Consider the following 55,853-nt stretch of genomic DNA (forward strand, 5'->3'; position numbering starts at 1 on the left):
AAGCTGTACCTGAGCCGTGGCAACGTAGCTGCCGCCCGCCGCAAGGCCGTTCAGTTGTTGAAAGCGCTGCAACTGTTGGAGGTGACCGTATGACCGCCGTCAGCCCATGCACCAAGTGCCGCGACAACTTCCCGATGCCCGAAGCTGTGGACTACTTCGACCAGCGTGTCATAGCGGATTACACCCAGCGCCGCGCCGCTTGCACTGCCGTGCCTGACGCTGAAAAGCCATGCCTCAAACCAGCGCCAGCCGCACCCACCAGTACACAGACAGAAAGCAACAACATGGCCGCCGAACAGACCTTCGCCACCTTCCCCTTTGCTGACTCCTTCGCCGTGCTGGCCGACGATACCGCTGTCTATCTGTGCCCGCAAAGCGTGGCCCGCCTGAGCAGCGCCGTGCAAGGCATTCACACCTTGACCGCCATGTTGGGACAGCGCGAACTTGATTCTGAAGTTGGCCTGGAGGCGCCCTGCACATTCGGGCCGAGCGTGGCTATGGGCATCTTGGCCGCCCTGAGCTGCTGCGCTGAGGTGGTGGATGCCGCTGCCAGCGGCCGCATCTTCCCGATGGCGCAGCGCGTGCAAGCTGGAAGCGCCGCCCACCGTCACATGGAGCAAGCCGCTATGCAGGCCGGGCGCATGGAAAAGGGCCGGTAATGAGCGCCGCCATTGAATCTGCTTTCAGCACGGCCATGGCTGGCGCTGGATTGCAGCCGCCCGACGACGTGCACGCCGATGGCGTAATCCACCGCTACAGCGCCACCGGCAAGCGCGGCGACCAAAGCGCTTGGTACGTGCTGCACCTCGACGGTGTGCCCGCTGGCTCGTTCGGCTGCTGGAAAGCTGGCCTGACTTCGACCTGGTGCAGCCGAGCTGACAGCGACCTGACCGAAGCCGAGCGCAGCGCCCACCGTGAGCGCATCAAGGCCATGCAGCGCCAGCGTGATGCCGATGAAAAGCAGCGCCACCAGTGCGAAGCCGACAAGGCCCGCGCTCGTTGGCTGGCTGCTGCTATTCGCTGCCAGCATCCCTACCTGACCCGTAAGGGGGTGCAGGCGTATGGCATCCGCCAAGACGGTGACACGCTGCTGGTGCCCTTGCGCGATACATCGGGCCTGCTGCACAGCCTGCAAACAATCGACACCGACGGCAACAAGCGATTCAAGGGCCGCATGAAGGGCTGCTATCACCCCATAGGCCGCCCCCAAGGCGTTCTCGTTGTGGGTGAGGGTTACGCCACCTGCGCAAGCATTCACGCGGCTACTGGCCACGCTGTGGCTTGTGCCTTCAACGCTGGAAACCTGCTGCCCGTGGCTGCTGCACTGCGCCGCAAGTACCCCGATTTGGTGTTGCTGCTGGCTGCCGATGACGACCACCGCACCGAAGGCAATCCGGGCCTGACGGCTGCCACCGCCGCCGCGCTGGCTGTGGGCGGCTACCTGGTCAAACCGCAGTTTTCTGCCGAGCGCCCGCCCAAGGCCACCGACTTCAACGACTTGCACCACCTCGACGGGCTGGCTGCCGTGCGCGCCTGCTTTGCCGAGGTGCTGGAGAACATTCCATGCTGACCACCGACACCACCGACACCGACACCACCGACACCAGTGTCGCCGCTGTCATCCAAGCTGCTGCTGCCGCGCCCACCAGCGCCAGCCGCATACCTGGAGAAAAAGACAGGCCCAAGTTTGTCGTCTTTGATGACTGGCACGAAGAAGGCGCGGCCAAACTGCGCCCCGGTGTCTGGCATTTTGGCGTTAAGCCGAGCAAGGGTGACGCACCGCCCACGCTGAGCCAAAAATGGGTGTGCAGTCCGCTGCATATCGACGCCCTGACCACCGACAGCGGACACGGCAACTATGGCCGTCTGCTGCGCATCAAGACCACGCTGGGCCATTGGAAAACATGGGCCATGCCGATGGCCACATTGCGCGGCGACTGCACCGACTTGCGCGGCGAGCTGCTGGGTATGGGTGTGGAGATTGACCCGTATAACCGCAGCCTGCTGCCCGCCTATTTGCAAGAGCAAGCGCCCAAACGCCGCGTACAGTGCGCCCTGCAAACGGGATGGGCCAGCGCCGATTACAAAGCCTTTGTGCTGCCCGATAGCGTTATCGGCCCCCAAGCCAACAGCGTGGTTTACCAGACCGAAGGCCGCACCGCCGATGAATACACCACAGCAGGCACGCTAGCCGGATGGCAGGCAGGCACCGCCGCCATGGCAGTGGACAACCCGCTGTTGGTGTTGTCCCTGTGCGCTGCCTTTGCCGGGCCGGTGCTGGCGCGCTGTGGTGCAGAGTCCGGCGGTATCCACCTGATAGGCGACAGCAGCACCGGCAAGACCACCGCCATCGAATCCGCCTGTTCCGTATGGGGCGGGCCGGGTTTCAAGCGCAGTTGGCGCACCACCTCGAACGGCTTAGAAGGCGCTGCCGCCATGTTCAATGACAGCCTGCTGGCGCTGGACGAAATCAGTGAATGCGACCCGCGCGCTGTGGGTGAAACGATTTATATGTTGGGCAATGGGCGCGGCAAACAACGCGCCGGGCGCAGTGGTGCAGCCCGTGCTGTGGCGCGCTGGCGCAGTAGCGTGCTGAGCACTGGCGAGCGCAGCATCACCACCACGATGGCGGAGGGTGGCCACCGCATCAAGGCGGGCCAGACCGTGCGCTTACTCGACGTGCCAGCGCAACGCCAGTACGGCGCATGGGACTGCCTGCACCAGTTCGCCAGCGGTACAGAGTTCTCGGATGCACTGAAACGCGAAGCTGCAACGCACTACGGCCATGCGGGACGGGCTTTCCTCGAAAAACTGAGCCGTGACCACGACACCAGCTTTAGTGCTGCCCTCGACGCCATCAAGGCGCTGCCCGGCCTACAGGGTGAAGGCAGTCAGGCCGCGCGCGCTGCCGCTCGTTTTGCAGTGCTGGCGCTGGCTGGTGAGCTGGCCACCACCTATGGCGTGACCGGCTGGCCCAAGGGTGCAGCTATCGAAGCCGCCGCCGTGGGCTTTGCTGCCTGGCAGTCCTTGCGCGGCCCGGACAAAGGCAACAGCGAGCGCGGCCAAATTGCTGACCGCATCAATGGCTTTTTGGAGCGCCACGGGGACAGCCGATTTACCGATGCCGACCACGAAGACGAACAGCGCGCGCTGCTGGTGCGTGACCGGGCCGGATGGTGGCGCGACACCAGCAACGGGGGCCGCGTGTACCTGTTCACATCCGAAGGTATGCGCGAAGCTTTGAAAGGCTTTGACTTCGCCCGCGCGCTCGATACCTTGCAAGAGCTGGGATTGATTGACAGGCCGGGCGCCGATGGCAAGCGCGCCAAGTCAACCCGCATCCATGGGCGCGTCCTGAAGCTGTACGCCGTCACGCCAGACCAAGAGGGGGCCGTATGAGCTTGCGTGACGTGATGGCGTTTGTCCAAAAGCAGCAACGCACGGGCGTTTGTGTAACCCCTGTAACCCCTGGAATTTTGAGCGGGGTTACGCTGAAACCCGCATGGATAGGGCGTGTGCCCCCTGTAACCCCTGTAACCCCGCATTTGTACGAAGTCCAAGCTGTTGCACCAATTGCGCTACCTGCTGCACCACCAGCGCCAGCACCCGAGCCGACCGACTGGCGCGAGTTGGACATGGCTTATCAGGTGCACCACGTCAAATGCCCGACCTGCATAGCTGCCGGGCGTGGTGTGCGCTATGGCTTGCGCTGTGGTGTGGGTGCCGCGCTGTGGGTGGCCTATGAAACCGCAGCGCGCAATACGCCACCGCCGTGGCGCCAGCCCAAGAAAGGCCGCAATGATTGACAACATGAAACCCCCGGTTGCAAAGCCCCGGCTATCACCTGAGCTACGGGCGCAAGTGTTGGAGCTGCGCCGCTCGAACAGCATCACCGAAGTGGCGCGCATCACTGGCGTGGCTGTTGGTGCTGCGGTGGTGCTGAGGCGACAAAGGTACTCCTGAGCGGTTTCGAACTGTCGGGGGGCGCAGACGCAAGCGCTGGCAGTTTTTCACCACCCTTATGGCTATTGTTTCGATAGCAAAATATCATCCGCCGCACCATCGGCCTGCACTGCGCTGCTGGTGCGCCGTGGCCAGCAGCGCGCCAGTCAGTTATCGAATACAGAAATGTCCCGCGTTTGAACACCAAGCGGCTTGTTGGATGCGTGACCGTGGGCGAACTGGCCAGCACCCAGCGCGCTAAATTTCTTCACCCGTTTTGCTAGGAGTAAGCGCGCTGAAAAATTGGAGCTGTTTTGCTGGCGCTGGTGGCCAGATTCGGAAAATGCGCTTACATCCGTAGTTACATCGTAGAAAAAAGAAAAAGCGCGCTACCTTTTCGATAGCGCGCTTTCCTTGTGGGCTGTGGTGGGTCCTGACAGATTCGAACTGTCGACCTACGGATTAAGAGTCCGCTGCTCTACCAACTGAGCTAAGAACCCCACTCTTGAAATGTTTCTGCGTTTTGCAGAGTCACGAATTATGCACCAGCTTTTTTGCCCGCAGCCCCAGAAATTGAAAAAAGAACCGGAAAAATCACTGCATGGCGTTGCGACTGGCCAGCTCGACAAACAGGCCGCTCTGGTCCAGAGCGCCCAGTCCGTGCTCGACGCTTTGGGCGTACAGGCTTTCGAGCAGGGTGCTGACTGGAGCATCAAAACCGATGTCCTGTGCCGTAGCCAGGGCGTTGCGCAGGTCTTTCAGCTGCACCGCCATGCGCCCGCGCGCAATAAAATCGCGCTCCACCATGCGCTTGCCGTGGACTTGCAGAATGCGGCTGTCGGCAAAGCCGCCGCTGATGGCGTCGCGCACCTTGGCCATGTCGGCACCGCCTTTGGCGGCAAACAGCAGTGCTTCGGCGACGGCACCAATGGTGATGCCGACAATCATTTGGTTGGCCAGCTTGGCCAGTTGGCCAGCGCCATGCGGACCGACATGCGTGGCGCGGCCCAGTGCCGCGAACACCACCAGCGCGCGCTGGAAGTCAGCCGGTTTACCGCCCACCATGATGGCCAGCGTGCCAGCTTCGGCGCCCACCGTGCCGCCCGAAACCGGCGCATCCAAATGTGCCACATGCCGCTCGCTCAGACGCGCGGCATGGTCGCGCGCCTCACTGGGCTGGATGGAGGCCATCTCGATATACAAACTGCCGGGGCGCAGCGCTTCTACGCAGCCTTGTTCAAACAATACTTGGGCGACGACCAAGCCGTTTTCCAGCAGACTGATGGTGATGTCGGCTTGGCGTACAGCATCTGCTGCGTATTTATGCACCGTAGCGCCGGCAGCGGCCAGCGGCTCTGCCTTGGCGCGGGTGCGGTTCCAGACATGGACACGGTGGCCGGCGTCGCACAGGCACCGGGCCATGGGCAGGCCCATCATGCCGGTGCCGAGCACGGCGACGGAAACAGGGGTGGCAGTAGTGGCGACGACAGAAGAAGCGGTCATGGGCGGTGATCTGGAGTAGATGACACCACCATCATGGGCTTTTTCTGTACGCCTGCCTGTCAGGCAGCTTGCAACTGTATGTCTGCCCGCATGGGGCGTTACATCAGGTTTTCGCTGGCGTTCTCGCCGCCCAGAATGACGTAATTGACCTTGCGCACGTCCATGAGCTTTTTGCCGCCAGCGTAGCTGATGGAGCTTTGCACATCCTGCTCCATTTCCACCAGCGTGTCGGCCAAGTGGCCCTTGACGGGTTCGAGGATGCGCTTGCCTTCGACGTGGCGGTACTCGCCCTTGTTGAAGTCTGAGGCCGAGCCGTAGTACTCCTTGTACAGCTTGCCGTCGACTTCGACGGTCTGGCCCGGCGACTCTTCGTGGCCGGCCAGCAGCGAGCCGATCATCACCATGGTGGCACCAAAGCGGATGCTCTTGGCAATGTCGCCGTGGTGGCGAATGCCGCCGTCGGCAATGATCGGCTTGGTGGCCACGCGGGCGCACCATTTCAAAGCCGACAGCTGCCAGCCGCCGGTGCCAAAGCCGGTCTTGAGCTTGGTGATGCAGACTTTGCCCGGGCCGATGCCGACCTTGGTGGCGTCGGCGCCCCAGTTTTCCAGGTCAATGACGGCCTCGGGCGTGGCTACGTTGCCGGCGATGATGAAGGTCTGGGGCAGTTTCTCCTTGAGGTAGCCGATCATGTTCTTCACGCTGTCGGCGTGGCCGTGCGCGATGTCGATGGTCACGTACTCGGGTGCCAGTCCGGCGCTGAGCAGCTGGTCCACCGTGTCGTAGTCGGGCTGCTTGACGCCCAGTGAGATCGAGGCAAACAGGCCCTGGGCCTGCATGTGCTTGACGAACTGCACATTGTCAAAGTCAAAGCGGTGCATGACATAGAAGTAGCCGTGCTGGGCCAGCCAGACGCACAGCGGCTCGTTGATCACGGTCTTCATGTTGGCGGGCACCACCGGCAGGCGAAACGACCGATCACCCAGCATCACGCTGGTGTCGCATTCCGAGCGGCTGTCCACTTGGCACTTGCGGGGCAGCAAAAGAATGTTGTCGTAGTCAAAAATTTCCATTGGCTTCCAAGCTCCATCGGGGGAGGCAGCAAAACGATTTCTGCTGCGCTGGGCGCTTGGCTTGCCGACCGGTCTTGTGGGTGGAAACCGCTAGGATTTCCCCCAGCCCTGCGCTGCGCAGGCACAAAAAACCGGGCTGCAAGAAACTTGGGCCCGGTGCGCGATTGTACCCATGCCCTTACCGGCTGCGGCCTGGTGGCACAGCGCCTGCATTGCCAGCAGGGAGAAACCAGGGTGCGCAGCGCGTAGCCAGAAAGACAGTGCCTGGTCCGGCGCCTTTCGCCGGCTGTGCACGCGCGCCAGGGCGGCTTTCTACAATGGCGCCATGCCTGCACAAGACCTGTTTTCTGGCGCACCAGCGCCTTTTGGCGCTGCCCCCAGCGCTGCCGCCCCGCCGTTGCTGGCGCATCTCAACCCCGAGCAGCTGGCTGCCGTCACGCTGCCGACCGGCCACGCGCTCATCCTGGCCGGCGCCGGCTCGGGTAAAACGCGGGTGTTGACCACGCGCATTGCCTGGCTGTTGCAAAACGGTCTGGCCACGCCGGGCAGCATCTTGGCGGTGACGTTTACCAACAAGGCGGCTAAAGAGATGGTGGCGCGCTTGTCGGCCATGTTGCCCGTGAGCGTGCGCGGCATGTGGATTGGCACCTTCCACGGCCTGTGCAACCGCTTGCTGCGCGCGCACCACCAAGCCGCCGGTCTGCCGCAGTCGTTTCAGATTTTGGACACGCAAGACCAACTCTCGGCCGTCAAGCGCCTGTGCAAGCAATACAACGTGGATATCGAACGCTTTGTGCCCAAGCAGCTGCAATACTTTATTGCGGGCTGCAAGGAAGAGGGCCAGCGCCCGCGCGACGTGCCGGTGGCCGAGCACGACACCGACGGGCGCAAGAAGGTCGAGCTGTACCAGCTGTACGAAGAGCAATGCCAGCGCGAAGGCGTGGTTGATTTTGGCGAGCTGATGCTGCGCAGTTACGAGCTGCTGCGCGACCACGACGCTATCCGCGTGCACTACCAGCGGCGTTTTGCGCACATCCTGGTGGACGAGTTTCAGGACACCAACAAGCTGCAATATGCGTGGCTGAAGCAACTGGCCGGCGATGAGGTCGATGGCCATTTTGAAGCGCGTGGCAGTGTGATGGCCGTCGGTGACGATGACCAGAGCATCTACGCCTTTCGCGGCGCACGCGTCGGCAATATGGCCGATTTTGTGCGCGAATTTGACGTGCAGCGGCAGATCAAGCTGGAGCAAAACTACCGCAGCTACAGCCACATCTTGGACGCCGCCAACCAGCTCATCGAGCACAACACCGGGCGCCTGGGCAAGAACCTGCGCACCGAACAAGGCCCAGGCGAGCCGGTGCGCGTGTATGAGGCGCCGAGCGATTTGATGGAAGCGCGCTGGATGGTGGAGGAGATTCGCCAGCTGGTCAAAAGTGACGGTTTTAAGCGCCAGGAAATCGCCGTGCTGTACCGCAGCAACGCGCAAAGCCGCATCATCGAATCGACCCTGTTCAACGCCGCCGTGCCCTACCGCGTCTATGGCGGCCTGCGCTTTTTTGAGCGCGCTGAAGTCAAAAGCGCGCTGGCCTATCTGCGTCTGCTGGAGAACCCGCAGGACGACACCAGCTTTATGCGGGTGGTCAACTTTCCGCCGCGCGGGATTGGGGCGCGCAGCGTTGAGGTGCTGCAGGACGCGGCGCGCAGCATCGGCTGCTCGCTGCACGATGCGGTCAGCACGGTGCCAGGCAAAGCAGGGGCCAATTTGGGTGCCTTTGTCGCCATGGTGGATGTGTTGCGCGAGCGAACGCAAGGGCTGACGCTGCGCGCCATCATCGAGCAGATGCTGCAATCGACCGGCCTGCTGGAGCACTACCGCGCTGAAAGAGAAGGCGCCGACCGGGTGGAAAACTTGGAAGAACTGGTCAACGCCGCCGAGAGCTTTGTCACGCAAGAAGGCTTTGGTCGCGACGCCGTAGCGCTGCCGCTGGACGAGCACGGCGCGCCACTGACGCAGAGCCCGGTCAGCCAAGGCTTGGACATGAACGCGCCTTTGTCTGCCTCTGCTGTTCCTGGCATCGTGGACATCGACACCGGCGAAACCTTGTCGCCGCTGGGCGCCTTCCTGACGCACGCGGCACTGGAAGCGGGCGACAACCAGGCCCAAACCGGCCAAGACGCCGTGCAACTGATGACGGTACATGCCAGCAAGGGGCTGGAATTTGACGCCGTATTCATCGGTGGCATGGAAGACGGCCTGTTTCCGCACGAAAACGCCCTGAGCGATCGCAACGGCATCGAAGAAGAGCGCCGCCTGATGTATGTCGCCATCACCCGCGCGCGCAAACGCCTGTACTTGAGCCATTCGCAAACACGCCTGCTGCACGGCCAGACGCGCTACAACGCCAAGAGCCGTTTCTTTGACGAACTGCCGGAGAGCGCGCTGAAGTGGATCACGCCCAAGCAATCGGGCTTTGGTACCTTTACTCCTGATTCGATAGCTGGTAGCGCTTATCCACAAAGCGCTGCAGGCCGATATGGCTATAAATCAGACACTTTTGCCAGTCCCCCCGTACCACCGCAAAAGGCTGCGCCAGCGCACGGCCTGCGTGCCGGGCTGGCGGTGTTCCATGCCAAATTTGGGGAAGGCCAAGTGCTGGCGCTGGAAGGCACCGGCGACGATGCCCGCGCCCAGGTGAATTTTCCGCGCCACGGTACCAAGTGGCTGGCCCTGTCGGTGGCCAAGCTAACGGTGGTGGAGTAGGGTAGGGCGCTGCAGCCGCTGTCACGCCGCTGTCATGTCTGCGTCATGGCGGTGTCGCAATGGCTTTGTACGCTCCTTGGGATTGCCATCCCCACATCCAAGGAGCCCCGATGACCCACCGCCAGACTGCGCCCGAGACGCCTGTCGATTTCAACAACGACAACGCCAACACGTCCACCAACACCAGCTTCGAGTCGGTGCTGCGCGCACGCCTGTCGCGCCGGCGCCTGCTGCGCGGCAGCGTCGGCGGTGTGGGTACGGCCCTGCTCGGGGGCCTGGGCCTGAGCGCCTGTGGCGGCAGCGGTGGCGAGAGCGATCCGGTGACACCACCGGCCGCACAGGTGCTGGGTTTTGCCGCTGTGGGCAAGAGCTTGGCCGACAGCGTCAGCGTGCCGGCGGGTTACACCGCCAGCGTGCTGTATGCGCTGGGCGACCCGGTGCTGCCGGGCACCAGCGCCTACAAAAACGACGGCAGCGACAGCGACTTTGAGCAGCGCGGCGGCGACCACCACGACGGTATGGAGTGGTTTGGTCTGGGTGCCGAGGGCCAGCGCAGCGACAGCGCCACCGAGCACGGCCTGCTGGCCATCAACCACGAGGCCACCACCGATGAGAAGCTCTCGTCCTTCTTCATCCACGCCAACGGCGGCACGGCCACGTTGCCACGCCCGGCAGTAGAGGTGGACAAGGAGGTGGCATTGCACGGCATTGCCGTGATCGAAGTCACCCGCCGCAAAGACGGCTGGGGCTATCAGACCGATTCCAAGCGCAACTTTCGCCTCACGCCGCTCTCGCCGATGGAGCTGTCGGGCCCAGCGCGCGGCAGCGCCCAGCTAGTGACGAAATACGCCCCCGCTGGCACCACCACGCGCGGCACACTGAACAACTGCGGCACCGGCAAAACGCCTTGGGGCACCTTTCTGAGTGGCGAAGAAAACTGGTTCGGCTATTTCACCCGCGCTGCCACCGACGATGCCGTACGCGCCGACCAGAGCGTGGTGGCCCTCAAGCGCTATGGCCGCAACCAGGGCGCGGCCTCGCGCCACGGCTGGGAAACCGGCGGTAGCGAAGACAAATACCAACGCTGGGACATCAGCCAGCGCGGCAGCTCGGCCAACGGCAGCGACGACTACCGCCACGAGATGAATGGCATGGGCTACATCGTCGAAATCGACGCCTATGACAAAACCCGCCTGCCGAAAAAGCGTACCGGCCTGGGCCGCTTTGCTCACGAAAGCGCCGCCTTTGGCTCGGTGGTGGTGGGCCAGCCGCTCACGGTGTATATGGGTGATGATTCGCGCGGCGAATACATCTACAAATTTGTCTCTCGTACCGCGTGGAGTGCGCAGGATGCCAACGCCGCCGACCGCTTGGCGGTGGGCGACAAGTACCTCGATGCCGGCACGCTGTACGTGGCGCGCTTCCATGCCGACGGCACCGGCCAGTGGATGGAACTGTCGCTGGCCAACCCAGCCGTGGCGGGTTACGCCGGCTATCGGTTTGCCGACGCCGCTGATGTCGCCATCCACACCCGCCTGGCGGCCGACGCCGCCGGCGCCACCAAAATGGACCGGCCCGAGTGGAATGCCGTCAACCCGGCCAATGGTGAGGTCTATTTCACGTTGACCAACAACAGCAACCGCAGCCTGGATCCGAGCAGCAGCCAGTATTTGCCCGATGCTGCCAATCCGCGTGCTTATACCGACATGAAGGGGGAAGCCAAGCAAAACGGCAACCCCAATGGTCATCTGGTGCGCCTGAAGGAACACGACAGTGGTTTCCAGTGGGATGTGTACCTGTTCGGCGCCGAGGCCGGGGCCGATCAAGGCTTGGTGAATATTTCCGCGCTGACCCAGGACCAGGATTTTTCCAGCCCCGACGGTTTGGTATTCAGTAAAGCTACCGGCATTTGCTGGATTCAGACCGACGACGGCGCTTACACCGATGTCAGCAACTGCATGATGCTGGCCGCCGTGCCAGGGCGCGTCGGCGATGGTGGCGCTCGGACGCTGTCGTACACCCGGGCCGATGGCAGCCAGCTGGACGTACTGACGCAGGTCGGCAAACCCGCCACGCCGGACACGCTGAAGCGCTTTCTGGTCGGCCCCAAGGGTTGCGAAATCACCGGTCTGACCGAAACGCCGGATGGCAAGACGATTTTTGTCAACATCCAGCACCCGGGTGAATCGACCAAGATGGCTGACGTGGCGGACCCCGCCAAATACCAGAGCCAGTGGCCGGCCAACGCCGGCTATGGCGCGGGGAAACGCCCCCGTTCAGCCACGATCGTCATTACCAAGAACGACGGCGGCAAGGTCGGCACCTGAGGACCGTAGGTCTGCCGCTTCAAGCCGTCTCGGGCCAAGACGGATAAGAAGGGTAAGGCGCCAGTCCGTGGCGTATGCGCGCCCGGTCGCAGGCTGCGCTACCGGCGGCGAATTCGCGGCACGGCGAAGGTCGCCATTCGTAGATGCCGCAGGCCACCTTTTCGCCTAACTTGCCGGTGAGTGCGGCGCAGCGTGGGGAGCGGTAGTCGGTACCACGCATTCGGCACAGGTGTTCGGTGAGCTGCTCGGCCAAGCCGGAAGGCACCCGACCGCCGCAGCCCTCCAGTTCCTGCACGGCAAAGTCCACGCGGAAACTGGCACAGCAGACGCCGCAGGTGAGGCAAAGGTCGTGCATAAAGCGGTAATAAAGAGTAAAAAAGCGGCCGCAGCCGCTGTGTTTTTGGTTTGAAGGGATGTGGCGGGTTACGCCTGCCGACCCAGCAGCAGGTATTCCATCAGCGCCTTTTGGGCGTGCATCCGGTTCTCGGCCTCGTCCCAAACCACCGATTGCGGGCCGTCGATGACGTCGGCTTCCACCTCTTCGCCGCGGTGCGCTGGCAGGCAGTGCATGAACAGGGCGCCGGGTTGGGCCACCGACATCATCTCGGCATCGACGCACCAGTCGGCAAAGGCCTTCTTGCGCTCTTCGTTTTCGGCTTCGTAGCCCATGCTGGTCCAGACGTCGGTGGTGACCAGGTCAGCGCCGCGGCAGGCGTCCAGCGGGTTCTTGAAAAATTGATAGCTGCCAGCGCTGGTGCCGCCTGCGCCCATGGCCAGTTTCTCGTCCACTTCGTAGCCGCTGGGGGTACTCACATGCACCTTGAAGCCGAGCAGCTGCGCCGCCTGCAGCCAGGTGTTGGCCATGTTGTTGCCATCACCGACCCAAGCCACGGTCTTGCCCTGGATGGAGCCACGGTGCTCGATGAAGGTGAAGATGTCGGCCAGGATTTGGCACGGGTGGAACTCGTTGGTCAGGCCGTTGATGACCGGCACGCGCGAGTCAGCGGCAAAGTCCTCGATCTTGGTCTGCTCAAAGGTGCGGATCATCACCAAATCGACCATGCGGCTGATGACCTTGGCGCTGTCGTTGATCGGCTCGGCGCGGCCCAGTTGGCTGTCGCCGGTGGTGAGGTGGACCACGCTGCCGCCCAGCTGGTACATGCCGGCCTCAAAGCTGACGCGGGTGCGCGTGCTGGCTTTTTCAAAAATCATCGCCAGCGTGCGGTCGGCCAGCGTGTGGTGCTTTTCGTAGGCCTTGAACTTCTTTTTGATGAGGGCGGCGCGCTCGAACAGGTAGGCGTATTCGTCGGCATTGAGGTCGTTGAATTGCAGATAGTGTTTCATGGCATCCAGGTCGGTCGCGGGGCGGGTGGCCCCGGTTATTCGGCCAGCAGGTCTTTGACCAGCGGAGTGAGCAGGGCGACGATTTCATCGGCCTCAGTGGTGGTCAAGATCAGCGACGGCACCATGCGAATCACGCTGTCGGCGGTCACGCTGATCAGGAGTCCGGCCTGGGCGGCGCGGGCCACCAGCACGCCGCAGGACTTGGTCAGCTCGATGCCAATCATCAGGCCCTGCCCGCGAATGTCTTTTACCCCCGGCAAGCTGCCCAGTTCGCGCTGCAGGGTGGCCCTCAGGTGGGCGCCCACCGTAGCAGCGTTTTCCAGCAGGCCGTCGGCTTCCATGATGCGGATGGTTTCAACGCCAGCACGCATCGCCAGCGGGTTGCCGCCAAAGGTCGAGCCGTGGTTGCCTGGCTGCAGCACGTTGGCAGCTTTGGGGCCGGCGACAACGGCGCCAATCGGCACGCCTGAGGCCAGCCCCTTGGCCAGCGGCATCACGTCGGGCACGATGCCGGCCCACTGGTGGGCAAACCATTTGCCGGTGCGGCCCATGCCGCATTGCACTTCGTCAATCATCATCAGCCAGCCGCGCTCGTTGCACAGTTGGCGCAACTGTTGCAGGTAGTCGATGCGCATCGGGTGGACGCCGCCTTCGCCCTGGATGGTCTCAAAGAACACCGCCACCACATTGGGGTTGCCTTCGGTGGCGGCCTGGATGGCGGCAATGTCGTTGACCGGCACGCGGATAAAGCCTTCGACCAGCGGACCAAAGCCGGTGTGGATTTTGGGGTTGCCGGTGGCCGACATGGTGGCAATCGAGCGGCCGTGGAAGGCTTTTTCGTAGACCACGATTTCGGGTTGGGCGATGCCTTTATCGACGCCGTATTTGCGCGCGATTTTCAGCGCCGCCTCATTGGCTTCCAGGCCCGAATTGCAGAAGAACACATTGCTCATGCCCGACAGCTCGACCAGTTTGGCGGCGAGTTGCTCCTGCAGCGGGATGTGGTAATAGTTCGAGGTATGGATCAGTTGGGTCAGCTGCTCTTGCAACGCAGGCACCAGTTGGGCATGGTTGTGGCCCAGGGTGTTGACCGCAATGCCACCCAGCGCATCCAGGTACTGCTTGCCGTTGACGTCCCACACACGGCAGCCCTGACCGCGCGCCAGCGCAATCGGCACGCGGCCATAGGTGTTCATCACGTGGGGTGAGGCGGCCTCAATGAAAGCGGTCATGCAGGGAATCTCCAGTCAGTGCGGGGACGGGCCAACCCCAACGGGCGGGCCAGAAAAAAGAACACTGATTCTAGAACGGCCCCATGCCTCTGGCAGACGGGAAAAATAGGGGTAACTCTTATATAAGAGTTACAATGCCCGGTTACCGCGCAACAAGCAGCGATCCTGCGCAGGCTGCTGAATTATTTTTCATAACCCGATGGTCTCTCCTTCATCTCAAGAAGTTTTCATCCAGGGCATCACACTGGCCGGAAAAACCTTCCGCCCCAGTGACTGGGCCGAGCGACTGGCCGGTGTGATGAGCAGCTTTCGCCCCGGCGGCAGCCAGCCGGGCAGCCATCTGTCCTATTCGCCCTGGTGCGTGCCTACGGTCATCAACGGCACCAAGTGCGTCATCGTCAATTACGCGCTGCGCGACTACGAACCGATGGCCTGGGATTTCGTCATGAACTTTGCGCGCGACAACTCGTTGCAAGTGGCCGAGGCGTGCCTGCTGCCCGATCCGCCCGCAGTTGCCAAGCCCTGATTCCGCGTAATCACTACAAAATTAATAGCTTAAAGCGCAAGCCAGCCAATGGTTTGCGGCTGATTTGACCTGATTTTCAGTCTGCACCAGACACAAAAAAGCCGTCTTGCGACGGCTTTTTTGCTTTTGCTGACAGCGCACCCGTTACAAACGGCGAGCGATCTAGACTTCAGGTCCTAGGCCGCTCGGGCTGTTTGCCTGAAGTGGGTCAGGCGGCCAGTGCCAAGGCTTTCACCTTGGACGACAGGCGACTCTTATCGCGAGCGGCCTTGTTCTTGTGGAAGATGCCCTTGTCAGCAATGGTATCGACCACAGCTTGCATCTTGGCGAACAGTTCGGTCGCCTTGGTCTTATCGCCCGTCAGAACGGCTTTTTCGACGTTCTTGACTGCGGTACGGTATTTGGAACGCAGCGAAGTGTTCGCGGCGTTGATTTTCGTGTTCTGGCGGACGCGCTTGCGGCCTGACGCCAGACGGGGGTTCTTTTTCTTGGGTTTAGCAGATGCCATGGTATGTGTTCCTAATGTCTGAGGATGATGTCAGCAAAACCGGCGATTATAAGGCATACACTCTGCGCCGTGTCCTTGCTCAAAGCCGCTTCCACCGTCTCCCTGCTGACCCTGGCGTCCCGCGTCACGGGGCTGGCACGCGATCTCATCATGGCGTCGATGTTTGGCGCCAACGCGCTGACCGACGCTTTCAACGTCGCCTTTCGCATCCCCAACCTGTTTCGCCGCCTGTTTGCCGAGGGCGCCTTTAGCCAAGCCTTTGTGCCGGTGCTGGCCGCCGCCAAAGCGCAGCACGGCGAAGACGCGACGCGCGAACTGATCCACCACGTCGCCACCGTGCTGGCCTGGGCGCTGCTGGTGACCTGTGTGTTGGGCGTGCTCGGCGCGCCGCTGCTGGTGTGGCTGCTGGCCAGCGGTCTGCGCCAAAGCCCCGAGAGTTTTGACGCCGCCGTGGTGATGACGCGCTGGATGTTTCCCTACATCGGCTTCATGTCGATGGTGGCGCTGTCGGCCGGGGTGCTCAATACCTGGAAGCGCTTTGCCGTGCCCGCCGCCACGCCGGTGCTGCTGAACTTTTGCATGATTGGCGCGGCCTGGTGGGGCGCGCCGCTGCTGGCCGCACGCGGCATTGAGCCAATCTACGCCATGGCCGGCGGTGTGATCCTGGGCGGCGTGCTGCAACTGGCGGTGCAGGGGCCGGCGCTGTGGCGCATGGGGCTGCTGCCGCGCATCGGCTTCAGTGTTGCGGCGCTGCGCGCGGGCTGGGCTGACGCCGATGTGCGCCGCATTTTGCGGCTGATGGCGCCGGCCTTGCTAGGGGTCGGCGTGGCACAAATCTCGCTGATGATCAACACGCAGATTGCCTCGTACCTGGCGCCGGGCAGTGTCACCTGGCTGTTTTATGCCGACCGGCTGATGGAATTTCCGACCGCGCTGCTGGGCGTGGCCTTGGGCGTGGTGCTGACACCGGCGCTGTCGAGTGCCCGTGCGGCGGGCGACGCACAAAAATATTCCGCCATGCTGGACTGGGGCCTGCGCATCGTGGTGCTGCTAGCCGTGCCCTGCGCCGTCGGTTTGCTCACCTTTGCCGAGCCGCTGGTGGCCACGCTATTCCACTACGGCGCGCTGAAAGATAGCGACGTTGGCCAGATCGCCGTGGCGCTGGCCGGTTATGGTGCCGGCCTGCTGGGGTTGGTGGCGATCAAGGTGCTGGCGCCAGGCTATTACGCCAGCCAGGACATCCGCACGCCGGTGAAGATCGCTGTGGTGGTGCTGGTGATCACCCAGTTGTTCAACCTGGTGCTGGTGCCGCGCATGGCACACGCCGGGCTGGCGCTGTCGATTGGCTTGGGCGCGCTGGTGAATGCGGCGTGGCTGCTGGGGGGCTTGCTGCGGCGCGGCAGTTACCAGCCCCAGCCCGGCTGGCTGTTGTATGGCCTGCAGGTGCTGGCGGCCAGCGCGCTGCTGGCGGTATTTTTGTTGTGGGGCGCGCAGCATGTCGCGTGGATCGGGTTGCGAGCGCACAGTCTGGAGCGCGTCGGCTGGCTGGCCTTGCTGCTGTGCAGTGCGGCCGGGGTGTACTTTGCCGTGTTGCGCCTGACCGGTCTGAAGTTGCGCAGCATCCTCAAGCCCTGAGCCAGAGGCCGGGCTCTATACCCCCTGACTTGACGCCGGACGGTACGCCCCGTAAAACCCCCAGTATGTTGCCAAGTTACGCCGTCCCCACTCCGTTGGAATATTTTGCCGCCCTGGTGCAAAGCGATGATGAGTTTGCGCTGTTTGAAGCGGCGGCCAGCATTGCCCAGGACGAATATCCGGCCCTGGATGTACAGCAACTGCTCAGCGATATGGATCAACTGCAGGCGCGTCTGCAGCGGCGTCTGGGCCCGGATATGGCAGGGTTGCAGCGTTTGCATACCCTCAACCAGTTTTTCTTTACCGATCTGGGCTTTGGCGGCAACGTCAACCACTATTACGACGCGGAAAACAGCTACCTCAATGCCGTGCTGCGCACGCGCCGCGGCATTCCCATTACCCTGGGGCTGCTGTGGATGGAACTGGCCCAAAGCGCCGGTCTGCAGGTGCGTGGGGTCGCCTTTCCAGGGCACTTCATGGTCAAGGCGCTGCTGCCGCCCGGGCAGGTGCTGATGGATCCGTTCACCGGCCAATCGCTGTCGCGTGAAGAGTTGTCCGAGCGGCTGGAGCCGTACCAGCGCAGCCTTGGCTTGACCGAGAACGATGTGCCGTTGGCGTTCCACCTACAAGCGGCCACGCCGCGCGAAATCATCGCCCGCCTGCTGCGCAATCTCAAAGAAGTACACCAGGCGCAGCAAGACTGGCAGCGCCTGATTGCTGTGCAAGACCGCTTGGTGGTGCTGCTGCCCCAGGTGTGGAGCGAATGGCGCGACCGCGGTCTGGCCCATGCCGAATGCGGCCATGCTGCGCAGGCGCTGGCCGACTTGGAGATGTATCTGGCGCACACCGACGGACTAGACGCCGCGGCCGTCCATGCACGCATCCATACGTTGCGTCGCACCCCCAGTTGATTGCCCATCAATGACCCGTCGCCTGCGCCTGCCATCCCTCTCTTCCCTCACACGCGCTTACCAGCGCAACCTCAAAACACTCACGCGGGCCCTGAAGCCGGTACGGGCCAAGGCGGTCAAAGTAACGAAAAAAAGCGCCAAAAAAACCACAGCGGTCGTCAAGAGTGCCTCCGGTGTAAAACCTGTAAAGACTGCAAAACCTGCCACCAAGGCCGCGCGCAGCAAAGTTGCGCCGGTTGAGGGTGACTGGATTGCCGGCGTGGCCCTCGGCCTGGGGGGTGCGCGGCGCTTTCATTTGCATGTGCCGCCGGGCTTGGCCTTGCAGCCTGGAGAAAAGCTGCCGCTGATGGTCATGCTGCACGGCTGCGGCCAGACGGGCCTGGACTTTGCCAAGAGCACGCGCATGGGTCGGCTGGCGGCGCGCAAGCGTTTTCTGGTGCTCTATCCTGAACAGGAACGCATGGCCAACGCCCAGGGCTGCTGGAACTGGTTCCACCAGCGCAACGGCCAGGCCGATGCCGAGGCCACCATCTTGTGGGCCGCGGTGAATCAGGTGGCGCAGCGCTATCCGGTGGACTTGGCACGGGTGGCGGTGGCGGGGCTGTCGGCCGGCGCTTCCATGGCCGCGCTGATGGCTTTGCGCTTTCCGGAGCGCTTTCGTGCTGTGATCATGCATTCTGGGGTAGTGCCCGGTGCGGCAGAGTCCACGGCAACGGTGCTAGGGGCCATGATGGGGCAGCGCACCGGGCATTTGCCGTCGCCATATGCCGGTATCGCAGACCCCGCTGCGCTGATCACGCCCCTGCCGCCTTTGCTGGTGTTGCATGGCAATGTCGATGGTGTGGTGTCGGTGCGCAATGGCATCGCCACGGCGCAGTTGTGGGCGCAGTCACAGGGCGCCAAGGCGGGCGTCCCCACCACGCAGCAGCGCGGCAAACGCTATTCCATGCGGGTGACGGAATTCAAGGCGAACGGCCGGCCGGTGGCGGTGCTGCGCGAAATTTCTGGACTCGGTCATGCCTGGAGTGGCGGCGCCGCCAAGCTTCCCTACAGCGACTCTGCCGGGCCGGATGCCTCGGCATTGGCCTGGGCGTTTGCAGAGCGGGAATTCAAGAGAGTTGTAGGCAAATAGGCCTCTAGCCCTTAGATTCGTGCGGTTATAGCTATTTATTTAATAGCGATGTGCGGGTCACACCAGCCGCACCGCAAACAGTTCTTTTTTCAGATAGGCATAAAACAGCGGCGCAGCGACCAGCCCGGCAGCGCCAAAAATCGCCTCGGCGACAAACATCACCGACAGTAACTCCCACACGCCCATGTGCGTGCGCTGGCCCACCACCTTGGCGTTGATGACGTATTCGGCCTTGTGGATCAGCACCAGAAAACCCAGACAGGCGGCGGCAGCGGTGGGTGAGACCGACAGTCCGACGATGGTGATGACCGCGTTGCATACCAGATTGCCGACGATGGGGATCAGGCCGGCAACAAAGGTGAGCGTGATCAGCGCCGGCGTGTACGGCAGGGGCAGACTGGTCAGCGGCAGCACGCCCAGCAGAAAAATCGCTGTGAGGAAGGTGTTGAAGGTGGCAATCCAGAACTGTGCTGCGACGATCTGGCTGAAGGCCTCGCCAAAGCGCGTGATGCGCAAATGCAACTGCTGCGCCAGTGGACGTTGCGTACCTACCGTGGGGCGCACGGCAGCCAGCGTGCCAATCAGCAGGCCGACATAGGCGTGCAGCACACCGCCCAGCCAGGCGCGACCGGCCAGTGCTAGGGTCCCGGCTTTGGCCCCCAAGTAATTGGCGATGGTGCGTTGGATTTCGACCGTGCCTTCGGGCAGCAGGATGGCCATGTCGGGCGGCAGCTTCAGGCGAAACTCCAGCACGGTGCGCGCTAGGTAGTTGAGCAATTCACGGTATTGCTGCGGTGCTTCGCTTAGGTAGCCGCGCGAATGCGACAGGCCCAGCAGCAGCAAGCCCAGCGGCGCCACCACCACCAGGGTGGCGGCCAGCACCTGCGTCCAGCGCGGCAGCGGCGCGCCAGCGCGGCGATCGCGCGGAATGCGCGCCAACTGGTGCGCCAGCCAGCGCGTCAGTGCAAAACCCAGACAGGCAAACAGCAGCCCCGGCAGCAGGCCTTGCCACAGCAGCAGCAGCAAGCCACCGGCCATCAGCACATAGCTGCTGATGCGCACCCCGTGTGAGGGCAGTGGGGCTGAGGGTGCGCCCCCGGCCTGCGCCACGGCGTGGTACATGGCGACGGGGGCTGGCAAATGGGAGGGGGGCGCGGGGTGTCCGGAGGGGGTGGGGGCTGACATTGCGCGCGGCGCTGTGCTCTCAGTTGACGGTGACGGCGGCGCCGGTGCCGCGTGCGGCCACGGCACCGATGGTGAACACCTGCTCACCGGCAGCGCGCAGTGTGGCGGCGGTGGCCTCGGCGTGCGCTGCTTCCACGATCACCACCATGCCGATGCCGTTGTTGAAGGTGCGGTTCATCTCGGTGTCGTCGATCGCCGCCGTGCGCTGCAGCCAGGCAAACAGCTCGGTCTGCGGCCAGCTGCCTTTGACCAAATGTGCCGCTGTGCCTTCGGGCAGCACGCGCGGAATGTTCTCCAGCAAACCACCGCCGGTGATGTGCGCCAGCGCCTTGATCGGGTGCGCCGCCAGCGCGGTCAGCACGGTTTTCACGTACAGGCGGGTCGGCTGCATCACCGCTTGCTTGAACGGTTGACCGTCCAGCGTTTCTGGCAGGTTGCCGGCGGCCTCAGCGCGCTCGATGCACTTGCGCACCAAGCTGAAACCGTTCGAATGCACGCCGCTGCTGGCCAGGCCCAGCACCACATCGCCGACGGTAACGTTCTGTGGATTGAGGATTTTGGATTTTTCAACCGCGCCGACGGCAAAGCCGGCCAAGTCGTATTCGCCAGCCGGGTACATGCCCGGCATCTCAGCGGTTTCGCCGCCAATCAGCGCACAGCCCGACAGCTCGCAGCCTTTGGCAATGCCGCCGACCACCGCCGCAGCGGTGTCGATGTCCAGCTTGCCGCAGGCAAAGTAGTCCAAAAAGAACAACGGCTCGGCGCCTTGCACCAGCACGTCATTGACGCTCATGGCGACCAGATCGATGCCGACGGTGTCGTGCATGTTCCATTCAAACGCCAGTTTCAGCTTGGTGCCGACGCCGTCGGTGCCGGAGACCAGCACCGGTTCCTGGTAGCGCTTGGGCACTTCAAACAGCGCGCCAAAGCCGCCAATGCCGGCCAGCACACCCTCGCGCATGGTCTTTTTGGCCAGCGGCTTGATGCGCTCGATCAGGGCGTCGCCAGCGTCAATATCAACGCCAGCGTCTTTGTACGACAGAGGGGTGGTGGAGGGGGTAGAAGAGGATGCAGAAGAGCTCATGGCATGTGCAGCGCGGACCAGCGCGCCGGCAGACTAAAATTTGCGCAGATTCTACGGGTTGCGCGCACTGCGCTGTCCGGCGCCGACCTTATCCACCCACTGCCCCGCTGCCTTGCCCACCACCCCCATGCCACGTTTTGCTCCCCCACCTTGCACTTGCGTGCAGCGCACACGGGGCTTGCCGCTATGAAGCAGCTCGCGCTGGACATCGGCCTGGCGCCTGCGCCGACGCTGGAAGGGTTTTTCCCCGGCCCGAACACCGCCGCCTTGCAGCACTTGGCACAGGCCCTGGGCCACAGCCACGCCAGCGCACCGGTGCCCACCTATTTGTGGGGCGAATCGGGCAGCGGCAAAACCCATTTGCTGCAAGCCGTGCGCGAGGCACTGCGCGAGCAGGGTGCCAGCGTTGGCTGGCGCGATGCCAAAAGCCGCTACGCCCCGGCGTTTGACGAAAAGTGGTCTGCCGTCATCTTGGACGATGTCCACCTTTACAGCACCTCGCAGCAAAACGTCGCCTTCAACTGGTTCATCAACGCCATGAGTCCGGCCAACGGCGTGCAGCGCTGGGTGATTTCTGCCGGCAGTGTGCCGCCAGCCGACTTGCCGCTGCGCGAAGACCTGCGCAGCCGCCTGGGCTGGGGCCATGTGTTTCATCTGCAAATGCCCGGTGAGGCCGAACTGCGTGCCGTGCTGCGCCGCCAAGCCGGCGCGCGCGGCTTGACGCTGGGTGACGATGTGGTGGACTACATGCTCAAGCGCTTCTCACGCGACCTGGGTAGCCTGATGGCGCTGTTGGAGCGCCTGGACCGCCACGCGCTGCGTACCCAGCGCGCGCTGACTATTCCGCTGCTGAAAGACATGCTCGATTCCGAGTGATGCACTGCCGCGATTCTTTTACCGCTCTCTTTTTTACGACAGCTTCTCTCGCATGACCCCAGACACTTCGGCATCGCGCCCCCGGTTGACCCTGTTTGACCTGGACCACACCTTGCTGCCCATCGATTCAGACTATGAGTGGGGTGAATTCACCACCCGCATCGGCTGGAACGACCCCACTGAATTCAGCCGCCGCAACGCCGAATTTTTTGCCCACTACCAAGCCGGCACGCTGGACGTGCACGATTACGTGCGCTTTGCCATCGACGCCGTGCGCCAACGTGGCCCGCAAGCCGCCGCCGAGGCACACGCGCAGTTCATGCGCGAAGTGGTGCAGCCGGCCATCCGCCCCGAGGCACTGGCCCTGTTGCGCCAGCACCAACAGGCCGGCGATTGGGTGCTCATCATCACTGCCACCAACGAATTTGTGACCACTCCCATCGCCCACGCCCTGGGCGTGCCCGAGCTGCTGGCGATGCAGCTGGAGCGCGACGCTGACGGTTGGTTTACCGGCGCCATCGCTGGCGTACCGTCGATGCGCGCTGGCAAAGTCACGCGCATGGAAGCCTGGCTGGCCGCGCGCCGGCTGGACTGGAGCCGCGTCGAGAGCACCTTCTACAGCGACTCGATGAACGACCTGCCGCTGCTGGAAAAAGTCAACCAGCCCGTAGCCACCAACCCCGACGACCGCCTGCGCGCCTTGGCCGAGCAACGCGGCTGGCGCATCCTGGACTTGTTCACCACCCAACCATGATCAAAAAATTCATCGACAAACTGCTGGCCAAAGCCACCTCGGGCGGACGCAAGTCAGCCGCCTCGCCATTTGGCAAACGCGAAGAAGTGCCGGCCTCCGTGCACGGCATCGACCCCAATCGCGTCGATCCGCGCGCAACGGACGTGGTGCGTACCCTGAAAAATGCCGGTTTTGAGGCCTACATCGTCGGCGGCGCGGTGCGCGACCTGCTGCTGGGCCTGCGGCCCAAAGACTTTGACGTCGCCACCAACGCCACGCCCGAGCAGGTCAAAGGACTGTTTCGCCGCGCCTTCATCATTGGCAAGCGCTTTCGCATCGTCCACGTGGTGCACGGGCGCGGGCGTGAAAACGAGGTGATTGAAGTCTCCACCTTCCGCGCCCAGGTCGATAACGTCGCCGCTGAGCAAGTCGCCGGCAACGAAAAGACCAGCCGCAACGCCTTGGCTGGCATGACGCACGCCGTCGGGTCGAGTGGCCGGGTGCTGCGCGACAACGTCTGGGGACCGCAGGACGAAGACGCGACCCGGCGCGACTTCACCCTGAACGCCATGTACTACGACCCCGAGACGCAAATCGTCGTCGATTACCACAAGGGCATTCAGGACGCGAAGAAGAAAACGCTGCGCATGATTGGCGACCCGGTGCAGCGCTACCGCGAAGACCCGGTGCGCATCATCCGTGCCGTGCGCTTTGCCGCCAAACTCAGCGGCTTGGGCTTCTCGCTCGAGGCCAAAACCGCCGCACCGCTGATTGAGTCGCAGCGCCTGCTGGCCGACGTGCCGCAAAGCCGTATGTTTGACGAAATGCTCAAACTACTGCAAACCGGCCACGCCATCGCCACCATCGAGCAGCTGAAAAAACTCGGTTTGGCGCGCGGCATTTACCCGCTGCTGGACGTGGTGGTCGAGCGCGCCGACAGCGACTTTGTCCGCGCCGCGCTGACCGACACCGACCGGCGCGTCGGCGAAGGCAAGCCGGTGGCACCGAGCTTTTTGCTGGCCTGTGTGCTGTGGCACGATGTGAAGACCGGCTGGGACAAGCGCATGGGCGCTGGCGAGCATTCCCTGCCCGCCCTGCAAGAAGCCATTGACGAAGTGTTTGAACGGCGCATTGGCGATGTCTCCGGGCGCGGCAAGCTGGCCGCTGACATGCGCGAAATCTGGGTGATGCAGCCACGCTTTGAAAAACGCGCTGGCCGCGTGCCCGAGAGCATGGTGGCGCAACTGCGCTTTCGTGCCGGTTTTGACTTTATGCGCCTGCGCGCCGATGTCGGTGAAGTGGATGAAAGCCTGGCCAGCTGGTGGCAGGAATACAGCAATGCCGACGAAAGCCGGCGCTATGACCTGATGGACCAGGCGCGCGAAGAACAAAAAGCCCTGACCCGTGCCCAGCAACCGGTGGCGCGCCGTGTGCCGCGCGCCGCAGCGCCGGTGGCTGCATCTGCCAACGCGCAGCACCCCGAGCATGAACCAGAGGTTTCGGCCGACGACAGCGCGCCGAAAAAACGCCGTCGCCGCCGCCGTAAACCCGGTGCGGGTGAAGGCGGCAGCGGCGCTGCTGGTGAGTGATCAACCGGGGTTTGCGCCTGCCACCAGCACCGTCTGGATTGGCCTGGGTGCCAACTTGGGCGAGCGCGCCGCCACCCTGCGCGCCGCCCTGACCGCCATCAACGCGCTGAACGGCACGCAAGTGCAGCGCGCCTCGTCGCTCTACCGCAGCGCCCCGGTCGATGCCGGTGGCCCGGACTACCTCAACGCCGTGGCTGAACTGAGCACCACCTTGGCACCACAGGTTTTGCTGGAAGCGCTGCAAGCCATCGAGCAAGCCGCCGGGCGCGAGCGCCCGTACTGCAACGCGCCGCGCACGCTGGACTTGGACATCGTTGATTGGGCAGATGCCACGATAGTTACCGCCACATTGAGCGTGCCGCACCCGCGTATGTTTGAGCGCGCCTTCGTGCTGCTCCCACTGGCCGAACTGTCCCCCGAGCGCGTACCAGCCAGCGCCTTGCACGCCGTGCAACACCAAGCCATTGAACGCACCGAAGGGCCGCAATGGGCCAGCGTGGGCCGCGCAGCTGGGTGATTTGTAATTTGGTAGGTCGGGTTAGCGCAGCGTAACCCGACATTTGCGGCCATGGGGCGGCGATGAGTGCTACTGAAAAAATAGCTGCTAGCGCTTATATATAAATCGATTCAGATACAAAACACTCTGAAACCTTTTATTGACGTGCGCTAGCAGCTATTATTTTTGCTAGGGCTAGAGCGCGTGCTTGTCCGCTTCTGACGTAAATGCATCGGCAAAAAACTCTTCTGCCGGTAAGCCGCGCTGGGCGATATAGCTGTCGCGTGCGGCATCCACCACCACCGGCGCGCCACAGGCATACACCTGGTGGCCCGACAGATCGGCAAAATCGTCCAGCACCGCCTGGTGGACAAAGCCGGTGCGCCCGCTCCAGCCGTCCTCGGGCAGGGCGTTGGAGACGACCGGTACATACGTCAGCTGCGGCATTTCCGCCAAACGCGCCCGCACCCAAGCATCAAAGTACACATCCTGCGGACGTCGTCCACCCCAATACAGCGTGACCGGGCGGGTGATTTGCTTGAACTGCATATGCTCGATCAGCGCCTTGACCGGCGCAAACCCGGTGCCCGAGGCCAGCAGAATGATCGGTTTGTCCGAGTCCTCGCGCAGAAAGAAGCTGCCGTAAGGGCCTTCAATGCGCAGAATTTCTTTTTCTTTTAGAGCGCCAAACACATGGTCGGTGAACTTGCCGCCCGGCATGTGGCGAATGTGCAGTTCGATACCGGGGTGTTCGGCCTGGGTGTGTGGCGCGTTGGCCATGGAGTAGGCGCGGCGCTCGCCCCCCGCCAGCAAGAATTCCACGTACTGGCCAGCGTGGTAGCGGAAGGTGTCAGTCGCCGGTAGTTGTAGGCGCAGCTGCATCACATCGGGCGATTTTTTCTCGAACCCAGCCACACGCACCGGCATTTTGCGCACCGGATAGCCACGCTCGTCGGTCACTTGGCGCGACTCCAGCAGCACGTTGCTGTGCGCCACGCCGCAGCAGGTCAGCACCAAACCATCGGCTTCTTCCTGCGCGCTGAGCGCCTTTTCCTGGTGCTCGCCATGCACCACGGTGCCCTCGATTTTTTTGCATTTGCACGAGCCGCATGCGCCATCCTTGCAGCCATACGGCAGCCCCACGCCGGCGCGGATGGCCGCGCCCAGCAAGGTCTCACCCGGCGCGGCGACAAAACTGCGGCCACTGGGTTGGACGGTGACTTGAAAGGAAGACGAGGGTGACACGGGACGGGGCATGTTCTGGGTATCCTTGGGCGATCAATCACTGTAAACGGGCCAATTTTGCCTTCACCACCTGTACGTTCCTTTTCTCCCGCAAAAAACCTTGCCAGAAGGCTGTTGGATCGGGGCTCGTCCGCAGGAGCCCGCCGATGAGCACGCTGGGCGCCCTGCCAGCACGTTTTCGCCGCCAGCGCCTGCTCATCGTTGGCTGCGGTGACGTCGGCACGCGGGTCGTGCGCCGCCTGATGGGTGGGCCCGGCGCGCAGCGCGTGCGCGTGCTGGTGCTGACGACCGAGCCGGCGCGCGTGCCCGCATTGCGCGCGCTGGGCGTGACGCCGCTGCTGGGCAACCTGGACGCACCGGCCACGCTGCGCCGCCTGGCCGGCCTGGCCACGCGCGTGCTGCACTTGGCGCCACCGCCGACGAGTACGACGGGCAGCGATAACTGGTGGCGTGACCCGCGCACGCTGTCCCTGGTGCGCGCCCTGCGCCGGCGCACCTTGCCGCACGCGCTGGTGTATGGCTCGACCAGCGGCGTGTATGGCGACTGCGCCGGTGCCTGGGTCAGCGAAACCCGCCCCGTGGCGCCCGGCACGCCGCGCGCCCAGCGCCGTGTCGATGCCGAGCGTGTCGTGCGCCACTTTGGGCGTGCTGGCGTGCGCACCAGCATCCTGCGCATCCCCGGCATCTACGCCCCCGACCGCGAGAACGGTACGCCCGAGGCGCGGCTGCGCCGGGGTACGCCGGTACTGCAGGCGCAAGACGATGTGTATACCAACCACATCCACGCCGACGACCTGGCGCGTGCCTGCACCGCGGCCCTGTGGCGCGGCGCAGCGCAGCGTATCTACCACGCCAGCGACGATTCACAGCTGAAGATGGGTGACTACTTTGATTGGGCGGCCGATCTGTACGGCCTGCCCCGCCCGCCGCGCGTGCCACGCAGCAGCGCAAAAGAGTATCTGCCGCTGGCGTTGCTGAGTTTCATGGGCGAGTCGCGCCGGCTGGACAACACCCGCCTGCACCGCGAGTTGCGTCTGCAGTTGCGCTATCCGACGGTGTGGGAAGGGTTGCGCGCCTGAAAAATATTCGCCGCGCTTCAATCCCGATGGTTTCTTTTTAACGTGCTGGCCCGCGCTCAGCGTTCTCACCGCAGTCAGGCCGATGGCAGCGACTTCTGACCGGTGGGCTTTGCAGGGCGGGCCATGGCGCGAACGAGGGCAGGGGCGTAAAAGACGGTCGGGGCTGGAAACGCGGCGGTCGCGGTGGCGGGGTGGTGGGATACGGTGGCCGGGGGTCGGGCGGCTGCGGGCGCCAGCGCGCGGGTGGATAGACCACGATGGGCGCCGGCAAGGGGGCGGGGCGGTTTTTCTCCACTTCGGCGTAGCCCTCGGGGCCGAGGCAGTCGAGCTCCATTTGTCGCTGTGCCGCTGGCAGGTGCGCATCTTGGTCATAGCGGTTGTTGGTGGCGCTGCTGGCGGCCAGATCGAAATTGCGCCGCGAGCGTGCGCATTCGAGTGAGCGTGCGTAGGCTTGTGCCGGGGTCTGTGCGGCGGCGGCACGCTCGGCTTGTTGGCGCTGGCGCAAGGCCAGGCGCTCAGCTTCCAGTTGCTGGGCCGTGGCCTCGATGTGCAGGCGCTGCTGCTTCTGTTCCAGTGCCTGGGCCGCCTGGGCGCGCTCCTGGGCAATTTCTTCCGGTGTCTGGCGTGCCTGCACTTCGCGCGCGCGAGTGCCTGGGGCGCAATGGCCATCGGTGTACGTGACGGCGCCGGTGCGTGCATCGTTGCAGCGCACGATCTGCGCCGGCGCACCCAGGCTCAGCAGCGCTGCCGCGCCCAGGGTGAACAGACGTAAAGAGCGGTACATGGGCCGGACTGTTTTGCCGCTGTTGCCGGCAGGCTTTATCGTCCCTGGTTTTGATCCGCTTCGTCCCGGGGACGCCAGCGTATCGGGCCTTTGTTTTCACGCTCTTGCTCTGGACGACTCTGCTGCTGTTCGCGCTCGCGCTGCCCGCGTTGCTGCTGCTGTTGCTGCTTGCGGCGGGCGTCTTCGCGTTCATGCTGTTGGCGCTCTTGCTGTTGGCGTTCTTGTTGCTCGCGGCGTTGCTGCTGCTGTGCACGGTCACGTTGTTGATCGCGCTCGCGTGCATCGCGTTCACGTTCTCGCTGATGTGCCGCGTTCTCGCGCTCACGCTCGTGCTGGCGTGCCTCGCGTTCACGTTCGCGTTCGCGCTCTTGCAGCCAGCGGCGTCGGTCGTCGTCGTGCCGGAATTGCGGCGGCGACGAGGGGTAGACCGGGTAGGCCTGCGGATACGTCTGCGGGTACGGTTGCGGATAGGTCTGGTACACGCCGCCGCCTTGGTAGATGGGACCGGGAGCGGGGTCGTAATAGCCGTTGTCTGGCACAGCGACGCAGCCGGTGACCAAAAGGCCGACGGTACACGCGGTGAGCAGACGGGCGGTAGAGGTTTTCAGCATGGTGTTGACGTCTGGTAAAGAGGCGCAGTATGCGCGGAGTGCCTTTTTTTCAGGGTGCCTGAGCATCCCCCATTTATGACGCGCTGTCGCCGGTTTGGTTGACCCTTTTGAGTAGTGTTTGCCCGATTTTGCGTAGCCGACACAGATGTGTGCGGAGGTAGGTGTTGGTTTTGAGGTCGCCGCTGGTTGGATGTTGTGGGAGGCTGCAGGGATGGCATGGTTGTTTTTGCAACCATTTTGTCGCTGCGGGTGCAGGCACTGGCGGCAAAATGTGCTGCTTCACGCACGCGCGAATCTGGAGATATTTGAATGTCCGCTATTGCTGCCCCCGATTGGAATCTTGCTCCGCTGGCCGGCCTGTCACAGGTCAAGGGCCGCTCTGATGCCACTTTGTCAAATGCGCCAATTGGCCAGTTTCTGGCCGACACGGTGCAGCGCTTCCCGGATCGCCTGGCTGCCGTGTTTCGTGAACAGCATGTGCGCTGGACCTGGACGCAGTTCCAGGCCGAGGTCGATGCCTTTGCCAGCGGTTTGCAGATGTTGGGTCTGCAGGTGGGCGACCGTGTCGGCATCTGGTCGCCCAACCGGCTGGAATGGCTGGTGACGCAATTTGCCACCGCCCGCGCCGGGCTGGTGCTGGTCAACATCAATCCAGCCTACCGCGTCACTGAACTCGAATACGCGCTGAACTTGTCGGGTTGCCGCGCTCTGGTGACGGCCGAGCAGCTCAAAAGCTCGCAGTATCTGGAGATGCTGCAGCGCTTGGCGCCTGAGTTGGCCCACTGTACGCCCGGTGCGCTGCAGTCCTCGCGCCTGCCGACGCTGCAAATGGTGATCCGCTTGGGAGAGGATAAAACCCCCGGCATGCTCAACTATGGCGAGGTGCTGGAGCGCGGCCGTGCCGTGGTCGATGTAGCCGCGCTGGACGCCTTGGGCGCGCGCCTGTCCTGTCACGACGCCATCAACATCCAGTTCACCAGTGGCACTACCGGCCACCCCAAGGGCGCCACGCTGACGCACCACAACGTGGTCAACAACGCGCGTTTCATTGCCCAGGCGATGAATTTTTCTGAAGCCGACAGCCTGTGCATTCCGGTGCCGCTGTACCACTGCTTTGGCATGGTGCTAGCGGTGCTGGCCTGTGTGTCCACCGGCGCTGCCATGGTGTTTCCGGGCGAGTCGTTTGATCCGGTGGCCACGCTGCAAGCGGTGAGTGAAGAGCACTGCACCGCGTTGCATGGTGTGCCGACCATGTTTATTGCCGAACTTGACCATCCGCGCTTTGCCGAGTTTGATCTGTCGCACCTGCGCACCGGCATCATGGCCGGCTCGCCGTGTCCGATCGAGACCATGAAGCGTGTGATTGCGCAGATGCACCTGTCCGAGATCACCATTGCCTACGGCATGACGGAAACCTCACCGGTGTCGTTCCAAAGCGCCACCACCGACCCTTTGGCACGCCGCGTTTCCACCGTCGGTCTTATCCAGCCGATGCTGGAGGCCAAGGTCATCGATGTGGAAGGCCAGGTGGTGCCGGTGGGCGCCACCGGCGAGCTGCTGGTGCGTGGCTATTCGGTGATGCAAGGCTACTGGGGCGACGAGGCGCGCACGCGCGAGACGGTGCAGGACGGCTGGATGCACACCGGCGATCTGGCCACCATCGACGATGAGGGCTATTGCAACATCGTCGGCCGCGCCAAGGACATGCTGATCCGTGGTGGTGAAAACGTCTATCCGCGCGAAATTGAAGAATTCTTGTTCCGCCACCCCAAGGTGCAATCAGTGCAGGTGTTTGGCGTACCCGACGTGAAATACGGTGAAGAAATCTGCGCCTGGGTGGTCCTCAAACCGGGCCAGACCTGCACCGAAGACGAGATTCGCGACTTCTGCCGCGATCAGATTGCGCACTACAAGGTGCCGCGCTACATCCGCCTAGTGCAGGACATGCCGATGACCATCACCGGCAAGGTGCAGAAGTTCGTCATGCGCGAGCAGATGATGGCCGAGCTGAAACTCGAAGCGGCCAAGACGGCGTAATCCGCTACGCTTGCCAGCTTTTGCCCGCCTTGCGCCTTGCGCGCAGGGCAGCATGATGGATGGCCGAATGATCGAAGACTCCCCCCCACCTTTCCACGAACCGCGCCTGTGGCGTGACGAGCGCTGGACGGCGCGCGTGCTCAAGAACGAAGACGACGATGGCTGGGCCGTCTCCATGACGCTGCAGGGCCACGATGAACCGGTGCTGGTCGGGCCGTGGACCATGGGGCGCGACAAGAAAAATCCCAAACCGCTGGATGTCAACGCCTTCAACACTTTGGTCAAAACTGCCGCCGAGGTGCTGCGCCGCCATGAGCAGCAATTGCACGCGCAGCTGAACAAGAACGTCACCGTCACCGTGCAAGGCGAGCGTGTGCGCGTGCTGCTCACCATCGTGCCGGACGAGGAGGGCGCCAGTGCCACGCTGAGCGCGCAAAACGCGCTGGGCGAGGAACTGGCGTGTGTGCCGGTGTCGCCGGCCTACCAGCTGTCCGTAGACAGCGCCACCGCATGGATTGCCAGCGGTTTTGAGCGCCCGGGTTGACGCCGGCTGCCCGGTGCAGCCGGTGCGTGCTTGAATCTTTTACAGCTTGGTCAGTGCGGCGCCTTCGTGCATGGCAATGAGGTCGGTGCGGTCGCTCTGGATTTCATACTGCGGCGCCTCGGGGCTGGCGCGGCGCAGGTTGCCCTTGAAGGTGGTGTCGCGGGTGTGGATCTTGATGATCTTGCCGTTCACCGGCCCGGCCTCTGACTGCCAAGTGACGTGGTCGCTGATGGTGAATTGAGGGGTCATGGTGTGCACTCCTTGTCGTCATTGAGCGGAAACAAGACCGATTGTGGCCATGCTCTGCGGCTTTGGCAGGTAGTGCTTTTACCGAGACATGTGCACACAGGTGCGCGCGCTGCAGCCAGAGTCGTGACGCGACTTTGTCTGGCAGGCACGGCGTTGTGGCTGTGATAGCTTGGTGCAGACCTGCTTTTTTTATGGAGAACGTACCCATGCCCTTGCCTGCACCCCAGCCCATTCCGCCGATGCAACCGCCGCCGCCTGCCACGCTGCCGCCGCTGGACACTCCGCCAAGCGAGCAGCCGCCGCACCCGACCTGGGTACCGGAGCCGCCGGTGATGGATCCGCCCGCTGGCCCGGGCGAGCCGCCAGTCATTGAGCCGCCGCCCGGTGGCTCGCAGGCGCCGCCGGTGATCGACCCGCCACCGTCCTACCACTGAGTTGGCGTCGCCCCACACGGGCTGTGCCGCCGTAGCCGCTTGGGTTTACACCACGCCACGGCTGCGCAGTTGCGCAATATGCATGGCGTTCAGCCCCAACTCAGCCAGCACCTCATCGGTGTGCTGGCCCAGGGCCGGCGGCGCGCGGTGCAGCACCGGCGGGTGCTCAGACAGACGCAGCGGGCTGGCCACGCCGGCAATCTGTGCGATGCCGTCGCCGCTCGACCCGACCGGCCAGCGCGGCAGTTCCACGCGCAAACTGCGGGCCTGCACCTGGGCGTCGCCAAAGGCCTGTGCTACGTCGTTGATTGGGCCGCACGGAACGGCTTTGTCTTGTAGCAGGGCAATCCACTCGGCGGTGCTGCGCGTGCGCGTCACCGTCTCCATGGCCGGGATCAGCTCTTGGCGGTGCTGCACGCGCAGGCGGTTGCTGGCAAAGCGCGGATCTTGTGCCCATTGGGGCTGGCCAGCAGCGGCGCAAAAGCGCGCAAACTGGCCCTCGTTGCCAATCGCCAGCAGCATGGCGCCGTCCTGCGTTGGAAAGTCTTGGTACGGCACTAGGCTGGGGTGGCTGTTGCCCTGGCGCGTCGGCGCCACGCCGGTGGCCAGAAAACCCGCCGCCTGGTTGGCCAGCATGGCCATGCCCACATCCAGCAGCGCCATGTCGATGTGCTGACCGCGCCCGCTGTGCTGACGCGCGTGCAGGGCTGCCAGCACGGCCGTGCTGGCATAGACGCCAGTGAACAGGTCAATCACGGCCACACCGACGCGCAGCGGGCCGCCGCCAGGCTCGCCGTCGGACCGGCCGGTGATGTCCATCAGGCCGGTCATGGCCTGCACCATCAGGTCGTAACCGGCGCGCTCGGCATACGGGCCGTCTTGGCCAAAACCGGTGACCGAGCAGTAGATCAGGCGCGGGTTCAGCGCGGTCAGGCTGGCGTAGTCGAGGCCGTATTGCGCCAGCCCACCGACCTTGAAGTTTTCTACCAGCACGTCGGCCTGCAGTGCCAGCTGGCGGATCAGTTGCTGGCCGTCTTCGGTCGCCATGTCGATGGTGACCGAGCGCTTGTTGCGGTTGCAGGCGGTGAAGTAGCTCGCCTGTGGCGTGTCGTGGCCGTCCGCGTCCTGCAAAAAGGGCGGGCCCCAGTGGCGCGTGTCGTCGCCGACGCCGGGGCGCTCGACCTTGACGACGTCGGCGCCCAGGTCAGCCAAAATTTGCGTACACCACGGCCCCGCGAGCACGCGCGACAGATCAAGCACTTGGATGCCGGCGAGTGCGCCTGCGGTGGAGGGGGTAGTCATGGCATTTTACTATTAATTTAATAGCTAGTAGCGCTTATGGCGTAAGCGCTGGAGGCTGAAATGGCTTGAAGTAACCGGGTGGGGTGCCTCAGTTGGCAAAGGCCGCAATGCCGGTTTGCGCGCGGCCCAGGATCAGGGCGTGCACGTCGTGTGTGCCTTCATAGGTGTTGACCACCTCGAGGTTGACCAAGTGGCGTGCCACGCCGAAGGCATCGCTGATGCCGTTACCGCCCATCATGTCGCGCGCCAAGCGGGCGATGTCGAGCGCCTTGCCGCAGCTGTTGCGCTTGATGAGGGAAGTGGCTTCGACGGAAGCCGTGCCTTCGTCCTTCATGCGGCCCAGGCGCAGACACCCTTGCAGGCCCAGCGCAATCTCGGTCTGCATGTCGGCCAGTTTTTTCTGGATCAGCTGGTTGGCCGCCAGTGGGCGGCCAAACTGCTGGCGGTCCAGGGTGTACTGGCGCGCGGTGTGCCAGCAAAATTCGGCTGCACCGAGTGCGCCCCAGGCGATGCCATAGCGCGCGCTGTTGAGGCAGGTGAACGGGCCTTTGAGGCCTTGCACGTCGGGAAAGGCGTTGTCTTCGGGTACGAACACCTGGTCCATGACGATTTCACCGGTGATGCTGGCGCGCAGGCCGATCTTGCCGTGGATGGTCGGGGCTGACAGGCCTTGCATCCCCTTGTCCAGGATGAAGCCGCGGATGGGGCCCACGCTGCCGGCCTCGCTGACTTCCTTGGCCCAGACAACGAACACGTCGGCCACCGGGCTGTTGGTGATCCACATTTTGGCGCCCGACAGTTCGTAGCCGCCCGCCACCTTTTTGGCGCGGCTGGCCATGCTGCCAGGGTCGGAGCCATGGTCGGGCTCGGTCAGGCCAAAGCAGCCGATCCATTCGCCCGTCGCCAACTTGGGCAGGTATTTCTGTTTTTGTGCTTCGGTGCCGAATTCAAAAATCGGCACCATCACCAGCGAGCTTTGCACGCTGGCCATGGAGCGGTAGCCAGAATCGACGCGCTCGATTTCACGCGCAATCAGGCCGTAGGCGACGTAGTTCAGGCCCGGCCCGCCGTACTGCTCGGGGATGGTTGGGCCGAGCAGGCCCATGTCGCCCATCTCGCGAAAGATGCTGGTGTCCATCTTTTCGTGGCGAAAGGCGTCGAGTACGCGTGGCGCCAGCTTGTCCTGACAGTACGCGGCAGCGGCATCGCGCACCATGCGCTCGTCGTCGCTCAGCTGCTGGTCGAGCAAAAAGGGGTCTTCCCATTGGAAAAGTGCGTGCGCCATGGTGTCTCCTGGAAGGTGCAATACGGTGTGCGAAAAATGCAGCATCGTAGCCCGCCCGCGCAGGCGCAGCCCTAGCCGCCCCTGTGGGAACCATTCGGAGCGCTTGCGCTGCGGCGCGCCAGGGGATACGCTGGCCTTGCAGATCTTATTTTTAGGGAGACCCTTGCCATGACGAACCAATACCACGCACCGCATTTCGACGCCACAGTGGATGAGCTGGAAACACTGAAGCAACTGGAAATCAGCCACTCCATCTCCTTGCCGGCCGCGCTGCACCAGCACTTGTCGGACCGCTTGCTGGAGCGCGGCTTTATTGCCAAGCAGGGGGAAAATGCGTTCGTCATCACCGACACCGGCCGCGCACTGATTCGCCGGCAGAACAACTGAGTTGTGCCAGTTTTCAGGGTCGGTTGCGAAGGCGCCATTCAGGCGTCTGCTTCCTGTGCCTACAGGCCCGGTCGTGCCCAGTGCCCGACCGGGCCTTTTAATTACAGCCGCTCTTTGACGTAAGAGGCGCGATCCATATCCACAATTTCGACGCTCAGCTGCACCAATACCTCAGCGGGCTTGGGTGTGAGGCGGCGCAGTACCTCGGCGATGCGCTCCGACAGGTCTTTTTTGGCTTCAGGTGTGCGCCCCGACAGCAGGCGCAACTGGGCGTGCACAAAGGCGCGCTGGGCTGGCAGGGTGCCGATGGCAAAGCTGTCCACCAGTACAAAGCGGCTTTTCAGCTCGATCTCGGAAGGGATTTCAGGATGGGTGGTGATGGCCTCGTTCAGCTCGATCAGGGCCTGGGCCTCGGGGAAGGCTGGCAGGTTTTGCGAATATTCAACGATCAGATGGGGCATGGCGGGGCCGCTTTCAAAGTGGTCAACTTTTTAAAGTTGCTGGGTGGGAACGTGGTGGCGCAGTTGCGTCTGGCGGTTGTTGTCATCGACAAACACCAGTTGCGGCTGGTGCGTGGTCACCTGGTCTTCGGGCACTTGGGCAAAGGCGGCAATGATGAGCAGGTCGCCGGTGGAGGCGCGGCGCGCGGCCGAGCCGTTGACGGAAATCATGCCGCTGCCGCGCTGGCCCTTGATGGCGTAGGTGACAAAGCGCTCGCCGTTATTGATGTTCCAGATGTGGATTTGTTCGTTTTCCACCATGCCGGCGGCATCCAGCAGGTCTTCGTCGATGGCGCAGGAGCCTTCGTAGTGCAACTCGCAGTGGGTGGCGGCGACACGGTGGATTTTGGATTTCAGCAGGGTGCGATACATCATGGCAGTCTCAAAGGGTCAATAGTTATTCAATGGTTCAAAGTGAAAGCGGCGGCACCAGAATCGTTGGCGCCGCCGGTGCGGCCCGGCTGGGATAGTCGCGGCTGTAGTGCAGGCCGCGGCTTTCGCGGCGCAGTTGCGCCGAGCGCACGATCAGGTCGGCCACCTGTACCAAATTGCGCAACTCCAGCAAATCGCGTGTGACGTGGAAATGGGCGTAGAACTCGTTGATTTCTTCCTGTAGCAGCGTGATGCGGTGGGCGGCGCGCTCCAGGCGTTTGTTGGTGCGCACGATGCCGACGTAATCCCACATGAAACGGCGCAGCTCATCCCAATTGTGCGAGATGACGACGGCTTCGTCTGCGTCCTGCACGCGGCTGTCGTCCCAGCGCGGCAGCGCCGGAATCTGCACGCGCGGTGCGGCGGCAATCGACTGTGCGGCAGCGCGGGCAAACACCATGCATTCGAGCAGCGAGTTGCTGGCCAGCCGGTTGGCGCCGTGCAGGCCGGTGCAGGCCACTTCGCCCACCGCGTACAGGCCGGGCAGATCGGTGCGTCCAGCCAGGTCGGTCAGTACGCCGCCGCAGGTGAAATGCGCTGTCGGCACGACGGGGATCGGCTCTTTGGTGATGTCGATGCCCAGCTCCAGGCAGTGCGCCAGGATGTTGGGAAAGTGCTCTTGCAAAAACTCCGGGCTCTGGTGCGAGATATCGAGATGTACGCAGTCCAGGCCGTGTTTTTTCATCTCGTAGTCGATGGCGCGCGCCACCACGTCACGTGGCGCCAGTTCAGCGCGTGGATCGTGCTCGGGCATAAAACGGGTACCGTCGGGCAGCAGCAGCCGCCCGCCCTCGCCGCGCACCGCTTCGCTGATCAGGAAGGACTTGGCGTGCGGGTGGTACAGGCCGGTGGGGTGGAACTGGATGAATTCCATGTTCGCCACCCGGCAGCCGGCGCGCCAGGCAGCGGCAATGCCGTCGCCGGTGGCGGTGTCGGGGTTGGTGGTGTAGAGGTAGACCTTGCCGGCGCCCCCTGTTGCCAAAATGGTTTGCGGTGCGCGGAAGGTGACGACCTCGTCGGTGGCTTCGTCCAGCGCATACAAGCCCAGGCAGCGTTGACCCGACAGACCCAGTTTGGCGCTGGTGATGACGTCCACCAGCGTGTGCTGCTCAAACACCGTGATGCCCGGCGTGGCGCGCACCACCTCGATCAGCGTGCGCTGCACTGCTGCGCCGGTGGCGTCGGTGACATGGGCGATACGCCGCGCACTGTGTCCGCCTTCGCGCGTCAGATGCAGTTGCTCGCCTTCGAGCGTGAATGGCACGCCCAGGCCGCGCAGCCAGCCGATGGCGGTGGGGGCGTTTTCGACGACAAAGCGCGTGGTGGCCAAGTCGCACAGGCCGGCGCCCGCCACCAGCGTGTCTTCAATGTGTGCAGCAAAGCTGTCGTCATCGGCCAGCACGGCGGCAATGCCGCCTTGCGCCCAGCCGCTGGAGCCGTCCTGCAGCGTGCGTTTGGTGATGACGGCCACGCGGTGCGTGGGCGCCAGGTGCAGGGCAGCAGACAGGCCAGCCAGGCCGCTGCCCACAATCAGAACGTCGAAATCGTGCGATGCCATGGAGTGCGTGGGGTAAAAAAGGTCGAACCGCGGCAGCCGGCCGTGGCGGTGGCCCGCAGCCGTGCGGGCACAAGGGGTGCAGGAGCGTCAGACCGGCGTATAGGCCAACCTGACGTAAATGGGGGCAAAGGCCTCGGCCTGGGTGATTTCTATCAGCGTTTCTTTGGCCAACTCCAGCAGGGCAATGAAGGTCACCACCAGCACCGTCGAGCCTTGGGACGGATCGAACAAGCTCTCAAACGGTGCAAAGCGGCGCCCGTGCAGCGCCTTGAGCAACTGGCCCATGTATTCGCGCACGCTCAACTCTTCGCGCGTGATGCGGTGGTGTTGCACCAGCGTGGCGCGCTTGAAAATATCGCGCCAGGCCTGCTGCAATTCACTCACCTGCACCTCGGGGTAGCGCGGCTCCAGGCCTTGCTCGATGACGCCCTGCGCCGAGAAAAAATCGCGCCCGTGCTGCGGCAGTTGCCCCAGCTGGAGGGCGGCAAACTTCATTTGCTCGTATTCCAGCAGGCGGCGCACCAACTCGGCGCGCGGGTCGGCGGCTTCTTCTCCCTCGGCCAGTTTTTTGGGCGGCAGCAACATGCGCGATTTGATCTCGATGAGCATCGCCGCCATCAGCAAATACTCGGCCGCCAACTCCAGATTGCTGCTGCGCACCTCGTCGATGTACACCAGATACTGGCGCGTCAACCCGGCCATCGGGATGTCGAGGATGTTGAAGTTCTGCTTGCGGATCAGATAGAGCAGCAAATCCAGCGGCCCCTCGAAGGCCTCCAGAAACACTTCCAGCGCGTCCGGCGGGATGTAGAGATCGGTGGGCAACGCAAACAGCGGCTCGCCATACAGGCGCGCCAAGGCCACCCGGTCGCGCGCTGCGGGCAGGGCGCCAGACACCGCCTGGCCTGGGTCGCTGGGTGCCATAGGGGAAGGCGTAGCGATCACGCTGCCCATTGAAAAAATCAAAAATGATAGCGAATAGCGCTTGATGGATGTGCGCTAGAGCCCATTTTTATTACGAATCCTGGGAGGGATTGGTCAGGTAGACGTAGGGCTTTTGTGCCACTTCGGCGGCATCAAAGTCTTGCCACAGGGTGCGGTCTACCGCTTTGTCCCACAGCAGAGCGCGGCCGGCGCGCTGTTGCGCTTCCAACTCGGGATGCTCTTTCTTGAGCTGGTTGATGAACTGTGTCGCGTCGGACATGTAGTGGGGGCGGGCAAAAATGGACATGGACTGGGTTAACCTCTCTGGCTTGATTTTACCGGGGAGCGCCATGTCAATGAACAAACACCTTGCGCGTCTGGCGGCCATCGCCCTGGCCGCGCTCGCTGCTGTGGCGTGCGACCCACAGCGCATCAACGAACTGGAAGAGGGTTTGTCCACCGAAGTCGACGTGCGCGACCGTTTTGGCGTGCCCGACAACGTCTGGGACGAAGGTGGCGGCGCGCGCACGTTGGAATACAACCGCCAGCCCGCTGGGCAGCGCAACTACATGATCACCATCGGCGCCGACGGCAAGATGAGCGCCCTGCGCCAGGTGCTCACGCCCGAAAACTTTGCCCGCATCACCCCCGGTATGGACATGCAGGAAGTACGCCGGCGCCTGGGCAAACCAGCCAAGGTGACGCCCTATCAGCTCAGCGGCGAGACGCACCACGACTGGCGCTTTCTGGAGCCGCCGACCACGGCGATGGTGTTCAGCGTCATTAGCACCGACGGCCGCACCGTGGCGCGCACCCTGACCATCCCCGACATGGACGCGCCGGAGAACAAGGGCGGGCGGTAAGGCTGGGCGTTGTTTCCATTTTTCAAACCATCCGTCTCACTGCCCTCTGGGCGCCGCTATGCAATTCAGCGCTGAATCTGTTCTCGCCCTGGCCCCCGATGCCGCCTCGGCCAAAGCCGCCCAGGGGCTGACCAAACCCGGGCAATGGCCGATTTTGGGTGCCAGCGATGCTGCGGTGTGGGGCGAATGCCAGGGCAGCAGCCGCTACCAGACGCAGGTGGACTTGTCGGGTCCGTCGTTTCGCTGCTCGTGTCCCAGCCGCAAGTTTCCGTGCAAGCATGGCTTGGCGCTGTTGCTGCTGTGGGCCAAAGACCGGTCGTCGTTCCAGCCCAGTCCGTCGCCCGCGTGGGTGAGTGAATGGCTGGCCGCGCGCACCGAGCGCACGCAGAAAAAAGAAGAGAAGCAACAACAAAAAGCCGCTGATAAAGCCGCCGACTCCAACGCCGATGCGGCTGCGCAAAAAACCGCCGCCAAGCGCTGGAGCCGCATCGACCAAGGCGTGGCCGAGTTGCAGCAGTGGCTGAGCGACCAAATCGACCAAGGGCTGGGCCACCTGACCCAGGACAGCCGCGCGGCGTGGGAAACCATGGCGGCGCGCTTGGTCGATGCGCAGGCACCGGGTTTGGCGCAGCGCCTGCGCTACGCGGCAGAGGCTTTGTTGGACGGCGTCGATTGGCCTAAAAACGTGCTGCGCCGCCTCGGTCTGCTGCAACTGGCCTGCGATGCCGTGGCCCGGCGCGCCGCGTTGGATGAAGGTGCCAGCGCTGATATGCGCGCCTTGCTCAGCTGGCCCATCGACAAAGACAGCATCTTGGCGCAAGCGTCCCCTGTCAGCGACGAATGGCTGGTGCTGGGCGTCATCCAAGAAGAACGCGACAACCGGCTGATGGAACGCCGGGTGTGGTTACACGGTTTGCAGACGGGCCAGCGCGCTTTTTTGCTAGACCATACCTTTGCCGGTCGGGTGTTTGAGTCCTCGTGGGTCGCCTTGAGCACCGTTCAGGCCACCTTGGCCTTTTATCCCAGCGCAGCCCCGCTGCGGGCGCTGGTGGTGAGCAGTCAAACCCTCACCTTACCGAGTCAGCAGCCAGCACCGCCGCCCAGCATTCCGCCGCTGGAAGAATGGCAACGGGTAGCGCAGCGCGTTGCCGCCAACCCGTGGAGCCACTTGCACCCGCTGCGCTGCAGCGATGCCACGTTGCACTACGACGGCGAGCAAGGCCAGTTCCGCTTTCACTTGCAATGGGGCGATATGGCCCTGCCGCTGCAATTGCACCTGAGCGACGGTTGGGCGTTGCTGGCACTGAGTGGTGGTCAGCCACTCACTGTGCACGGCGAGTGGGACGGCAGCAGCCTGCGCCCCCTCACTGCCGTCGGCCCCGAAGGTTTTTGGACATGGACACCGCGCGCATGAGCACTCTGCAAACCACCAGCCCTTGGAAAAGCCTGCTGCCGCCCGCCATGGTCGGCACCGACAAAAAACCACTGACTCTGCCGGCGTTGCAAGACGCGGTAGGTGCTCTGCTGACACAAGTGCAGGCCCAAGCCAGCAGCCCGGCGCAAGCCCTGTTGCAAGCTGCCGGCGTACTGACGGTGTGCGAGCGCGCCGGCCAGCGCCCGATGGCTGCAGCCAGCATCCCCCCCAACCCGCATGGCTTGGCGGCAGCGGACACCACCCAAGTCGCCCTGCACGACAGCGCCCTGATAGATACCGTGCGCTGGTTGTTGACCGAGGCGCCGCAGCGCTTGCAAATCGACTGGCTGCAGCACTTGGCCGCTGCCGGTTGGCGTCTGCCGCCGAATCTGCTGCCGCTGGCGCTGGATACCGCACAGCGCGCCAGCGTACTGCGCCCCGCCGTGCTGGCGGTGCTGGGCGAGCGTGGCCGCTGGCTGGCGCGCCACCACCGCACGTGGCGCTATGCCGCTGAAAACGTCAGCAATGCCGACAGCACTCCGCTAGAAACCCGCTGGCAAGAAGGCACGCTGTCGCAGCGCCTGCAACTGCTGCAGGGCGAACGCCAGCACCAGCCCAGCGCCGCCCGAGATCGCCTGCAAGCCAGCTTGACCGACCTGCCCGCCAAAGAGCGCGCCGAACTGCTGGCCGTGCTGCAAACCGGCCTGTCTGCCGAGGATGAAACCCTGCTGACCCGCTTGGCCAGCCAAGACCGCAGCCGCGACGTACGCCACATTGCCCGTACTTTGCTGGTGCAATTGCCCGATAGCGCCATCAGCCAGCGCGCCGGCACCCGCTTGGTGCCGCACTTGGTTTTGGATGCGCGCCAGCGCTGGGTTATCACCCCGCCCGAAGCCGCCGACCCGAGTTGGAAAGACGAAGGTATCGAGGCCGAACGCCCCACCCACGACAAGCTGGGCGAACGCGCTTGGTGGCTGTACCAGCTGGCCCGGCAAGTGCCGCTGTCGTGGTGGCAGCAGCACACCGGCATGGCGCCTGATGCGCTATTGCAATGGGTGCATAAAAACGATTGGGCTGACGCAGTGGTGCGGGCGTGGTGGGAAGTGCTGCGCGCCGCGCCGATAAGCGCTACCACGATGGCTTGGTGCAAAGCCTTTTTAGACCACTGGCCTAACAAAGCCATGCAAGACACGCCCGCCGCCGTGCTGGCGCTGCTGCCCGCCGCCGAGCGCGAGCCCTATTGGCACAGCACTCTGCAAGCCATGACCAAGCCACAGCAAGGCGCGCTGGAAGAAATACTGCAACAAGTGATTGCTGCGCACCCGCCGGGCCAGTATGTGTCGCAGGCGTTATCGGCGCTGCTGGTCAACAAACTAGCGCTTTACAAGTCACGTTACTACTACGGTTTACCGCTGGGTGAGCTGTGCTGCGTACTGCACCACAGCGAACTGCCAGCACTGCAAATTTTGGCCAGTACCCACCACAGCACCCAGCCTGAAGACTCGGTGGCAGCCGCTTTGTCACAAGCCCTGCGCCCCCATCTGCCGACGCTGAAAGCCTTGGACGCCATGCGCCAGCTACCGCGCGCTTAAGCGCTTCTCCTTTTTTTATCCCTCTGTATTTGTTGCTGCCGAAAGATTTTCATGAGCACCACCGAAGCCCTGCGCCAACACGCCGAACACCAATTTGCCCACGAGCTTGAAGAGCTGCAAAAGGCCGACACCCACGCCCGCCCCGCCAATTGGCGGCTGTCGCCGTGGGCAGTGGTGTCTTATCTGATGGGCGACAAACTGGACAACGGCTTTGAGGTCAGCGCCAAATACATCGGCAGCCGCCGCCTGATGGAGATTGCCGTCGCCACGCTGGCGACAGACAGGGCGCTGCTGCTGTACGGCGTGCCGGGTACGGCCAAGTCGTGGGTATCTGAGCACTTGGCCGCTGCCGTCAGTGGCAATTCGACGCTGCTGATTCAGGGCACCGCCGGCACCAGCGAAGAACAACTGCGCTACGGCTGGAACTACGCCCAACTGCTGGCGCACGGCCCGTCAGAAAAAGCCTTGGTGCCCAGCCCGCTGATGAACGCCATGAAAAACGGCAAGATTGCCCGCGTCGAAGAGCTGACACGCATCCCCGCCGACGTGCAGGACTCGCTCATCACCGTACTGTCAGAAAAAACCCTGCCGATTCCTGAACTGGGTTCTGAAGTGCAGGCCACGCGCGGCTTTAGCGTGATTGCCACCGCCAACAACCGCGACAAGGGCGTGAACGAGCTGTCAGCGGCTTTGAAGCGGCGCTTTAACACCGTCGTGCTGCCGCTGCCATCGACCGAGGAAGAAGAAGTCTCCATCGTCGTCAAGCGCGTCGGCGAGATGGGCCAAGCCCTGCAACTGCCCGCCGAGCCACCGGCGCTGAAAGAGGTGCGCCGCATCGTGCAAATCTTTCGCGAGCTGCGCAGTGGCCGCACGGCAGATGGCAAAACGCAGCTCAAGTCGCCCAGCTCCTCGCTGTCCACGGCCGAGGTGATTTCGGTGATTAACAACGGCATGGCGCTGGCCGGGCATTTTGGCGATGGCGTGCTGCACCCACACGACGTGGCGGCGGGGCTGATTGGCGCGGTGATCAAAGACCCAGTGCAAGACGCGGTGGTCTGGAAAGAATATTTGGACATCGTCGTCAAAGAGCGCGAAGACTGGAAAAGCCTGTACCGCGCCTGTAAGGAACTCGAATAACAGGCGGTTGCTGTGAGCAAAGTCCCCGAAGCTCCCCAAGCGTCCAAGGTTCACTATTTCGGCATTCGCCACCACGGGCCGGGCTGTGCGCGCAGCTTGGTGCGGGCTTTGGCTGCTTTGCAGCCTGACTGCGTGCTGGTCGAAGGCCCGCCCGAAGGCGAAGCCGTGCTGACCGCCCTGCTGCATGAGCAAATGCAGCCGCCGGTCGCCCTGCTGAGTTACTGCCCCGACGACCCACGCCGCGCCGTCTACCACCCGTTTGCGGTGTTCTCGCCTGAATGGCAGGCGCTGCGTTGGGCCCTGCAACGGCAGGTGCCAGCATCGTTTATCGACTTGCCTTTGGTACACCAGCTGGCGCTGTCCAAAGCCCGCGAAGAGGAAGAAGCGGCCGCAGAAGCACCCGCCGAAGCAGTGCAGGAAGCGGAGCCCGCCGAACCCATCGAACCCAGCTACCGCACTGACCCGCTGCACTGGCTGGCGCAAGCCGCTGGCCATGCCGATGGCGAAAGCTGGTGGAACCACACCGTCGAAGAGCGTGGTGATGGCGAAGAGCTGTTTGCCGCCATTGCCGAGGCCATGACCGCCCTGCGCAGCGACTTGGGCGCGCAAGCCGACGAACTTTGCCCCCATCGCGCCCGCCGCGAGCTGCTGCGCGAAGCCCACATGCGCCAGCGCATCCGCGATGCGGTGAAAAAAGGCCACGAGCGCATTGCCGTGGTCTGCGGTGCGTGGCACTTGGGCGGTTTGCAAGCCGCGACCAAAGCCAGCGCGGATGTGGCGCTGCTGAAAGGCTTGCCCAAACTCAAAGTGCAATCGACGTGGGTGCCGTGGACCTATCGCCACCTGACGCGCACCAGCGGCTACGGCGCGGGCATTGCCGCGCCGGGCTGGTACGAACACCTGTGGCTCAGTGGCGCAGCGTTTGATGCATCCCCCGCCACCGCGCCGCCGCGCACCGTGGGCTGGCTAGCGCGGGTAGCGCGGCTGATGCGCGAGCGCGATTTGGACTGCTCCAGCGCCCACCTGATTGAAGCCACCCGCTTGGCCGACACGCTGGCCGCCCTGCGCCAGCGCCCGCAGGCTGGGTTGGAAGAGCTGCACGAAGCCACGCGCACCGTGCTGACGATGGGCGACGATGCCGCGCTGGACTTCATTGCCGATGCCCTGCTGATTGGCCAGCGCATGGGCCAAGTGCCGCCCGACGTGCCCACCGTGCCGCTGCAAAAAGACGTAGAGCAACAGCAAAAATCGCTGCGCCTCAAACCCGAAGCATTGGAGCGCACGCTGGACTTGGACTTGCGCCAGCCCAATGACTTGGCGCGCAGCCATCTGCTGCACCGCCTGCAATTGATTGGTGTGCCGTGGGGCCGGGTCAGCCGCACCGGGCGCACCGGCAGCGGCACCTTCCATGAAATATGGCAACTGCAATGGCAGCCCGAATTTGTCGTCAGCCTGATTGAAGCCAGCCAGTGGGGGCAGACGCTGGAAGTCGCCGCCACTGCGTCCAGCTTGGAGCAAGCGCACAAAGCCGACAACCTGCGCCAGCTGTCCGAGCTGGTTAACCAAGTGCTGTTGGCCGACTTGGCTCCCGCTGTGCAGGCCATCACGCACCTCTTGGAAAACCGCGCCGCCGTCAGTGGCGACACGCTGCAACTGCTGCAAGCGCTGCCGGCGCTGGCCAATGTGTTTCGCTACGGTAACGTGCGCCAAACCGATACCGCGATGGTGGCGCACATGCTCGACAGCCTCATCGTGCGCGCGGCCATCGGCCTGCCGCTGGCGTGCAGCGGCATCGACGATGACAGCGCCGACAGCCTGCGCACCACGCTGCTGGCCGCGCACAGCGCCGTGTCGCTGCGCGATGCGCCCGAGCAAACCGAAGCGTGGCAGCGCGCCCTGCGCCTGATGACCGACAGCAGCAGCGTCCACCCGCTGCTGCAAGGCTTGGCCGCGCGCCTGCTGCTGGACGACAGCATTTGGCCGGCCAGCAACGCGGCGCAAGCGCTGTCGCTGCACCTGTCTAGCGGCACCGAGCCGCTGCAAGCAGCGGCGTGGCTAGAAGGCTTTTTGAACCGCAATGCGATGGTGCTGCTGCACGACAACCAGCTGTGGCAACTGGTCAATGACTGGCTCAGCAGCCTAACGGATACCCACTTCACGCACATCTTGGCGCTGGTGCGGCGCACGTTTTCGGCCTTCAGCGCCAGTGAGAGGAGCGACTTGGCGCAGCGCGCGCGCCAAGGCGGCAGCACCCCAACCCACGCGGCCACAGCAGCCAACGCGACGCCGTGGGATGCCGAACTGGCCGCATTGCCGGTGCCGCTGCTGCAAACCATTTTGGGAATAGCTTTATGAACACCCCCATGGTCAGCGAAGAAGAACGCCTGCGCCGTTGGCGCTTGGTGCTGGGCGGCGAGGCCGATAGCGCCTGCGGCAAGCTCTCGGGCACGGCGGCGGAGATGGACCAAGCCCTGTCCGCGCTGTACGACGCGGACGGCAAAAACGGCCTTGGCCAAAGCAATCGCCAAGGCGGGCGCGGCGGGTCATCGCCCAGCGTGGCGCGCTGGCTGGGTGACATCCGCAAATATTTTCCGGCCTCGGTGGTGCAAGTGATGCAGCGCGACGCGCTGGAGCGCCTCGACCTGCGCAGCCTGCTGCTGGAGCCTGAAATGCTAGCAAGCGCACACGCTGACGTGCATTTGGTGGCTAACCTGATTGCACTGTCGGGCGTGATTCCGGCCAGCACCAAAGACACCGCCCGGATGGTGGTGCGCAAAGTGGTCGATGCGCTGCTGAAAAAGTTGGAAGAACCGATGCGCTCGGCTGTTACCGGCGCGCTGGATCGCAGCCAGCGCAACCGCCGCCCGCGCCATAGCGAAATCGACTGGAACCGCACCATCCGCGCCAACCTGCGCCACTGGCAGGAGGAATACCGCACCATCGTGCCGCAGCAGCTGATCGGCTATGGCCGCAAAGCGCGCAGCCCGCAGCGCGAAGTGGTGCTGTGCATTGACCAAAGCGGCTCGATGGCGGCCTCGGTGGTGTATTCGAGCATCTTCGGCGCAGTGATGGCGTCCTTGCCTTCGGTGGCGACCAAGCTGGTGGTGTTTGACACCGCCATCGTCGATCTGACCGACCAGTTGGACGACCCGGTCGAGCTGCTGTTTGGCGTGCAACTGGGCGGCGGCACCGACATCAACGGCGCCGTCGGCTACTGCCAATCCATCATCCGCGAGCCGCGCAACACCATTTTGGTGCTGATCTCTGACCTGTACGAAGGCGGCGTCGAGGCCAATTTGCTGCGCCGCGCCGCCGCGCTGGTCGAGTCCGGCGTGCAATTCATCACCCTGCTGGCGCTGAGCGACGAAGGCGCGCCGTCTTATGACCGGGCGCTGGGTGCCAAGCTGGCTGCGCTAGGCGTGCCGTCGTTTGCCTGCACGCCCGATGCCTTTCCAGGCCTGATGGCGGCGGCGATTCGCAAGGAAGACATCAATGCCTGGGCGGCAGGGCAGGGGTTGGTGACGACGGCCAAAAGCGGGCGTTGAAATTTATCAAAAATAATAGCTGCTAGCGCTTGCTGCATAAGGGCTAGAGGCTGATTTGGTTTAAAACTTGTAACTACTCAACTCTCAGAGGTAGCTGAGTAGTTGCCATATATGTATCAAATAGGCCTCCAGCCCTTTAGATACGTGCGCTAACAGCTATCTTTTTTGATAGCTGATTGTGGGATGAAGTGTCGGGTTACGCTGCGCTAACCCGACCTACGGGGGCGTCTGTGCTGTCATCTGCGCCGCATTTTGTGCATCCAAATGCGCGCTGAAGCCGGCGCGATCCATCAACGAGCGCGGCTGCTCTTGGGCGTGCAGGATGTGCAGCAAGCCGCCGCGCTGGCCGACGGCTTTGAGGATTTGCTCCAAGCCTTCTAGCCCGGTGGTGTCCAAGGCAAACAGGTCGCGCATATCAAGCGACAGCTCCAGCCCGGCCGGGCCGGTTTCGACGGCTTGGACGATGGGGTCAATTTTGGCGGCCGCGCCAAAGAACAGCGCGCCGCGCAAGCACCAGACGCGGCGCGGGCGGGCACTGGCTTCGATGTGGGCGTCTATCAGCTCCTCGGTCAGCACCGGCTCGGCACGAAACAGCTCGCTCATGCGGCGCACAAACAGCACGCACGACAGCCCTAAACCGACCTCGACGGCGACAGTCAGGTCAAACACCACCGTCAGTAAAAACGTGCCCAGCATCAGCAAGCGGTAGTGGTTGCTGAAATGGCGCAGCCGGCCAAACTCGCGCCATTCACCCATATTCCAGGCGACAAACAACAGGATGCCCGCCAGCACGGCCAGCGGGATGTGCAGCGCCAGCGGGGCCGCCACCAGCACGATCAGCGCCAGCGTGGCGGCGTGCACGATGCCCGCCAAGGGCGAGGTGGCTCCAGCGCGTAGGTTGGTGACGGTGCGGGCAATGGTGCCGGTGGCCGGCATTCCGCCAAAAAACGGCACGACGAAATTGGCCACGCCTTGGGCCATCAGCTCTTGGTTGGGGTCGTGCTTGCGATAGGTGGGGTCGGTGGCCAATTGGTCGGCAACGCGCGCGCACAGCAGTGATTCAATGGCACCGAGCAGTGCAATGGTGATGGTCGGCGTCACCAGCAGGCGCGCCGTGTCCCACGAAAACTCGGGCAGCGCAAACGACGGCGGTTGCTGCGGGATACCGCCAAATTTGCTGCCGATGGTCTCGATCGGCATCTCCAGCCAACGCGCCAGCGCGGTCAGCGTCACCAGCGCCACCACCGGTGCCGGAATGCGCGCAAAGCGGCGCACAGTCAGTCCCTCAGGCAAGCGCAGTACCGGCGAACCGTGCATAAACAAGCGCGGCCAGATAAACACGCCCAGCAAACAGGCCAGCCCCAGCCCCAGCGCGTAGAAATTAACGCTGTCGATGTGCAGCGCCAGCGTGTGCACTTGCGAGAAGAAGTTGCCCGGCATCTTGTCAATCGCCAGCCCCAGCCAATCCTTCAGTTGCGACAGCGCAATCAGCACCGCAATGCCGTTGGTAAAGCCGATGACGATGCTCACCGGCACAAAGCGTACCAAGCTGCCCAGCTTGAACAGGCCCAGCGCAAACAGCAGCACGCCGGCGCAGGCGGTAGAAATCAGCAAATTGGCGACGCCGTAGCGCTCGACGATGCCGTAGACGATGACGATGAATGCGCCTGCCGGCCCGCCAATCTGCACGTTGCTGCCACCCAGCAGGGCGATCAAAAAACCGCCAATGATGGCGGTCCACAGTCCGGCTTCGGGTTTCAGGCCACTGGCAATGGCAAAGGCCATCGCCAGTGGCAAGGCGACGATGCCGACGGTGACGCCGGCCCCCAGGTCAGCCAGCCAACGGCTGCGGCTGTAGCTGCGCAGGACATCCAAGCTGCGCGGGCGAAATTGGATGGCCATAGTGGTGTCCAGTGGGGGTTAGCGCACGCGCATTCCGGGCAAAGCGCCGGGGGTGGGTTCGAGCACGTAGATACCCGGATTGGCTTTCTCGTCGCCGTGGCTGGCGGCTAGCACCATGCCTTCGCTGACGCCAAACTTCATCTTGCGCGGTGCCAAGTTGGCGACCAAGACCGTGTGTTTGCCAATCAGGTCGGCGGGTTTGTAGGCACTGGCAATGCCGCTCAAGACGTTGCGGGTTCGGCCTTCGCCCGCATCCAGCGTCAGGCGCAGCAGCTTGGTGGAGCCTTCGACCGCTTCGCAATTCACGATCAGCGCAATGCGCAAATCCACCTTGGCAAAGTCGTCGATGGTGATGGTCGGCGCAATCGCTTCGCCGCCGGGCAGCGGGTTCACTTCGTTTTCGATAGCTGCTAGCGCTTGCTGCGATTGGGCTGGAGGCTCAAACAGTGCATCAAGCTGCTCGGGCATGACGCGCTGCATCAGGTGCTGGTAGGTGCCAATGGCGTGGCCAGCGCCCAGCGCGCTTTGCGCATCGGCAAACTGCATTGGCGCGATGTGGAGGAACGCTTCGACCTGCACCGCCAGCGCCGGCAGCACGGGTTTCAGGTACAGCGTCAGCAGGCGGAAGGCTTCGATGCAGGTGCTGCACACGTCTTGCAGGCGCGCATCCATGCCGTCCTGCTTGGCCAGCTCCCACGGTTTGTTGGCGTCCACATATTCATTGACGCGGTTAGCCAGCAGCATCACTTCGCGCAGGGCGCGGGCGGTGTCACGCTTTTCGTAGGCATCGGCCAGCGCGCCTGACTGCGCGCGCAACACCTCCAGCAGTGCTTGGCCGTCAGCGCTGACGGTGCCCAACTGCCCGCCAAAACGCTTGGTGATGAAACCGGCGGCGCGCGAGGCGATATTGATAAATTTGCCAATCAAATCCGCGTTCACCCGCGCCAAAAAGTCGTCGGCGTTGAAGTCGATGTCTTCGTTCTTGCCGTTCAGCTTGGCGGCCAAGTAATAGCGCAGCCACTGCGGGTTCATGCCCAAGCTGAGGTATTTCAGCGGGTCAAGACCCGTGCCCCGGCTCTTGCTCATCTTCTCGCCGTTGTTGACGGTCAAAAAGCCGTGGACGCAGATTTTGTCCGGCGTTTTGCGGCCGGAAAACTGCAGCGTCGCTGGCCAAAACAGCGTGTGAAAAGTGACGATGTCTTTGCCGATAAAGTGGATTTGCTCCAACTGCGGGTCGGCCATGTAGGCCTCGTAATCCTCGCCGCGCTTGTCCAGCAGGTTTTTGAGCGAGGCCAAATAGCCAATGGGCGCGTCCAGCCAGACGTAGAAATATTTGCCCGGTGCATCGGGAATCTCAATGCCAAAGTACGGCGCGTCGCGGCTGATGTCCCAGTCGCCCAAGCCTTCGCTGGTCGTGCCGTCGGGGTTGGTGCGCACGCTAAACCATTCTTTGACCTTATTGGCCACTTCGGGCTGCACATGCTTTCCGTTTTGCGTCCACTCCTGCAAAAACTCGACGCAGCGCGGGTCGGACAGTTTGAAGAAGAAGTGCTCGGAGCTTTTCAGCACCGGCTGCGCCCCCGTTAGCGCCGAGAACGGATTGATCAGGTCGGTCGGCGCATAGGCCGCGCCGCAGACTTCGCAGTTGTCGCCGTACTGGTCTTTGGCGTGGCACTTGGGGCACTCGCCTTTGATGTAGCGGTCGGGCAAAAACATGTTCTTTTCGGGGTCGAAGAACTGCTCAATTACCCGGGTTTCAATCAATCCATTGGCCTTGAGGCCGAGGTAAATTTGCTGCGCCAGTTGGTGGTTTTCTGGCGCGTCGGTGTTGTGCCAGTTGTCAAATTCAATATGAAAGCCGTCCAGATACTGCTGGCGGCCGGCGGCAATGTCGGCGACGAACTGCTGCGGCGTTTTGCCGGCTTTTTCCGCCGCAATCATGATCGGCGCGCCGTGCGCGTCATCGGCGCCGACAAAGTTGACCTGCGCGCCCTGCATCCGCTGGTAGCGCACCCAAATGTCAGCCTGGATGTATTCCATGATGTGGCCGATGTGGAAGTTGCCGTTGGCGTAGGGCAGGGCAGTGGTGACGAAGAGTTTGCGTGCGGTCATGGGCTTATTTCAAGTGCAGTGCGCTGTAGAGCGGAATTTTCGATTTTAGGCGGCGGGTGTCAGCGCCGCGTGCTCAAACGCTAGCGCCAAGTCGTCCAGCGGCTGCTTACCAGCGGCTATCAATAAGTGTCAGCGCGCAAGCCCTGGTTGCGGCTGCGCGCCGATCCACTCCTAAAAAATATTCCCACCTACCAGGCTTTGTAAGGTTTCATCGCTTCTATTTTCTCGTAGTCGAGCATTCCTTTTTCTGAAAGCTGTGAGAACCAACTCATTTTGTTGTTATTGTTGTTTCCGTTGCGAGCATCCAGTCCCTCTCCAATATCGATGGTGTGCTGAAAGGTTTGGGCATCCAGCTTGTATTGCCCAAAGCCTCTGATGTGGTCTGCTTGAGCCCACTCCTTCAAACTGTGAGCGAACTGAGAAGCCAATTCTCGTAATTGCGGAGATTTATTGAGCAATTGCGTAAGCCGGGTTTTTTCCTGTCCGCTAACTCCAGTGGCAACGAGATCGCCTTGGGGGTCAAGGGTGAAACCAAAATCGCGCTTTGCCAGATCAGGAGAAGTGCGCTCCAGCGATTGCTTGAATTGCTTGTATACACCATTCATTGCATTCAAGGTATTATCAACTTGCCTCCCGATCCTGGTCATATTCGCGTTGCGTGAATTAATTTGCTCCGTAGATTCAAGCGACGGATCTACCCAAGCATCTAAATGTACATACGTGTTATCGGCAGGCACTTCGTTTTGTCGCTGGCGATACACCACCGAGGCCGCAGCCACAGCTTCTCCAATAGATTGCGTGCTGACGCTCACCTGGGATGCCTGTGCTTGGCTGGTGGCACCCGCTTGTGCTATACGGGCGCGAAGAGCTTCGCTGCTCGCCTCGGTGGCCCAATGGTTGGTTCGTATGGTACTCATGGAATGCTCCTTGTTGAATCTTGTATCGGCCTGGTCGCCATCATCTTGAGAAGTGAACGGAGAACCAGGCCGATCCTATTAATATGAATGCAGTATTGTGTTGTATTTTATTAATGAACGATATTCATGCTGCAAATGTGCCCCAGAGTAACAGTCGGAGAGTTCGGCCCGCCGACGCCCGCATCAGGCCCTCCAAGAACGTCAATTCTCCAGGCTCCTATATTAAAATAAGCCCGATATTGATAGCTCTGCCCACTCGCACTGTTAGTAAATAGAGTGTTATTGTCCCCACTGCAATCGCCAAGATTGATAGTTTTGAAACCTGCTCCACCATTATTCATTTCCATTTGATGAGCAACATACTCAGAACTGAAATTATTATTAGGCCATAGTGTCAGGGTTGCCTCCACCCCAGGAAGGGGAGATCCTTTGGAATCCTGAACGCTGGCACCCCAAGTCATTTGGCGGTACACCTGTGTCGTCAGATAGGGCGTTGAATAAGGAATTCTGACGAGATTGCTCTCTCCTGAAACCGAGTGGGTTCCAGCCGCTGCTTTAGAGCCGAAATACAAGCGGTACTGCGCCGCTGCGTTCCATGTGGCAGTGGGATTGGGCCGCACGCGCACGTAAATAGGCTGGTTTTGCTGCAGATTGCCAATGCTGGTGTAGCCATCGTTCTGCACGGCCTGCCACGCAGTGCCGTTGCCTGAGATTTCGGTGATCCACTGCCCACTCGTGCCGCTGCTGACACCTTCGAGCATGATGACCACGTCCTGCCCGCGCACGGACGTGAACAGGTAGTGGTCAAGATCGTCTGTGCTGTCCGAATTGCCGTAGAGGGCGTTGAGCTTGTCCGGCAGCACTGTGGCCAGCGCCGGTACGTCGTTGAGCTCGTGGGCGTCGATCTGGGTGTTGACCACCACGCCGAAGTTGATGGGCGTGCCATCGGTGGCGTAGGGCTCCATGTACCAGTAGTAGTTGCCGGGCTCGGTCAGGGCAGTGATGAACTCGTCGCCATTGCCGATCACGTCTGAAACGGCGATGACGCTGAGGTTGTTGACCCCATCGTCCTTGAGCAGCGTCAGGGCGAAATCCGTGTTCGCGCTTTGACCCATCAGCAAGGCGGTGGACTAGGCTTTCTGTGTCACGGCAAAGTGATAGCAGTAGGCGTTGCCCATTTGCGGCCCGTTGAGGGTGTAGAGCGTGTTGATGCCGAGTGTTTGGCACAGCGGTGCAAAAGATGCCAGGGTGCCCCGGCTCTGCACGGCGGCAGCCTCTTTGCGCTGCTGGAGTTCAGCGGAGGCTTGTCGCGCCAGCGCCTTGGTGACTGTCGGCGGCAGCGGGGCGCGAGGCTTGCTTTCCAGCTTGAGCGGCGGGTACAGATCGACCTGCGTTCCCGCCAGCGGTTTGGGTGGGGCCACTTTGCCACGTTCAGCCGCCATGCGCTGGCGGATCGTTTGGCGGTTGATGGAAGGTGGCGCTGGCACGGCCTGCACGGCAGCCGTGCTCTTGAGTGCCTTGAGTATTTCCGGAGGGGGTGCGGCGCTGGCAAGGCTGGTGAGCACGGCCCAAGACAAGGTGACGGCCATGAGCCTGTGCGCTGTAAAGCTTCTTCGAAGTGACATGTTGTTCGCTCTGTGGCGAGAAAAATACCGAGGGCTTCTCCCTCTCGGGGTAGGTATCAAGTTGAAACCTTCCGTAACCATCATACGAACTGCCAACTGCTGGTAAACGATAGCCTTTGACCAGGGTGCGGGAAGGAGGTCAATTCAGGCGGCTGGTGTCAGTCGCGCCGTTGGGCCGGTGTCAGTGGCTCGCGTGACCCAAGGAGATACGTGCTTCTTCCATCGCCTCGTGCTCGAACGCGGGGGCAAAGTCGTCCAGCTCTTGGGGCTTCAGGCCCACCGCGGCGCTGGTGGCCATGCTGCGCCAGCCCTTCACCGCTTGGTAGATTTTGGCCAGCGCATCCAAGGCCTGCTGGCGGCTGAAGCTGAAGTATTCGCAGTGCGCTAGCAACGGTGCCAGCTCGATGATGGGGCCGGTGGCTTCGGACAGCCAAGTTTTGGACTCGCGGTCTTTGTCGGGGAAAGGGTTGATGTCAAACGCTGGCGCCAGCCGCCACAGCCCGTGGCCGTGGTGCAAAAAACCGTGGTTTTGCAGGTGGTCATCGACGTTGGTAATCAGGTGGTTAAACACCATGCGCCGCCACAGCTCTTGCGTGTCCAGCGTCGGTTGTAGCGAGCTTTGCAAGATGGCATCGGCTATTTCGACGTAGTGGTGCTCGTCCTGCCGTGAGGCTTGGAGCATCGACGCTGCCGACAAATACGGAATGCGCCGCCCGTCTGCGGTGCGGTCAAAGCGCTCGATGACGGCCACCGCCACGCCGTCGATAAGCTCAATGCGGCTTTGGGCCACGTTAATACCCGCAGCGCTGGCCAAGCGCAGCGCCAAAACCTCACCGCGCGTGACGCTGCGCGTGTCGCCGACGCTGGGGAATTTGCCGATGGCGAGGCGCTGGTGGTGGTCAATCAGCGTGCATTTGGGCCGCATTCCGCCGAGCGAAGTGCCCTTGCCGACCAAGTAGCGCAGGTCGGCCTCAGTTTCTTGTCCTTGCTCCACCGCACGGCTGGCAGCGTAAATTTTGCCGAGGTCTAGCAGTGCCGGCGTAGCACGCTGGCCGGTGTGGGCGGCTCTTTGGAACACACCCTGTTCATCGCGCAGGCGCAGGGCACCGACGCGGCTGAAATCATCCACGGCCAGCAAAAAATCCAACTCGGTCAGGGCACCTTGCTTGGTGTCTTGGTCGCCATTTTTGCGGCGCTTGGCATGGTCGCGCAGGATCACCCGCCGGCCCCACGCATCGGGCGCGGTATCGGCCAAGGCGAAGGGAAACGGTGAGTCCACTTTGGACGGTGCTTTGCGTGACTGGTGCGCAGTCACCAGTTCAAGTTCCGGTGAGACCTTGAAGCGATTAGCGCCGCTGAGCCAGCCCTCGCTGTAGGCGAAGGAGGTGTTTTCGCGCGCGCCCTGTTTGGTGTAGATGAGCGTGCCGACCGGTTGGTCTGCTTCGCCGATGCAGACGCTGATTTTTGTCTTGGTGTGCAGCGGGCTGGTCGTCATAACGCCCCCGAGGAGGGCTGGGGCTTGCGGGTGCGGATGCGCTGGGGAAGTTGCTCGTCCATCAGGGTGAGGCCGATTTCGTCGTGAGGCGTATCGAGCAGGTTCGCCAGTCGCGGCAGTTCTTGGAACACGTGCATCGCCCGGGCGATAAACAGCAAGGGTGTGCTGGCGCTGCCTTTTTCCATGCGCCGCACCGTGGACAGCGAAGCGCCAATGCGCTCGGCCAGCGATGCCTGCGAAATGCGCCGCCGCCGGCGGGCCAAAGCGATGTCTTGGCCCAGCTTGACCAAGGCGCGCTCAATGGGCAACGAAATAGGCATCTTTAGCCTATTGGCGCTGTTAGCACTCTCTGTTGACTTCTTTTCTGATGTTAGTGTTCCCATCAGAGTGATTATCTGCAATGTGGTGCAGGCTGCCAAGCGTTATGGCAGTTCAGTCTCTCAGGCGCTAGCGCTGCTCAACAGCTGCGCCAGCGCACTGGCCGGCAGCAGCGTCAGGTTGTGGTCGCGGGCGAAGGTTTGGGCTTGCTCGGTGACGATGCCTTGCGCGGCGATGTAGATGCCGGCGTCTGCGCCTTGGGCTTGCATGGCGGCGTGCAGTTGGCGCAGGGGTTCGACACCGTGGCTGGCAGCTTTCCAGCGGCGGGCGCTTACCAAGGTGACTTGGCCTTTTTCGGTCAGGCGCAGGTCGGCTGCGCCTTCTGTACCTTCCAAACGCTCGACGCTGTAGCCGGCTTGTTGCCACGCGTTTTCTAGTGCTTTCGAGAGCTCGCGCCACGGCATAGCGAGCGCGGCATCGACGTTAGCACTGACCTGCATCGCGCTGGGCGCGCGCAGTTGGCGCCAGGCGGCAATCAAGCCGACACCGGCAATCGGCAGGCCGCCGATCGCGCCATACACGGCAAAGCGCGCTGGCAGCCACGCGAGCGAGGCCGACATGATGGCGACGGCGAGGACAAAGCTGATCCACCACGGCGAACGCAGCAAGATGGCAAACAGCGAATTGGGGGCCATTTTGAAT

At 62.9% G+C, this 55,853-nt stretch carries 52 protein-coding genes and 1 tRNA gene (1 of these 53 running past the window's edge); 25 read left to right on the forward strand and 28 right to left on the reverse strand.

Annotated features, from left to right (window positions below; all coding sequences use genetic code 11):
* The first annotated feature begins 89 nt into the window (after positions 1–89).
* The 4 genes from Q390_RS0105335 (at position 90) to Q390_RS0105350 (ending at position 3,806) form a co-directional block, all read left to right on the forward strand.
* Positions 90–659 carry a hypothetical protein gene (locus Q390_RS0105335; RefSeq protein WP_027995136.1) on the forward strand — a complete coding sequence of 190 codons (570 nt, stop codon included), beginning with the start codon at positions 90–92 and terminating at the stop codon, positions 657–659.
* A complete protein-coding gene (locus Q390_RS17620; protein WP_037472271.1) occupies positions 659–1,570 on the forward strand; it encodes a toprim domain-containing protein in 912 nt (303 codons plus the stop codon). The genes Q390_RS0105335 and Q390_RS17620 overlap by 1 nt, the downstream gene beginning before the upstream one ends.
* Positions 1,564–3,399: a DUF927 domain-containing protein gene (locus Q390_RS17625; protein WP_084153788.1), complete on the forward strand. Its 1,836-nt coding sequence runs from the start codon at positions 1,564–1,566 to the stop codon at positions 3,397–3,399. The genes Q390_RS17620 and Q390_RS17625 overlap by 7 nt, the downstream gene beginning before the upstream one ends.
* Positions 3,400–3,515: 116 nt before the next feature.
* Positions 3,516–3,806 carry a hypothetical protein gene (locus Q390_RS0105350; RefSeq protein WP_156949833.1) on the forward strand — a complete coding sequence of 97 codons (291 nt, stop codon included), beginning with the start codon at positions 3,516–3,518 and terminating at the stop codon, positions 3,804–3,806.
* 560 nt (positions 3,807–4,366) lie between these two features.
* On the opposite strand, the gene Q390_RS0105355 is transcribed toward Q390_RS0105350, so the two are convergent.
* The 3 genes from Q390_RS0105355 to Q390_RS0105365 form a co-directional block, all read right to left on the reverse strand.
* Positions 4,367–4,442 (reverse strand) — tRNA-Lys (locus tag Q390_RS0105355).
* A gap of 94 nt (positions 4,443–4,536) precedes the next feature.
* On the reverse strand, positions 4,537–5,445 hold the full coding sequence (locus Q390_RS0105360) for an NAD(P)-dependent oxidoreductase (RefSeq protein WP_051603060.1): 909 nt from the start codon (positions 5,443–5,445) through the stop codon (positions 4,537–4,539).
* Positions 5,446–5,543: 98 nt separating this feature from the next.
* Positions 5,544–6,518, reverse strand: a complete 975-nt coding sequence (locus Q390_RS0105365; RefSeq protein ID WP_027995139.1) for a GMP reductase — start codon at positions 6,516–6,518, stop codon at positions 5,544–5,546.
* A gap of 325 nt (positions 6,519–6,843) precedes the next feature.
* On the opposite strand from Q390_RS0105365, the gene Q390_RS0105370 reads away from it, so the two are divergent.
* Positions 6,844–9,282: a UvrD-helicase domain-containing protein gene (locus Q390_RS0105370; protein ID WP_027995140.1), complete on the forward strand. Its 2,439-nt coding sequence runs from the start codon at positions 6,844–6,846 to the stop codon at positions 9,280–9,282.
* Positions 9,283–9,392: 110 nt separating this feature from the next.
* Positions 9,393–11,609: a PhoX family protein gene (locus Q390_RS0105375; protein ID WP_027995141.1), complete on the forward strand. Its 2,217-nt coding sequence runs from the start codon at positions 9,393–9,395 to the stop codon at positions 11,607–11,609.
* Between the two features lie 19 nt (positions 11,610–11,628).
* Here Q390_RS0105375 and Q390_RS0105380 read toward each other — a convergent pair whose 3' ends face one another.
* From Q390_RS0105380 to Q390_RS0105390, 3 genes are all read right to left on the reverse strand, one after another.
* Positions 11,629–11,964: a YkgJ family cysteine cluster protein gene (locus Q390_RS0105380; RefSeq protein WP_027995142.1), complete on the reverse strand. Its 336-nt coding sequence runs from the start codon at positions 11,962–11,964 to the stop codon at positions 11,629–11,631.
* A gap of 68 nt (positions 11,965–12,032) precedes the next feature.
* Positions 12,033–12,953 carry an ornithine carbamoyltransferase gene (gene argF / locus Q390_RS0105385; protein ID WP_211250418.1) on the reverse strand — a complete coding sequence of 307 codons (921 nt, stop codon included), beginning with the start codon at positions 12,951–12,953 and terminating at the stop codon, positions 12,033–12,035.
* Between the two features lie 35 nt (positions 12,954–12,988).
* Positions 12,989–14,185 (reverse strand): aspartate aminotransferase family protein, encoded by a 1,197-nt coding sequence (locus Q390_RS0105390; protein WP_027995144.1) that lies wholly within the window; start codon positions 14,183–14,185, stop codon positions 12,989–12,991.
* 199 nt (positions 14,186–14,384) lie between these two features.
* Here Q390_RS0105390 and Q390_RS0105395 point away from each other — a divergent pair, with 199 nt between their 5' ends.
* The gene (locus Q390_RS0105395) at positions 14,385–14,711 is read left to right on the forward strand and encodes a DUF3579 domain-containing protein (protein WP_027995145.1); all 327 of its coding nucleotides are present in this window, start codon (positions 14,385–14,387) and stop codon (positions 14,709–14,711) included.
* A 208-nt stretch (positions 14,712–14,919) separates the two neighbouring features.
* Here the strand turns inward: Q390_RS0105395 and rpsT are convergent, their stop codons facing one another.
* A complete protein-coding gene (gene rpsT, locus Q390_RS0105400) occupies positions 14,920–15,219 on the reverse strand; it encodes a 30S ribosomal protein S20 (RefSeq protein ID WP_027995146.1) in 300 nt (99 codons plus the stop codon).
* A 69-nt stretch (positions 15,220–15,288) separates the two neighbouring features.
* Between rpsT and murJ the strand changes: the two genes are divergently transcribed.
* From murJ to Q390_RS0105415, 3 genes are all read left to right on the forward strand, one after another.
* Entirely contained in the window at positions 15,289–16,854 is a 1,566-nt protein-coding gene (gene murJ, locus Q390_RS0105405; protein WP_027995147.1) for a murein biosynthesis integral membrane protein MurJ, read from the forward strand.
* A gap of 65 nt (positions 16,855–16,919) precedes the next feature.
* The gene (locus tag Q390_RS0105410; protein ID WP_027995148.1) at positions 16,920–17,765 is read left to right on the forward strand and encodes a SirB1 family protein; all 846 of its coding nucleotides are present in this window, start codon (positions 16,920–16,922) and stop codon (positions 17,763–17,765) included.
* 10 nt (positions 17,766–17,775) lie between these two features.
* Complete coding sequence (locus tag Q390_RS0105415) at positions 17,776–18,897, forward strand: extracellular catalytic domain type 1 short-chain-length polyhydroxyalkanoate depolymerase (protein ID WP_027995149.1); 1,122 nt, start codon at positions 17,776–17,778, stop codon at positions 18,895–18,897.
* A 57-nt stretch (positions 18,898–18,954) separates the two neighbouring features.
* Here the strand turns inward: Q390_RS0105415 and Q390_RS0105420 are convergent, their stop codons facing one another.
* A complete protein-coding gene (locus Q390_RS0105420; protein WP_027995150.1) occupies positions 18,955–20,019 on the reverse strand; it encodes an AI-2E family transporter in 1,065 nt (354 codons plus the stop codon).
* 82 nt (positions 20,020–20,101) lie between these two features.
* A complete protein-coding gene (gene purM, locus Q390_RS0105425; RefSeq protein ID WP_037472274.1) occupies positions 20,102–21,166 on the reverse strand; it encodes a phosphoribosylformylglycinamidine cyclo-ligase in 1,065 nt (354 codons plus the stop codon).
* A 186-nt stretch (positions 21,167–21,352) separates the two neighbouring features.
* Between purM and hda the strand changes: the two genes are divergently transcribed.
* From hda to folK, 4 genes are read left to right on the forward strand one after another with little or no spacing between them, the layout of a single operon-like run.
* Positions 21,353–22,042, forward strand: coding sequence for a DnaA regulatory inactivator Hda (gene hda, locus Q390_RS0105430; RefSeq protein ID WP_027995152.1), 690 nt, complete (start codon positions 21,353–21,355; stop codon positions 22,040–22,042).
* Positions 22,043–22,094: 52 nt separating this feature from the next.
* The gene (locus Q390_RS0105435) at positions 22,095–22,796 is read left to right on the forward strand and encodes a histidinol-phosphatase (RefSeq protein WP_027995153.1); all 702 of its coding nucleotides are present in this window, start codon (positions 22,095–22,097) and stop codon (positions 22,794–22,796) included.
* Entirely contained in the window at positions 22,793–24,364 is a 1,572-nt protein-coding gene (gene pcnB, locus Q390_RS0105440) for a polynucleotide adenylyltransferase PcnB (RefSeq protein ID WP_027995154.1), read from the forward strand. The genes Q390_RS0105435 and pcnB overlap by 4 nt, the downstream gene beginning before the upstream one ends.
* Complete coding sequence (folK, locus tag Q390_RS0105445; RefSeq protein WP_027995155.1) at positions 24,357–24,881, forward strand: 2-amino-4-hydroxy-6-hydroxymethyldihydropteridine diphosphokinase; 525 nt, start codon at positions 24,357–24,359, stop codon at positions 24,879–24,881. The genes pcnB and folK overlap by 8 nt, the downstream gene beginning before the upstream one ends.
* A 174-nt stretch (positions 24,882–25,055) precedes the next feature.
* Here the strand turns inward: folK and Q390_RS0105450 are convergent, their stop codons facing one another.
* Positions 25,056–26,117: a CDP-6-deoxy-delta-3,4-glucoseen reductase gene (locus Q390_RS0105450; RefSeq protein ID WP_027995156.1), complete on the reverse strand. Its 1,062-nt coding sequence runs from the start codon at positions 26,115–26,117 to the stop codon at positions 25,056–25,058.
* Positions 26,118–26,251: 134 nt separating this feature from the next.
* On the opposite strand from Q390_RS0105450, the gene Q390_RS0105455 reads away from it, so the two are divergent.
* The gene (locus tag Q390_RS0105455; protein WP_037472277.1) at positions 26,252–27,184 is read left to right on the forward strand and encodes an SDR family oxidoreductase; all 933 of its coding nucleotides are present in this window, start codon (positions 26,252–26,254) and stop codon (positions 27,182–27,184) included.
* A 37-nt stretch (positions 27,185–27,221) separates the two neighbouring features.
* On the opposite strand, the gene Q390_RS19030 is transcribed toward Q390_RS0105455, so the two are convergent.
* Positions 27,222–27,968: a DUF4124 domain-containing protein gene (locus Q390_RS19030; RefSeq protein ID WP_051603061.1), complete on the reverse strand. Its 747-nt coding sequence runs from the start codon at positions 27,966–27,968 to the stop codon at positions 27,222–27,224.
* A 35-nt stretch (positions 27,969–28,003) separates the two neighbouring features.
* A complete protein-coding gene (locus tag Q390_RS17635; protein ID WP_051603062.1) occupies positions 28,004–28,579 on the reverse strand; it encodes a hypothetical protein in 576 nt (191 codons plus the stop codon).
* Between the two features lie 309 nt (positions 28,580–28,888).
* Between Q390_RS17635 and Q390_RS0105475 the strand changes: the two genes are divergently transcribed.
* Both Q390_RS0105475 and Q390_RS0105480 read left to right on the forward strand, forming a co-directional pair.
* Entirely contained in the window at positions 28,889–30,616 is a 1,728-nt protein-coding gene (locus Q390_RS0105475) for an AMP-binding protein (protein ID WP_027995158.1), read from the forward strand.
* A gap of 67 nt (positions 30,617–30,683) precedes the next feature.
* Positions 30,684–31,160, forward strand: coding sequence for a hypothetical protein (locus Q390_RS0105480; RefSeq protein ID WP_156949834.1), 477 nt, complete (start codon positions 30,684–30,686; stop codon positions 31,158–31,160).
* 39 nt (positions 31,161–31,199) lie between these two features.
* On the opposite strand, the gene Q390_RS0105485 is transcribed toward Q390_RS0105480, so the two are convergent.
* Positions 31,200–31,409 carry a hypervirulence associated TUDOR domain-containing protein gene (locus Q390_RS0105485; RefSeq protein ID WP_027995160.1) on the reverse strand — a complete coding sequence of 70 codons (210 nt, stop codon included), beginning with the start codon at positions 31,407–31,409 and terminating at the stop codon, positions 31,200–31,202.
* Between the two features lie 206 nt (positions 31,410–31,615).
* On the opposite strand from Q390_RS0105485, the gene Q390_RS0105490 reads away from it, so the two are divergent.
* Positions 31,616–31,843, forward strand: a complete 228-nt coding sequence (locus Q390_RS0105490; RefSeq protein WP_027995161.1) for a hypothetical protein — start codon at positions 31,616–31,618, stop codon at positions 31,841–31,843.
* A gap of 45 nt (positions 31,844–31,888) precedes the next feature.
* On the opposite strand, the gene Q390_RS0105495 is transcribed toward Q390_RS0105490, so the two are convergent.
* Entirely contained in the window at positions 31,889–33,145 is a 1,257-nt protein-coding gene (locus Q390_RS0105495; RefSeq protein WP_027995162.1) for a CaiB/BaiF CoA transferase family protein, read from the reverse strand.
* A gap of 88 nt (positions 33,146–33,233) precedes the next feature.
* On the reverse strand, positions 33,234–34,430 hold the full coding sequence (locus Q390_RS0105500; protein WP_027995163.1) for an acyl-CoA dehydrogenase: 1,197 nt from the start codon (positions 34,428–34,430) through the stop codon (positions 33,234–33,236).
* A gap of 168 nt (positions 34,431–34,598) precedes the next feature.
* On the opposite strand from Q390_RS0105500, the gene Q390_RS0105505 reads away from it, so the two are divergent.
* A complete protein-coding gene (locus Q390_RS0105505; protein ID WP_027995164.1) occupies positions 34,599–34,817 on the forward strand; it encodes a hypothetical protein in 219 nt (72 codons plus the stop codon).
* A gap of 101 nt (positions 34,818–34,918) precedes the next feature.
* Here Q390_RS0105505 and Q390_RS0105510 read toward each other — a convergent pair whose 3' ends face one another.
* The 5 genes from Q390_RS0105510 to Q390_RS0105530 all read right to left on the reverse strand — a co-directional run bounded on the left by Q390_RS0105510 (position 34,919) and on the right by Q390_RS0105530 (position 38,538).
* Positions 34,919–35,278: a 5-carboxymethyl-2-hydroxymuconate Delta-isomerase gene (locus tag Q390_RS0105510; RefSeq protein ID WP_027995165.1), complete on the reverse strand. Its 360-nt coding sequence runs from the start codon at positions 35,276–35,278 to the stop codon at positions 34,919–34,921.
* A gap of 30 nt (positions 35,279–35,308) precedes the next feature.
* Complete coding sequence (panD, locus tag Q390_RS0105515) at positions 35,309–35,689, reverse strand: aspartate 1-decarboxylase (protein ID WP_027995166.1); 381 nt, start codon at positions 35,687–35,689, stop codon at positions 35,309–35,311.
* A 37-nt stretch (positions 35,690–35,726) separates the two neighbouring features.
* Positions 35,727–37,307 (reverse strand): L-aspartate oxidase, encoded by a 1,581-nt coding sequence (nadB, locus tag Q390_RS0105520; protein WP_027995167.1) that lies wholly within the window; start codon positions 37,305–37,307, stop codon positions 35,727–35,729.
* Between the two features lie 87 nt (positions 37,308–37,394).
* Positions 37,395–38,231, reverse strand: a complete 837-nt coding sequence (locus Q390_RS0105525) for a segregation and condensation protein A (RefSeq protein WP_027995168.1) — start codon at positions 38,229–38,231, stop codon at positions 37,395–37,397.
* A 91-nt stretch (positions 38,232–38,322) separates the two neighbouring features.
* A complete protein-coding gene (locus Q390_RS0105530; RefSeq protein WP_027995169.1) occupies positions 38,323–38,538 on the reverse strand; it encodes a DUF3460 family protein in 216 nt (71 codons plus the stop codon).
* Positions 38,539–38,587: 49 nt separating this feature from the next.
* On the opposite strand from Q390_RS0105530, the gene Q390_RS0105535 reads away from it, so the two are divergent.
* The 6 genes from Q390_RS0105535 to Q390_RS0105560 are packed head-to-tail and all read left to right on the forward strand — an operon-like array spanning position 38,588 to position 46,782.
* A complete protein-coding gene (locus tag Q390_RS0105535) occupies positions 38,588–39,094 on the forward strand; it encodes a hypothetical protein (RefSeq protein ID WP_027995170.1) in 507 nt (168 codons plus the stop codon).
* A gap of 58 nt (positions 39,095–39,152) precedes the next feature.
* Positions 39,153–40,508 carry an SWIM zinc finger family protein gene (locus tag Q390_RS0105540; protein WP_027995171.1) on the forward strand — a complete coding sequence of 452 codons (1,356 nt, stop codon included), beginning with the start codon at positions 39,153–39,155 and terminating at the stop codon, positions 40,506–40,508.
* The gene (locus tag Q390_RS0105545; RefSeq protein ID WP_156949835.1) at positions 40,505–42,100 is read left to right on the forward strand and encodes a DUF5691 domain-containing protein; all 1,596 of its coding nucleotides are present in this window, start codon (positions 40,505–40,507) and stop codon (positions 42,098–42,100) included. Before Q390_RS0105540 ends, Q390_RS0105545 begins: the two co-directional genes overlap by 4 nt.
* 51 nt (positions 42,101–42,151) lie before the next feature.
* Complete coding sequence (locus tag Q390_RS0105550; protein WP_027995173.1) at positions 42,152–43,237, forward strand: ATP-binding protein; 1,086 nt, start codon at positions 42,152–42,154, stop codon at positions 43,235–43,237.
* Between the two features lie 12 nt (positions 43,238–43,249).
* Positions 43,250–45,592 carry a DUF5682 family protein gene (locus Q390_RS0105555; protein ID WP_051603063.1) on the forward strand — a complete coding sequence of 781 codons (2,343 nt, stop codon included), beginning with the start codon at positions 43,250–43,252 and terminating at the stop codon, positions 45,590–45,592.
* Positions 45,589–46,782, forward strand: coding sequence for a VWA domain-containing protein (locus Q390_RS0105560; protein ID WP_037472281.1), 1,194 nt, complete (start codon positions 45,589–45,591; stop codon positions 46,780–46,782). The genes Q390_RS0105555 and Q390_RS0105560 overlap by 4 nt, the downstream gene beginning before the upstream one ends.
* Positions 46,783–46,998: 216 nt before the next feature.
* Here the strand turns inward: Q390_RS0105560 and Q390_RS0105565 are convergent, their stop codons facing one another.
* The 8 genes from Q390_RS0105565 to Q390_RS0105595 all read right to left on the reverse strand — a co-directional run.
* Complete coding sequence (locus Q390_RS0105565; protein WP_037472283.1) at positions 46,999–48,684, reverse strand: SulP family inorganic anion transporter; 1,686 nt, start codon at positions 48,682–48,684, stop codon at positions 46,999–47,001.
* Positions 48,685–48,702: 18 nt separating this feature from the next.
* Complete coding sequence (gene metG, locus Q390_RS0105570; RefSeq protein WP_027995177.1) at positions 48,703–50,796, reverse strand: methionine--tRNA ligase; 2,094 nt, start codon at positions 50,794–50,796, stop codon at positions 48,703–48,705.
* A gap of 188 nt (positions 50,797–50,984) precedes the next feature.
* Positions 50,985–51,713, reverse strand: a complete 729-nt coding sequence (locus Q390_RS19870; protein ID WP_156949836.1) for a hypothetical protein — start codon at positions 51,711–51,713, stop codon at positions 50,985–50,987.
* A 110-nt stretch (positions 51,714–51,823) separates the two neighbouring features.
* Positions 51,824–52,834, reverse strand: a complete 1,011-nt coding sequence (locus Q390_RS17640) for a hypothetical protein (RefSeq protein WP_051603064.1) — start codon at positions 52,832–52,834, stop codon at positions 51,824–51,826.
* 9 nt (positions 52,835–52,843) lie between these two features.
* Positions 52,844–53,302 carry a hypothetical protein gene (locus Q390_RS19035; protein ID WP_051603065.1) on the reverse strand — a complete coding sequence of 153 codons (459 nt, stop codon included), beginning with the start codon at positions 53,300–53,302 and terminating at the stop codon, positions 52,844–52,846.
* 217 nt (positions 53,303–53,519) lie between these two features.
* Positions 53,520–54,833, reverse strand: a complete 1,314-nt coding sequence (locus Q390_RS0105585) for a type II toxin-antitoxin system HipA family toxin (protein WP_027995179.1) — start codon at positions 54,831–54,833, stop codon at positions 53,520–53,522.
* Complete coding sequence (locus Q390_RS0105590; protein ID WP_037472285.1) at positions 54,830–55,153, reverse strand: helix-turn-helix domain-containing protein; 324 nt, start codon at positions 55,151–55,153, stop codon at positions 54,830–54,832. Before Q390_RS0105590 ends, Q390_RS0105585 begins: the two co-directional genes overlap by 4 nt.
* A 120-nt stretch (positions 55,154–55,273) precedes the next feature.
* Positions 55,274–55,853 carry the 3' portion of a restriction endonuclease gene (locus Q390_RS0105595; RefSeq protein WP_342666080.1) on the reverse strand. The gene runs 5 nt beyond the window's last position, so only the last 580 of its 585 coding nucleotides appear in the window; its start codon lies off the right edge, out of view — the gene reads right to left on this strand; the stop codon is at positions 55,274–55,276.

This window comes from Simplicispira psychrophila DSM 11588 (genome assembly GCF_000688255.1).
GTDB lineage: Bacteria > Pseudomonadota > Gammaproteobacteria > Burkholderiales > Burkholderiaceae_C > Simplicispira > Simplicispira psychrophila.

What these genes read in the sequence shown, in the direction of transcription:
- Q390_RS0105335 (WP_027995136.1), top strand. Translation starts at nt 90, where the DNA reads ATGACCGCCGTCAGCCCATGCACCAAGTGCCGCGACAACTTCCCGATG.
- Q390_RS17620 (WP_037472271.1), top strand. Translation starts at nt 659, where the DNA reads ATGAGCGCCGCCATTGAATCTGCTTTCAGCACGGCCATGGCTGGCGCT.
- Q390_RS17625 (WP_084153788.1), top strand. Translation starts at nt 1,564, where the DNA reads ATGCTGACCACCGACACCACCGACACCGACACCACCGACACCAGTGTC.
- Q390_RS0105360 (WP_051603060.1), bottom strand. Translation starts at nt 5,445, where the DNA reads ATGACCGCTTCTTCTGTCGTCGCCACTACTGCCACCCCTGTTTCCGTC.
- Q390_RS0105365 (WP_027995139.1), bottom strand. Translation starts at nt 6,518, where the DNA reads ATGGAAATTTTTGACTACGACAACATTCTTTTGCTGCCCCGCAAGTGC.
- Q390_RS0105370 (WP_027995140.1), top strand. Translation starts at nt 6,844, where the DNA reads ATGCCTGCACAAGACCTGTTTTCTGGCGCACCAGCGCCTTTTGGCGCT.
- Q390_RS0105375 (WP_027995141.1), top strand. Translation starts at nt 9,393, where the DNA reads ATGACCCACCGCCAGACTGCGCCCGAGACGCCTGTCGATTTCAACAAC.
- Q390_RS0105380 (WP_027995142.1), bottom strand. Translation starts at nt 11,964, where the DNA reads ATGCACGACCTTTGCCTCACCTGCGGCGTCTGCTGTGCCAGTTTCCGC.
- argF (WP_211250418.1), bottom strand. Translation starts at nt 12,953, where the DNA reads ATGAAACACTATCTGCAATTCAACGACCTCAATGCCGACGAATACGCC.
- Q390_RS0105390 (WP_027995144.1), bottom strand. Translation starts at nt 14,185, where the DNA reads ATGACCGCTTTCATTGAGGCCGCCTCACCCCACGTGATGAACACCTAT.
- Q390_RS0105395 (WP_027995145.1), top strand. Translation starts at nt 14,385, where the DNA reads ATGGTCTCTCCTTCATCTCAAGAAGTTTTCATCCAGGGCATCACACTG.
- rpsT (WP_027995146.1), bottom strand. Translation starts at nt 15,219, where the DNA reads ATGGCATCTGCTAAACCCAAGAAAAAGAACCCCCGTCTGGCGTCAGGC.
- Q390_RS0105410 (WP_027995148.1), top strand. Translation starts at nt 16,920, where the DNA reads ATGTTGCCAAGTTACGCCGTCCCCACTCCGTTGGAATATTTTGCCGCC.
- Q390_RS0105415 (WP_027995149.1), top strand. Translation starts at nt 17,776, where the DNA reads ATGACCCGTCGCCTGCGCCTGCCATCCCTCTCTTCCCTCACACGCGCT.
- Q390_RS0105420 (WP_027995150.1), bottom strand. Translation starts at nt 20,019, where the DNA reads ATGTACCACGCCGTGGCGCAGGCCGGGGGCGCACCCTCAGCCCCACTG.
- purM (WP_037472274.1), bottom strand. Translation starts at nt 21,166, where the DNA reads ATGAGCTCTTCTGCATCCTCTTCTACCCCCTCCACCACCCCTCTGTCG.
- hda (WP_027995152.1), top strand. Translation starts at nt 21,353, where the DNA reads ATGAAGCAGCTCGCGCTGGACATCGGCCTGGCGCCTGCGCCGACGCTG.
- Q390_RS0105435 (WP_027995153.1), top strand. Translation starts at nt 22,095, where the DNA reads ATGACCCCAGACACTTCGGCATCGCGCCCCCGGTTGACCCTGTTTGAC.
- pcnB (WP_027995154.1), top strand. Translation starts at nt 22,793, where the DNA reads ATGATCAAAAAATTCATCGACAAACTGCTGGCCAAAGCCACCTCGGGC.
- Q390_RS0105450 (WP_027995156.1), bottom strand. Translation starts at nt 26,117, where the DNA reads ATGCCCCGTCCCGTGTCACCCTCGTCTTCCTTTCAAGTCACCGTCCAA.
- Q390_RS0105455 (WP_037472277.1), top strand. Translation starts at nt 26,252, where the DNA reads ATGAGCACGCTGGGCGCCCTGCCAGCACGTTTTCGCCGCCAGCGCCTG.
- Q390_RS19030 (WP_051603061.1), bottom strand. Translation starts at nt 27,968, where the DNA reads ATGTACCGCTCTTTACGTCTGTTCACCCTGGGCGCGGCAGCGCTGCTG.
- Q390_RS17635 (WP_051603062.1), bottom strand. Translation starts at nt 28,579, where the DNA reads ATGCTGAAAACCTCTACCGCCCGTCTGCTCACCGCGTGTACCGTCGGC.
- Q390_RS0105475 (WP_027995158.1), top strand. Translation starts at nt 28,889, where the DNA reads ATGTCCGCTATTGCTGCCCCCGATTGGAATCTTGCTCCGCTGGCCGGC.
- Q390_RS0105480 (WP_156949834.1), top strand. Translation starts at nt 30,684, where the DNA reads ATGATCGAAGACTCCCCCCCACCTTTCCACGAACCGCGCCTGTGGCGT.
- Q390_RS0105485 (WP_027995160.1), bottom strand. Translation starts at nt 31,409, where the DNA reads ATGACCCCTCAATTCACCATCAGCGACCACGTCACTTGGCAGTCAGAG.
- Q390_RS0105490 (WP_027995161.1), top strand. Translation starts at nt 31,616, where the DNA reads ATGCCCTTGCCTGCACCCCAGCCCATTCCGCCGATGCAACCGCCGCCG.
- Q390_RS0105495 (WP_027995162.1), bottom strand. Translation starts at nt 33,145, where the DNA reads ATGACTACCCCCTCCACCGCAGGCGCACTCGCCGGCATCCAAGTGCTT.
- Q390_RS0105500 (WP_027995163.1), bottom strand. Translation starts at nt 34,430, where the DNA reads ATGGCGCACGCACTTTTCCAATGGGAAGACCCCTTTTTGCTCGACCAG.
- Q390_RS0105505 (WP_027995164.1), top strand. Translation starts at nt 34,599, where the DNA reads ATGACGAACCAATACCACGCACCGCATTTCGACGCCACAGTGGATGAG.
- Q390_RS0105510 (WP_027995165.1), bottom strand. Translation starts at nt 35,278, where the DNA reads ATGCCCCATCTGATCGTTGAATATTCGCAAAACCTGCCAGCCTTCCCC.
- panD (WP_027995166.1), bottom strand. Translation starts at nt 35,689, where the DNA reads ATGTATCGCACCCTGCTGAAATCCAAAATCCACCGTGTCGCCGCCACC.
- nadB (WP_027995167.1), bottom strand. Translation starts at nt 37,307, where the DNA reads ATGGCATCGCACGATTTCGACGTTCTGATTGTGGGCAGCGGCCTGGCT.
- Q390_RS0105525 (WP_027995168.1), bottom strand. Translation starts at nt 38,231, where the DNA reads ATGGCACCCAGCGACCCAGGCCAGGCGGTGTCTGGCGCCCTGCCCGCA.
- Q390_RS0105530 (WP_027995169.1), bottom strand. Translation starts at nt 38,538, where the DNA reads ATGTCCATTTTTGCCCGCCCCCACTACATGTCCGACGCGACACAGTTC.
- Q390_RS0105535 (WP_027995170.1), top strand. Translation starts at nt 38,588, where the DNA reads ATGAACAAACACCTTGCGCGTCTGGCGGCCATCGCCCTGGCCGCGCTC.
- Q390_RS0105540 (WP_027995171.1), top strand. Translation starts at nt 39,153, where the DNA reads ATGCAATTCAGCGCTGAATCTGTTCTCGCCCTGGCCCCCGATGCCGCC.
- Q390_RS0105545 (WP_156949835.1), top strand. Translation starts at nt 40,505, where the DNA reads ATGAGCACTCTGCAAACCACCAGCCCTTGGAAAAGCCTGCTGCCGCCC.
- Q390_RS0105550 (WP_027995173.1), top strand. Translation starts at nt 42,152, where the DNA reads ATGAGCACCACCGAAGCCCTGCGCCAACACGCCGAACACCAATTTGCC.
- Q390_RS0105560 (WP_037472281.1), top strand. Translation starts at nt 45,589, where the DNA reads ATGAACACCCCCATGGTCAGCGAAGAAGAACGCCTGCGCCGTTGGCGC.
- Q390_RS0105565 (WP_037472283.1), bottom strand. Translation starts at nt 48,684, where the DNA reads ATGGCCATCCAATTTCGCCCGCGCAGCTTGGATGTCCTGCGCAGCTAC.
- metG (WP_027995177.1), bottom strand. Translation starts at nt 50,796, where the DNA reads ATGACCGCACGCAAACTCTTCGTCACCACTGCCCTGCCCTACGCCAAC.
- Q390_RS19870 (WP_156949836.1), bottom strand. Translation starts at nt 51,713, where the DNA reads ATGAGTACCATACGAACCAACCATTGGGCCACCGAGGCGAGCAGCGAA.
- Q390_RS19035 (WP_051603065.1), bottom strand. Translation starts at nt 53,302, where the DNA reads ATGGCCGTCACCTTGTCTTGGGCCGTGCTCACCAGCCTTGCCAGCGCC.
- Q390_RS0105585 (WP_027995179.1), bottom strand. Translation starts at nt 54,833, where the DNA reads ATGACGACCAGCCCGCTGCACACCAAGACAAAAATCAGCGTCTGCATC.
- Q390_RS0105590 (WP_037472285.1), bottom strand. Translation starts at nt 55,153, where the DNA reads ATGCCTATTTCGTTGCCCATTGAGCGCGCCTTGGTCAAGCTGGGCCAA.